The organism is Burkholderia sp. BCC0322 (assembly GCF_902833045.1).
Taxonomy (GTDB): domain Bacteria; phylum Pseudomonadota; class Gammaproteobacteria; order Burkholderiales; family Burkholderiaceae; genus Burkholderia.
Window position 1 is genome coordinate 112,692 of sequence record NZ_CADFDU010000015.1, and the last position, 55,917, is coordinate 168,608.

The window sequence follows — 55,917 nt, forward strand, 5'->3', positions numbered from 1 at the left end:
GGCGGCCGCATCGCACTGTCGGGCGTGCTCGCGCGCCAGGCGGATGAAGTTGCGGCCGTCTACGCACGCTACGTCGACATTTCGGTCTGGCGTGAGCACGAAGGTTGGGTATGCCTCGCCGGAACCCGACGCGAAAGCCATTAGAATAGCGCTGTCCTTCACTCTGGCCAGCAGGCCGCCCGGCTCGACATGCTTCTTGCGACGCGCTGCCCTCATTGCGAAACCGTCTTCCGGCTGCAGCAGGAACAGCTCTCGCTGCATCAAGGGCTCGTGCGCTGTGGGCATTGCCACGAAGTCTTCAACGCATCCGAGTCGCTCGTTCCCGAGCACGCGCAGCAGCCCGAGCCGGCCCTGACCGAACCGGCTGCCGCGCCGGATGACGGCGACGCGCATCATCCGGCCCCGCCTCGGCTGTTCACTGCCGAAGCGCCGGCCGCACTCCCTTCCGACACCGATTACAAGCCGGAAGGCTGGGACATGTGGGCGCCATGGCTCGATGCCGGCGTCGACCCGTCGCTGCAGCACAGCGTGCAGACCCTGCGCACCGAACCGCTGATCCCGCTCGCACTTCCGTCCACCGAAGCCGGCGTCGTTCACCTGTCGGGTACGCCCGCACCGTTCGCGCCCTCCCCGGCCGAGCTGGACACCTCCACGGACGTCGTGCAACCCGCCGAATCGCTGCAGACGCAGCAAGACACCGGACCATCGGCCGCACCCGTCGAACGCGACCCGCGTGAGCCGCGCTTCGTCGCCCACCTTCCGTCGGACCCAGAGAGCGCTCGCGACGCCGCCGAACCCGTCGGCACCGCACGCTTCGCCGTGCCGGACGACGAACGCGCGCCGCGCGAACCGCATTTTGCGTTCGCTCCCGCGCCAGCCGTCACCGAAGCCGAAGCCGGGGCCGGGGCCGAAGCCGAGCCTGATACCGGCACCACACGGCATGACGAGACGCGCTCCGCCGCGGCCAACGCACCGTCCGCACCGTTCCCCGCTGCGCTGACCGACGACGATCGTCCGCACTTCGCCGTCACGCGCGAGACGCGCGCTCCGCAGCGACGCGGCATGCTCGGCGGCTTTTTCGGTGGCCTCGTCGCCGCCGTGCTCGCCGTGCTGCTCGTCGCGCAACTCGCATGGTGGCAGCGCGAAACGCTGATGATCTACGCGCCCGTCACACAGGGCTGGTTCCGGCAGGCCTGCGCGCCGCTTGGCTGCACGGTTGCGCCGCCGCGCGCGATCGACGGCCTGCGGCTCGACGCGACCGACCTGCGCCAGCTCGACGGCCCGCGCGAGCTCGAGCTGAAGGTGCCGCTGACGAACCGCTACCGTGTCGCACTCGCCTATCCGTCGCTCGAGCTGACGCTGCTCGACGACACCAACCGCGTGACCGTACGCCGCGTACTTGCGCCGCGCGACTACGTGCGCCCGGGCACGCCGATCGACGCCGGGCTGCCGCCTGGCACGACGCAGACGATGGTCGTCCGCGTCGAAACGAACGGCACGCCCGCCTCGAATTTCCGCGTCCAGATTTTCTATCCGTGACGCACCGCGGCGCGCGCCTGCGCGCCCGTCTCAACCCGCGCGCCGGAGCGGCGCGCTATTTCGGAGCACGAACATGAGCAAAGTTACGCTGGGTGGCAACCCGATCGATCTCGCCGGCACGTTCCCGGTCGTCGGCGCACAAGGCGCCGATTTCAAGCTGGTCGGCAAGGATCTCGCCGACCTGTCGCTCGCCAGCTTCGCCGGCAAGCGCAAGGTGCTGAACATCGTCCCGAGCCTCGACACGCCGACCTGCGCGACGTCGACCCGCAAGTTCAACGAAGCCGCATCGTCGCTCGACAACACGGTTGTCATCGTCGTGTCCGCCGACCTGCCGTTCGCTGCTACGCGCTTCTGCACGACCGAAGGCCTCGAGAATGTCGTGACGGCTTCGACGTTCCGCACCGGCCGCGCGTTCGCGAACGCGTACGGCGTCGACGTGACAAGCGGCCCGCTGAACGGCCTGACCGCACGTGCAGTCGTCGTGCTCGACGCGCAGGACAAGGTGATCCACGCGGAACTCGTCGGCGAAATCAAGGACGAGCCGAACTACGATGCAGCGCTCGCCGCACTGAAGTAAGCTTTCTTTCGCTTTCCCCTGCCGCGCCGCGCCTTTCGCGCGGCGTTGTCGCGCAGGGTCCCTCATTTCTACAGGAACGCACACCTTGGCTACGTTGATTTGCGGCTCGATCGCCTACGATTCCATCATGACCTTCGAAGGGCGGTTTCGCGAGCACATCCTGCCCGACCAGGTGCACCTCATCAACCTGAGCTTCCTCGTGCCGACGATGCGTCGCGAATTCGGCGGCTGCGCGGGCAACATCGCGTACGCACTGCACCTGCTCGGCGGCGATGCGCGCATGATGGGGACGATGGGCGCGCTCGACGCGCAGCCGTATCTCGACCGGCTCGACCAGCTCGGCCTGCGCCGCGACCACGTTCGCGTGCTGCCCGACACGTATACCGCGCAGGCGATGATCACGACCGATCTCGACAACAATCAGATCGCGGCGTTCCACCCGGGTGCGATGATGCAGTCGCACCTGAACCACGCGGGCGACGCGCCGGACATCAAGCTCGCGATCGTCGGCCCCGACGGCTTCGAAGGGATGGTGCAGCACGTCGAGGAACTCGCCAAGGCCGGTGTGCCGTTCGTGTTCGATCCGGGCCAGGGCCTGCCGCTGTTCGATGGTGCGACGCTGCGACGCAGCATTGAACTTGCGACCTATGTGGCGGTCAACGACTACGAGGCCAAGCTGGTGAGCGACAAGACGGGATGGTCCGAAGATGAAATCGCCAGCCGGGTCGACGCGCTCGTCATTACGCGTGGCGAGCACGGCGCGACCATCCGCCACAAGCAGGGCACGGAGCAGATTCCTGTCGTACGGGCGGAGCGCATCTCCGATCCGACCGGCTGCGGCGATGCCTTCCGGGGTGGCCTGCTGTACGGCATCGAGCATGGCCTCGACTGGGCAACCACGGGCCGCCTCGCGAGCCTGATGGGCTCGATCAAGATCGCCCACCAGGGGCCCCAGACTTACGTACTGACGCGCGCCGAGATCGACGCGCGCTTCGAGACTGCATTCGGTTACAGTCTCAAATGAATTTTGTGGGAGAGCAAAGATGTTGACGAAAAAGACCCTCACGCTCGCTGCCATGCTGACGGCCTCGCTGACGCTCGCCGGTTGCTTCACCGCACCCGGTTCGGCGGATGTCTATAGCGTTGGCCAGGCGCAGCGGGAACAAACGGTTCGCATGGGGACGGTCGAAAGCGTCCGCGCCGTGCGCATCCAGTCCGACGGCGGCGGCAGCGCGATCGGCACGCTCGGCGGCGGCGCACTCGGCGCAGTGGCAGGCAGCGCGATCGGCGGCGGCAAGGGGTCGATCCTGACCGCGATCGCCGGCGGTCTCGTCGGTGCGGTCGCGGGCAACGCGGTCGGCGAAAACCTCAGCACGGCGAACGGTGTCGAAATCACCGTGCGCCTCGACAACGGCGATCTGCGCTCGATCACGCAGGCAGCAAGCGGCGAAGCGTTCCGCGCCGGCGAGCGCGTGCGACTGCTGTCGAGCGGCGGCATCACGCGCGTCACGCACTAACAGGTACCTCAGCACGCGGCGCAAGCCGCGGTCGAACGCATGTGCGAAGCCGCACATGCGTTTTTTTTCGTCCGTACTCGCCGGTGCCGGCATACGGGCTCCCGACGTCCCGCACATCCGCAGGGACGGACGAAAAAAATCCCGCCACCTGAACCAGATGGCGGGACTGATTGAGTAGCGCTACTCAACCCACGGACACCCCGTGAGTGTCCGGGTGGTACGGGTCAGCCTCGATTACGGACGGCTGCCGGTCGGGAACGGCCATGCCGCTGCCGGGTTGAGCGCGGTCTTCACGCCCGATGCCGGCGCAACCGAAGTGGTCGACGCGGTCGTTGCCGGCGCAGCCTTCTTCACGACGGCCTTCTTCGGAGCCGCAGCCTTCTTGGCCGGAGCGGCAGCCTGCTTCGCGGGCGCAGCAGCCTTCTTCGCGGGAGCAGCAGCCTTCTTCGCGGCAGCCTTCTTGGCAGGCGCAGCCTTCTTCGCAGCAGCCTTCTTCGCCGGCGCGGCCTTCTTCGCAGCAGCCTTCTTCGCCGGTGCGGCCTTCTTCGCAGCAACCTTCTTCACTGCGACCTTCTTGGCTGCAACCTTCTTCGCTGCGGCCTTCTTGGCCGGTGCGGCCTTCTTCGCAGCAACCTTCTTCACTGCGACTTTCTTGGCTGCAACCTTCTTCGTTGCGACCTTCTTCGTTGCGACCTTCTTCGCTGCAACCTTCTTCGCTGCGGCCTTCTTGGCCGGTGCTGCCTTCTTCGCGGCAACCTTCTTCACCGCGACCTTCTTCGCAGCAACCTTCTTCACTGCAGCAGCCTTCTTCGCCGGCGCAGCAGCCTTCTTCGCAACGGTCTTCTTTGCAGCAACCTTCTTAGCAGCCGGTTTCTTCTTGGCGGTAGCCATGTTGTTCTCCTTCAGGTTCAGATGAGAGTCAGTTCAAACTACACCCTTCGTCAAAACCCGCTTCCCGCGGACGCTGTTCAGGACGTGCGCTTCGAAGCGGGCTATTCATCGGCGTACGCGGATACCACGCGCTTACGCTAATGAATACGGTATGGCGCGCGTGACCACCCGGCCTCGCGCGCCAAATCAAGTCGGTAGCCGGCGCACCTCGCGCCGCTACCCCTAATCGCTTGATCAAGCGGACCGCCACACAGCCGTCCGCTTTTTCCGGAGGGAAGTTTGCCCATCCCACTGAAGGGTTCGCAAAGTGCCTGTCGTGTCGTCGTGCCGTTAAGGCACCGGGCATGCTTTGCATCAGGCGTTCTTGCTCCTAAACCTTGGGCCGGGGCCAAGAGGCCGCCGGCTGCTCCATCATGTGACGGGTTCGCTGCTGCGGGTTATTCCCAGGACAGCGCGCCGCCCGTCTGATACTCGATCACACGCGTCTCGAAGAAGTTGCGTTCCTTCTTCAGGTCGATCATCTCGCTCATCCACGGGAACGGGTTTTCCTCGTTCGGGTACAGCGGGTCGAGGCCGATCTGCTGGCAACGACGGTTGCTGATGAAGCGCAGATAGCTCTTGAACATCGACGCGTTCAAACCCAGCACGCCGCGCGGCATCGTGTCCTCGGCGTAGCGGTATTCGAGTTCGACAGCCTGCTTGAACAGCTCGCGAATCTCGGCGCGGAATTCCGCGGTCCAGAGATGCGGGTTCTCGAGCTTGATCTGGTTGATCAGGTCGATGCCGAAGTTGCAGTGCATCGACTCGTCGCGCAGGATGTACTGATATTGCTCTGCAGCACCCGTCATCTTGTTCTGGCGGCCGAGCGCGAGGATCTGCGTGAACCCGACATAGAAGAACAGGCCTTCCATGATGCAGGCGAACACGATCAGCGACTTCAGCAGCTTCTGATCCGCTTCGAGCGTGCCGGTCTTGAAGGCCGGGTCCGTCAGCGTGTGGATGAACGGGATCAGGAATTCGTCCTTCGCGCGGATCGACGCGACCTCGTGGTACGCGTTGAAGATCTCGCCTTCGTCGAGACCGAGCGATTCGACAATGTATTGGTACGCGTGCGTGTGGATCGCCTCTTCGAACGCCTGGCGCAGCAGGAACTGCCGGCACTCGGGCGCCGTGATGTGGCGGTACGTGCCGAGCACGATGTTGTTCGCCGCGAGCGAATCGGCCGTCACGAAGAAGCCGAGGTTGCGCTTCACGATGCGGCGCTCGTCCTCGGTCAGACCATTCGGGTCCTTCCACAGAGCGATGTCGCGGGACATGTTGATTTCCTGCGGCATCCAGTGGTTCGCGCAACCGGCCAGATACTTTTCCCACGCCCACTTGTACTTGAACGGCACCAGCTGATTGACGTCAGTCTGGCCGTTGATGATGCGCTTGTCGGCGACATTGACCCGCGCTTCCGAACCGCTGGCGGGAGCAGCCGATGCTTGCGGCGGCACCGCAAGATCGCCTTCGAAAATGTCGCGGACCTGATGGGCGGCAGGCGTTGCAGCCTGCAGTCCGACAGCCGTTCCTGCGGAGGTGCGCATCGCGTTTTGCTGCGCTCCGCTCGCGGGAGTTACGGCAGTCTTCTCTTCATCCCAGTTGAGCATAAATTCTCACCATCAATTTAGAACGGTTTGTACCATCTTTTCCTGAGCGATAAAAGGGTTCGCTCACGAAAAATCCTTTTTTCGATTCGCGTTGCGACCTCGATACAACACTTTGAGCAACGCATCGTCGTTCATGCAGCGCGCGACGTGTGTCGCGCGTGTATCGCGAGGTGCGCTCGACGCATCGAACGCTGATCGAAACGCGACGTCGTCGGGGATGTTTCGATCGCTTGTCACTGCCTGCAACGCAGGTGCCGCGTTACAGATTCCTTATCATTTTTTTAGTTGAGAGCGGCGCACACTTCAACCTCGATCGGTCGTCGTGTGCGCCGCGCTGACCTTCTTCTCAGGTCAGGCGCACTGCGTTACTGGCACGCTTCGCATTCGTCGAAGCCAGGATCGCCCGGACGCATCGTGCACACCGGACCATCTGCCTCGACCGGTGCGAGTGCCGGTGCCGCGTTGACCGCGCCCGACGACGCAGCGCCGCCTGCCGCACCGAAGCCGCCAGCCGCGCCTTGCGCGCCGCCGCTACCCGAACCGCCGCCCGTCGGCACTGCGTTCAGCGCGCCGTGTGCGACCGTCGACTTCTCGACGTGCGTCGCCGCCATCGTGCGGAGGTAGTAGGTCGTCTTCAGGCCGCGCAGCCATGCGAGCTTGTAGACCTCGTCGAGCTTCTTGCCCGACGCGCCGCCCATGTAGATGTTCAGCGACTGCGCCTGGTCGATCCACTTCTGGCGACGCGATGCCGCTTCGACCAGCCACGTCGGGTCGACTTCGAACGCGGTCGCGTAGATCGCGCGCAGGTCGGCCGGGATACGGTCGATGCGCGACAGCATGCCGTCGAAGTACTTCAGGTCGGCGACCATCACCTCGTCCCACAGGCCGCGCTCCTTCAGGTCGCGCACCAGGTACTCGTTCACCACCGTGAATTCGCCCGACAGGTTCGACTTCACGTACAGGTTCTGGAAGGTCGGCTCGATACAGGCCGACACCCCGATGATGTTCGAGATCGTCGCCGTCGGCGCGATCGCGACGCAGTTCGAGTTGCGCATGCCGTGCGCGGCGATCCGCGCACGCAGCGACGTCCAGTCGAGCGATTCGGAGGTGTCGACCTCGACGTAGCCGCCGCGTGCTTCCGTCAGCAGCTTCAGCGTGTCCTGCGGGAGGATGCCGCGATCCCACAGCGAGCCGCGGTAGCTCGAGTAACGGCCACGCTCTTCGGCCAGCTCGGTCGACGCGTAGTACGCGTAGTAGCAGACCGCTTCCATCGAACGATCGGCGAACTCGACCGCCGCTTCCGACGCGTACGGCGTGCGCAGCAGGTGTAGGCAGTCCTGGAAGCCCATGATGCCCATGCCGACCGGGCGGTGCTTCAGGTTCGAGTTACGCGCCTTCGGCACCGCGTAATAGTTGATGTCGATCACGTTGTCGAGCATGCGCATCGCGACGCTGATCGTGCGCTTCAGCTTGTCGTGGTCGAGCGCGTAGCTGCCGTCGGCCTGCTTCACCAGGTGGGCGACGAGGTTCACCGAGCCGAGGTTGCACACCGCGATTTCGGTGTCGCTCGTGTTCAGCGTGATTTCCGTGCACAGGTTCGACGAGTGGACGACGCCGACGTGCTGCTGCGGCGAGCGCACGTTGCACGGATCCTTGAACGTGATCCACGGGTGGCCCGTCTCGAACAGCATGCCGAGCATCTTGCGCCAGAGTTGCTGCGCCGGGATCTTCTTGAACAGCTTGATCTCGCCGCGCGCGACCTTCTCTTCGTAAGCCGTGTAAGCCTTCTCGAAATCGGCGCCGAACTTGTCGTGCAGGTCCGGGCAGGTCGACGGCGAGAACAGCGTCCAGTCGGCGCCTTCCATCACGCGCTTCATGAACAGGTCGGGAATCCAGTTCGCCGTGTTCATGTCGTGCGTACGGCGGCGATCGTCGCCCGTGTTCTTGCGCAGCTCCAGGAACTCCTCGATGTCGAGGTGCCACGATTCGAGGTACGCGCAGACCGCGCCCTTGCGCTTGCCGCCCTGGTTGACCGCGACAGCCGTGTCGTTGACGACCTTCAGGAACGGCACCACGCCTTGCGACTTGCCGTTCGTACCCTTGATATGCGAGCCGAGTGCACGCACGCGCGTCCAGTCGTTGCCCAGGCCGCCGGCGAACTTCGACAGCAGCGCGTTTTCCTTCAGCGCTTCATAGATGCCGTCGAGATCGTCCGCGACCGTCGTCAGGTAGCACGACGACAGCTGCGAACGGTGCGTGCCCGAGTTGAACAGCGTCGGCGTCGAGCTCATGAAGTCGAAGCTGGACAGCACGTTGTAGAACTCGATCGCGCGCGTTTCGCGGTCGATCTCGTTCAGCGACAGGCCCATCGCGACGCGCATGAAGAATGCCTGCGGCATTTCGATGCGGGCGCCGTCGACGTGCAGGAAGTAGCGGTCGTACAGCGTCTGCAGGCCGAGGTAGCCGAACTGCAGGTCGCGGTTCGCGTCGAGCGCTTCGCCGAGGCGCTTCAGGTCGAACTGCAGCAGTTTGTCGTCGAGCAGGCCGGCATCGACGCCGCGCTTCAGGAACTGCGGGAAGTATTCCGCGTAACGGGTCGACATCTCGGCCTGCACGACTTCCTCGCCGAGGATCTCGCGGCGGATCGTGTGCAGCAGGATGCGGGACGTGACCTGGCTGTATGCCGGATCCTTTTCGATCATCGTGCGCGCAGCCAGGATCGCCGAGTCGTAGACCTGGCTCATCGGCACGCCGTCGTACAGGTTCTTCACCGTTTCCGCGACGATCGGGTCAGGGTTAACCGCAGCGCCGAGGCCGTCGCATGCCGACACGATCAGTGCACGCAGCGCGTTCAGGTCGAGCGGGCGCGTGACGCCGTTGTCGACGACGTTGATGCCGGTGCTCGCGTCGCCGCCGGCTGCCGCTGCTTCCTCGCCCGCATGCTGGCGCTCGAGGTGACGCTTCTCGCGATACAGCACGTACGCACGCGCAACGTTGTGCTCGCCGCCGCGCATCAGCGCGAGTTCGACCTGGTCCTGGATGTCTTCGATATGGAACGTACCGCCGTTCGGGCGGCTGCGCACGAGCGCGCGCACGACGTTCTGCGTCAGTTGCTCGACCTGCTCGCGCACGCGCGCCGATGCCGCGCCCTGCCCGCCATTGACGGCCAGGAAAGCCTTGGTCACCGCAATCGCGATCTTCGAAGGTTCGAACGAGACGACGCTGCCGTTGCGGCGGATCACCTTGTAATCGGCGAACGTGGCCTGCGGCGCGAGCGCCTTCGCGCCCTGTTCGGTCCCGCCGAGCGGACGGCTCGAGGCGCTCTCGTACTGGGACGTCGCGTTGTCGGTGGTTTGCATGTGCAAAGCTCCTGGTGTTGGATGGTGCGGAGAGAACCGCGGATTAAAACGAACGCTGCGCAACGCGGTGCGCGAGCGGTAAGAGGCGAGCGATGCGCCGGGGAAGCCGGTTCGGTCGATGCGCGACAACCGATTCGGTCGTGTGCTTCGTCATGTATACCCTGCCCCGTCGAAGTTCGCTGCGCTGATCGCGCCGCCCGGACCGCCCGGCCTGACGCGCCGCCCTGAGAACCCTGTCCGCCGGCGTTGCCCGCCGGCCGGTGCCGCTCGGGTTTCCCCTGCGACACACACTATATCTAGTACAGAACCGCTCAACTGGCACCAAGTATAGTGGACATTCGGAGGACGTCCAAACGGATAATTTGCGATGGAGGTCTTGACATCGCCCACGCGCAGACACGACAAGGCATTGGTCGGAGAAAAAACTTTCTCCGGTCAAAAAACCCCGCGATCAGTGCTGACGGAAAGGAAAGTATTCGGCGGAAAAACCGGCATCGCTCGCGAAGCGTTGCCAATCGAAATGCGGGCCCGGGTCGGTCTTGCGGCCCGGCGCGACGTCCGAGTGCCCCGCGAATGCGTCGACCGGGTAGCGTGCCGCGAGCGTGCGGCAGAGCACCGCGAGCATCGCATACTGCGCGTCGTCGAACGGCACGTCGTCCGCGCCTTCGAGCTCGATGCCGATCGAGAAGTCGTTGCAGCGCGGCCGGCCGAAGAACTCGGACGAGCCCGCGTGCCATGCGCGCTCGTCGCACGACACGAACTGCACGAGTTCGCCGTTACGGCGGATCAGGAAGTGCGCGGACACGCGTACGCCGCGCAGGTGGCTCTGGTAATAGGGGTGCGCATCGCAGTCGAGACGATTCAGGAACAGCGCCTCGATCGCATCGCCGCCGAATTCGCCGGGCGGCAGGCTGATGTTGTGGACGACCACGAGCGTCGGCACCGCGCCAGCGGGCCGCATCTCGAAGTTCGGCGACGGCGCATGGCGCGCTTCGCGCACCCAGCCGTTCGCGTCGACCGACAGCAGCGGCGCGTCGCTCATCGTGCGTCGCGACCGCTTGTCCGCGCGGCGTGGCGCTGCGCGTGCTCGGCGCTGCAGAAGTATTCACCGCCCGCGGCGACCGCATCGCCCTTCGGCGCATGCACGCCGCATTCGGCGCAGCGCACCATCGGCTCGGGCAGCGAGCGAGCGTCGCCGCTCGGGCGCGCGGCACCCGCGCCGCCGGGCGTACCGTCGTAGCCGGCACCGCGGCCGGTGCGCGCCTGCGCGTGCTCCTGGGCCTGGCGCAGCTTGCGCGCAATCCACGAACCCGCGAAAAAGAGAAGAATCAGGAGAAGAATCTGTCGCATCGGAAACCTGCGTTCAAACCACGGAACGGTGTAGCAGCACCTCGAAAACGAACCGGCTGCCGACATACGCGAGCAGCAGCGCGGCGAACGACACGAGCACCCAGCGCGCGGCACCCCGGCCACGCCAGCCCGACGTCTTGCGGGCGACCAGCAGGCCGCCGAACATCAGCCACGACAGGATCGCGAATACCGTCTTGTGGTCGAGCCGCAACGCGCGCGCGTCGACCTGCTCGCTGAACAGGATGCCCGACGCGAGCGTCAGCGTGAGCAGCACGAAGCCGGCGCCGATCAGGCGGAACAGCAGCTTCTCGAGCGTGAGCAACGGCGGCAGCGTCTCGAGCCAGCTCGCGATCCAACCCGTCGAGCCGTCGCGCCCGCCGCGCCTCAGCGACTGCAGGCGCCGCTCGACCATCAGCATCAGGATCGCGTGCAGCGCCGCGATCGCGAACAGGCCATACGCGATGTTCGCGATCAGGAAATGCAGCTTGAACAGCGGTGCTGCGGCATAGGGAAGCACCCGCACGCCGCCGAACACGAGCGGCAGCAGCGACGCGCCGCACGCGAGCGGCAATACCAGCAGGCGCAGGCTGTCGAGCGGGAAGAAGAAGCTCTCGATCCAGTAGATGCCGGCGCCGAGCCAGAACATCGCGGACAGCGCGAACGCGAAGCCGAACACCATCGCGTCGTTCGGAAAGATCGTCATGTGGAGCAGCACGCCGTGCGCGACGAGCGCGGCAAACAGCAGCGCGCGGCCGGCCCCGCTCATTCCGGACGCGGCGGACGCGGGAACCGGCACGGCCGGCACGCTCGCGACGAGCGGCGTCGCGCCCTGGCGGTGCGTGCGCCAGCCTGCGACGGCGAGGCCGCCGTACAGGAATGCGGTGAGGGCATACAGTACAATATCCATGTTCGAAGTTTACACTAGGCCCCCTTCCCGCGACGGCTCCCTTTGTTCGGTTCCGCCGCGCCTTCGGGCCCCACTGTCCACCGCTCCCCATGCTCGACAATCTCACTCAACGGATGGCGCGCGTCGTCAAGACGCTGCGCGGCGAGGCCCGGCTTACCGAGGCGAACACGCAGGAGATGCTCCGCGAGGTGCGTCTCGCACTGCTGGAGGCCGACGTTTCGCTGCCGGTCGTCCGCGAATTCATCGCCAAGGTCAAGGAAAAGGCGCTCGGCGAAGAAGTGATCAGCAGCCTGTCGCCGGGTCAGGCGCTGGTCGGCGTGGTCCAGAAGGAACTGACCGCCGTGATCGGCGGCGACTACGAAGGCAAGGCTGCCGAGCTGAACCTCGCGGTCACGCCGCCCGCCGTGATCCTGATGGCCGGCCTGCAGGGCGCAGGCAAGACCACGACCGCCGGCAAGCTCGCGAAGCTGCTGCGCGAGAAGTACAAGAAGAAAGTGCTGACCGTGTCGTGCGACGTGTATCGCCCGGCCGCCATCATGCAGCTGAAAACGGTGAGCGAACAGGTCGGCGCCGACTTCTTCCCGTCCACGCCGGACCAGAAGCCCGTCGACATCGCGGTCGCGGCCGTCGACTGGGCGAAGCGCCACTACCATGACGTGCTGATCGTCGACACGGCCGGCCGCCTCGGCATCGACGAGGCGATGATGCAGGAAATCGCCGCGCTGCACGGCACGCTGAAGCCGGCCGAAACGCTGTTCGTCGTCGACGCGATGCTCGGCCAGGACGCGGTCAACACCGCGAAGGCGTTTAACGACACACTGCCGCTCACCGGCGTCGTGCTGACCAAGCTCGACGGCGATTCGCGCGGCGGCGCCGCGCTGTCGGTGCGTCACGTCACGGGCAAGCCGATCAAGTTCGTAGGCGTCGCCGAGAAGCTCGACGGCCTCGAGGTGTTCCACCCCGACCGGATGGCGAACCGGATCCTCGGGATGGGCGACATCCTCGCGCTCGTCGAGGAAGCGCAGCGCGGCGTCGACGTGCAGGCCGCACAGAAGCTCGCCGACAAGGTCAAGAAAGGCGGCGACTTCGACCTGAACGATTTCCGCGCGCAGATCTCGCAGATGAAGAACATGGGCGGCCTGTCGTCGTTGATGGACAAGCTGCCCGCGCAATTCCAGCAGGCGGCGGCCGGCGCTGACATGGGCCAGGCCGAAAAGCAGATCCGCCGGATGGAAGGCATCATCAGCTCGATGACACCCGCCGAGCGCGCGAAACCCGAGATCATCAAGGCGACGCGCAAGCGCCGCATTGCAGCCGGCGCGGGCGTGCCGGTGCAGGAAGTCAACCGGATGCTGAACCAGTACGACCAGATGCGTACGATGATGAAGAAGCTGAAGGGCGGCAACATGCAGAAGATGATGCGCGGCCTGAAGGGCATGATGCCCGGCATGCGCTGATTCCGCCCATCGGCCGGCGCGCGGGTTTTTGCCGTAGCGCGCGCCGTCCGTTCTGCTTCATTCTTATTTGTATACCGACTGCCCGCCAGAACACATGAACCGCGAAGAAGCCCTCCACATATTCAACCACTCCGAAGAGATCGTCTCGGCCGACGCCGTCAATGCGTCGATCTCCCGGATGGCCGACGCGATCCGCGCCGAGATCGGCGATGCGTTCCCGCTCGTTCTCTCGGTGATGGGCGGCGCCGCGGTGTTTACCGGGATGCTGCTGCCGCATCTCGATTTCCCGCTGGAATTCGACTATATCCACCTGACCCGCTATCGCAATACGACGCAGGGCAGCCCGGAAATGCACTGGCGCGTCGCGCCGCGCGAATCGGTGAAGGACCGGATCGTGCTCGTGCTCGACGACATCCTCGACGAAGGCGAGACGATGGCCGCGATCCGCGACCGCATCCTCGACATGGGCGCGCAGCGCTTCATGTCGGCTGTGCTGTGCGAGAAGACGCTCGCGAAGGCGAAGCCGCTGCACCCCGACTTCTGCGGCTTCTCGGTGCCCGACCGCTACGTGTTCGGCTGCGGGATGGATGCGAAAGGTTACTGGCGCAACCTGCCGACGATCCGTGCGCTGACCACGAACGTCTGAGCGCCCCGCTCCGCACTATATAAATAGAAAGCGGCGCTCCGGTTTCCCGGAGCGCCGCTTTTATTGGGGCGTCTTGGGTATGCGCCGCCCCGCGCTACAGCTGGTGCACGAACGCACGGATGCCGCCCAGCATCATCTCGACCGAAATCGCGACGAGCACGAGGCCCATCAGCCGCTCGAACGCCGCGACGGTCCGCTCGCCGATCCATTGCTGGATACGCTCGGCCAGCACCAGCGTCACCGCGCAGACGATCATCGTGACCGTCAGCGCGCCGACCCACTCGAGCATCTTGCCGGGCCCCTGCGACGTCAACAGCATCACCGTCGCGAGCGCGGACGGCCCGGCGAGCGCCGGAATCGCGAGCGGCACGATGAACGGCTCGCCACCCGCACGCGGATCGTTGCCGAGCGCGCCATCCGGGTGCGGGAAGATCATCCGCAGCGCGATCAGGAACAGCACGATCCCGCCGCCGAGCCGCAGCGACAGGTCGGTGAGGCTCATCATTCGCAGGAAGCGGTCGCCGACCAGCATGAAGAACAGCAGGATCACGAACGCGATCCCCACTTCACGCAGGATCAGCTTTACGCGCCGCTCGCGCGGCACGTCCCGCATCGCCGAAATGAACAGCGGGATGTTGCCGAGCGGATCGGTGATCAGCACCAGGAGCACGGTGGCCGACAGGAAGGTGTATTCCACCGTGTTCCCCGGTCGGTGCGCTTAGCGCGCGAGCGCGGCGCGGATCTTCTCCGCGACCGCCGCCGCAGCCGCGTCGGCCGGCAGCAGCGTCGCTTCGGCGTCGCGGCGGCCCTGATACTCGATCTTGCCTTCCTTCAGGCCACGCTCGCCGATCACGAGGCGATGCGGCACGCCGATCAGTTCCCAGTCGGCGAACATCACGCCCGGGCGCTCGCCGCGATCGTCGAGGATCACGTCGATGCCGGCCGCGACGAGTTCCGCGTACAGCTTGTCGGCGGTTTCGCGCACCATTTCGCTGCGGTCATAGCCCATCGGGCACAGCACGACTTCGAACGGCGCGATCGACTCGGGCCAGATGATGCCGCGGTCGTCGAAGTTCTGCTCGATCGCCGCGCCGAGGATGCGCGTGACGCCGACGCCGTAGCAGCCCATCAGCATCGGCTGCGGCTTGCCCGATTCGTCGAGGAACGTCGCACCCATCGCTTCCGAATACTTGGTGCCGAGCTGGAACACGTGGCCGACCTCGATGCCGCGGCAGATGTCGATCACGCCCTTGCCGTCCGGCGACGGGTCGCCCTTCTGCACGTTGCGCACGTCGGCGACGTCCGGCTCGGGCAGGTCGCGGCCCCAGTTCACGCCGGCGATGTGGTAGTCGACCTCGTTCGCGCCGACGACGAAGTCGCTCATGTTCGCGACCGTGCGATCCGCAATCACCTTCACGGGCTTCTTCGTGCCGACCGGGCCGAGATAGCCCGGCGGCGTGCCGAACCACTCGACGATTTCCTGCTCGGTCGCGAAGCGGTGGTTCTTCAGGCCCGGCAGCTTCGACACCTTGATCTCGTTCAGATCGTGATCGCCACGCAGCATCACGAGCCAGATGGTCGGCTCGGCGCCTTCGTTGTCGGTCGCGAGCACGATCGACTTGATCGTGCGCTCGAGCGGGATGGCCAGTAGTTCGGCGACGGCTTCGCACTTCGCCTTGCCAGGCGTCGCGACCTTCTCCATCGCTTCGGCCGGCGCCGCGCGCTCGGCGATCAGCGGCAGCGCTTCGGCAGCCTCGACGTTCGCAGCGAATTCGGACGTCGGGCAGTACGCGATCGCGTCTTCACCGGTGTCGGCAATCACGTGGAATTCGTGCGAGAAGTTGCCGCCGATCGAGCCGCTGTCGGCCGCGACCGCACGAAACTCGAGGCCGAGGCGCGTGAAGATGCGCACGTACGCGTCGTACATCTTGCGATACGACTCGTTCAGGCCGGCCGCGTCCTTGTCGAACGAGTACGCGTCCTTCATGATGAATTCGCGGCCGCGCATCACGCCGAAACGCGGGCGGATCTCGTCGCGGAACTTCGTCTGGATCTGATAGAAGTTCACCGGCATCTGCCGGTAGCTCTTGATCTGGTTGCGCGCGATGTCGGTGATGACTTCCTCGTGCGTCGGCCCGATCACGAAGTCGTTATCCTTGCGGTCCTTGAAGCGCAGCAGCTCGGGGCCGTACTGCTCCCAGCGGCCCGATTCCTGCCACAGCTCGGCGGGTTGCACGGCCGGCATCAGCAGCTCGATGGCGCCCGCCCGGTTCATTTCCTCGCGCACGATCGCCTCGACCTTGCGAATCGAACGCAGGCCGACCGGCAGGTAGTTATAGATGCCGCCGGCGACGCGACGGATCATGCCGGCGCGCACCATCAGCTTGTGGCTGACGATCTCTGCGTCGGCGGGTGCTTCTTTCAGGGTGCCGATAAAGAAACGGGAAGCTTTCATGCGGACGGTTCCAAAAACGGCGCCCCCAGGCGGGGCGCCCGAAAAAGTTTCAAGGTGAAAAAGCTGCGCGCGACGAACGACGATGGCGCAGATGACGTAGCAGACTAATCAGGGACGAATCAGCCGGTGCACCCCGCGCGGATTCGCTCCGTCACGGTGCGCAGCGCCCGTTATCTGTTTATAATCAAAGCAATTTTAAAGGATTCGAAGGTGGTTGTATGCTGGATCGTGAAGGCTTTCGCCCGAACGTCGGCATCATCCTCTTGAACGCGCGCAACGAGGTGTTTTGGGGCAAGCGGCTCCGCGAGCATTCCTGGCAGTTTCCTCAAGGTGGGATCAAGTACGGCGAGACCCCCATGCAGGCGATGTACCGGGAACTGCACGAGGAAACGGGCCTGCATCCGGAACACGTCAAGATAATCGGCCGCACTCGCGACTGGTTGCGTTATGAGGTGCCTGACAAGTTCATTAAACGCGAAGTACGCGGTCATTACCGCGGCCAGAAGCAGATCTGGTTCCTGCTGCGGATGGTTGGACGCGATTGCGACATTTGCTTGCGCGCGACCGACCACCCGGAGTTCGATGCGTGGCGCTGGAACGAGTACTGGGTACCGCTCGATGCGGTGATCGAGTTCAAGCGGGATGTCTATCAGTTGGCGCTGACGGAACTGTCGCGCTTCCTGCGCCGCCCGGCGTAGCGAGCCGAGAAGCCGCGCGGGCCGCGTCTGTCGCGCTATCCGCGCGTCATTGGCGCGCAGGCCCAGCAGACGCTGACGATTGTCGATACATCGGTAGTCTGTTCGGAGATCGAAGTGGAAGCGGGCACGCTCGACGAGATGCCGCCCCACGTGATCGTCGGCAAATGACGAATCAAACTGCATGACCGGGCGCGACCTTGGTGTCGCGCCCTTTTTTTACGAGGAATGCATATTGAAAGCGATTGCTCTCGCGCTCGCATCGATTGTCGCCGCGGCCACGCTGGCAGGTTGCGCAAATTCGAAGACGCCCACCAACAAGGATGACAGCGCGTTCGTGTATCTGCTGGACCGCCAGGGCACCTGGAAGGAAAACACGGTCGACTCGCTGCCGCCGCTGCCGCAAACGAGCGACCTGCTTCCGTTCACCGTATCGCAGAACACGCCGCTCAAGTTCTTCGTCGATGCGAAGTCGCTCGCCGTCGGCACCGACGGCGTCGTGCGCTACGCAGTCGTCATCACGAGCCCGGCCGGCGCGCGCAACGTGAACTACGAGGGGATCCGTTGCGACACCTATGAATGGCGCCAGTATGCCGGCCTGAATTCGGATCACGACGGCTGGGATCGCACCGTCGAGAACGACTGGCGGCGCATCGAGAACGGCGAGCTGAATGCCTACCACTCGGCGCTCTATCAGGACTACTTCTGCGCGAACAAGATGCCGCAGGGCTCAACCCAGCAGATCCTGGAAAACATCCGGTTTCACCGCACCGCGATGAGCCAGTTGCGCTGACGGCGCGCGGCGCCCGCCGCGCCCCTGTCCGCCGCATGAAAAAAGCCCGCATCGCGCGGGCTTTTTCATCTGACGGCCGGAACCGGCACGAATGGTCACACCAGCACCAGGTTGTCGCGATGGATCAACTCGGGCTCCAGCATGTAGCCGAGCACGGATTCGATCTCGCCGCTCGGCTTGCGGTGAATCAGCTTCGTCTCCGCACTGCTGTAGTTCGTGAGCCCACGCGCCACTTCGCGCCCGTCGGGGCCGACACACGCGATGACTTCGCCGCGCGCGAACGCGCCCTGCACGTCGATCACGCCGATCGGCAGCAGGCTCTTGCCGCCGGCCGTCAGCTTCTCGACCGCGCCCGCATCGATCACGACGTGACCGCGCACCTGAAGATGGTCGGCCATCCACTGCTTGCGCGCCGCCATCCGCGCGGTACGTGCGATCAGTTGCGTGCCGATCGCCTCGCCGGCGGCCAGACGCACGAGCACGTCGGCCTCCCGGCCGCTCGCGATCACGGTGTTCGCGCCGCTGTGTGCCGCGCGCTTCGCCGCGAGGATCTTCGTCAGCATCCCGCCGCGGCCGAGGCTCGAGCCGGCGCCGCCGGCCATCGCCTCGAGTTCCGGCGCGCCCGCATTGGCTTCCGCAACGAGCGTCGCGCCCGGATCCTTGCGCGGATCGGCCGTGAACAGCCCCGACTGATCGGTCAGGATGATCAGTGCATCGCCTTCGATCAGGTTTGCAACGAGCGCGCCAAGCGTGTCGTTGTCGCCGAACTTGATTTCGTCGGTGACGACCGTGTCGTTCTCGTTAATGATCGGCACGACGCCAAGCCGCAGCAGCGTCAGCATCGTCGAACGCGCATTCAGGTAACGCTCGCGGTCCGCCAGGTCGGCATGCGTCAGCAGGATCTGCGCGGTGCGGATGTCGTGCTCGGCGAAGCGGCTCTCATAGACCTGCGCGAGCCCCATCTGGCCGACTGCGGCGGCAGCCTGCAACTCGTCGATTTCCCGCGGCCGCTTGCTCCAGCCGAGCCGCTGCATCCCTTCGGCAATCGCGCCCGAGCTGACGAGCACGACTTCCTTGCCCTGGGCGCGCAGTGCCGCGATCTGGGCCACCCAACGGCCGATTGCCGCATGATCGAGCCCCTTGCCGTCGTTGGTCACGAGGCTGGAGCCCACCTTCACCACCAATCGCTTCGAATCCGCGATGATCGAACGCATCCTGCACTGTCTCCTGTATCTGATGCCTGCCCGGCCGGGCGCGATTGAACGCCGACGCCGGGCCGCACGCCCGGCGCACTCGAAACCGTTCAGGCGTCGTCGCCCGGCGCTGCATCGCCCTTGGCAGGCGGCGCGTCGCGGAAACGCACGTCTGCCGCGAGATCTTCCGCCTCCGCCGCGCGATGCGCGTCCGAATGTTCCGAGAGATAGTCGTAGATCGCGTAGCACAGCGCTTCACAACCCTGCCCCGTCAGTGCCGAGATCTCGAACACGGGGCCATCCCACTCGAAGCGCTCGAGGAAATCCGCGACGCGCGCCTTGCGCTCGTCTTCCGGCACCATGTCGAGCTTGTTGAGCACGAGCCAGCGCGGCTTCTCGTAGAGCGCCTCGTCGTACTTGCGCAGTTCGCCGACGATCGCCTTCGCCTCCGCAACCGGATCGACGCTTTCGTCGAACGGCGCGAGATCGACGAGATGCAGCAGCACGCCCGTGCGCTGCAGGTGGCGCAGGAACTGATGGCCAAGGCCCGCGCCTTCGGCAGCGCCCTCGATCAGCCCAGGGATGTCGGCGATCACGAAGCTCTTGCTCGGACCGACACGTACCACGCCGAGATTCGGCGCAAGCGTCGTGAAGGGGTAATCGGCGATCTTCGGCCTCGCGTTCGACACCGACGAAATGAACGTCGACTTGCCCGCGTTCGGCATGCCGAGCAGGCCGACATCGGCGAGCACCTTCAGCTCGAGCTTCAGCATGCGACGCTCGCCGGGCTTGCCATCCGTCTTCTGGCGCGGCGCGCGGTTCGTGCTCGACTTGAAATGCAGGTTGCCGAGCCCGCCGGCGCCGCCTTGTGCAAGCATCACCTGCTGGTCGTGCTCGGTCAGGTCGGCGATCAGCTCGCCGGTATCCATGTCGCTGATGATCGTGCCGACCGGCATGCGCAGCGTGACGTCGTCGCCGCCCTTGCCGTAGCAATCCGAGCCGCGCCCGTTTTCGCCGTTGCGCGCCAGATGCTTCTTCGCGTAACGGTAGTCGATCAGCGTGTTGATGTTGCGGTCGGCGATCGCGTACACGCTACCGCCCCGGCCGCCGTCGCCGCCGTCCGGCCCGCCGAACGGGACGAATTTCTCGCGGCGCATCGACGCACTGCCATCGCCTCCGTCGCCGGCGATGACTTCGATTCGTGCTTCGTCAATGAACTTCATTCGTCACTCCGCCCAGTATTTCCACTATTGTGCCGCGCGCCGGCGCGCTTGAACAATCTGCCGTTCGGCCGATCGTACGCCGGTTGCGCGATGGTCGCCGAACGCACACGCGCCCGGCGACCAAATAAAAAAGGCCCCGCGAAGACTGCGGGGCCTTTCGGCTACGAAGCCCTTGGGTGCCTGAATTTAGGCAGCCGCCGGGACAACGATGACCAGATGCTTCTTGTCCGCGCCCTTCGTCGCGAACTTGACGTGACCGTCAACCAGCGCGAACAGGGTGTGATCCTTGCCCATGCCGACGTTCTCGCCTGCGTGCATGCGCGTACCGCGCTGACGCACGATGATGCCGCCGGCATTGATTGCCTGGCCGCCGTACACTTTCACGCCGAGACGTTTCGACTCGGAGTCGCGGCCGTTCCGGGAAGAGCCGCCTGCCTTTTTGTGTGCCATCTGATTGCTCCTTTACCGAGGCGCTTACGCGTTGATCGCGTCGATGCGCAGCTCAGTGTAGTTCTGGCGGTGGCCGCCGTGCTTTTGGTAGTGCTTCCGGCGACGCATCTTGAAGATGGTGACCTTGGCATGACGACCGTGCGACACAACGGTGGCCTTGACGGAAGCCCCACTGACCAGCGGCGTACCGAACTTAATCGATTCGCCTTCGCCCACTGCGAGAACCTGGTCGAGCGTGATTTCAGCGTCAATGTCAGCCGGTATCTGTTCTACTTTGAGTTTTTCGCCAACGGCAACCTTGTACTGCTTGCCGCCGGTTTTTATGACCGCGTACATTGAGAACCTCACTCTGGATCCAATTTTTCCGCACACCACGCGCGGAAAACACGTGATTATACATGGGGTTAGCACCGGAGTCAAAACCGATTGACGATTGCCGCGCGCGGGCCTCGGCCAAACGGCCAAATTCAAGGCTGCGGCACGTGTGACAGACCGGGATATCTCGGATTCGACTTATAATCCGCCGCATCACCCAATTCCATCATCATGTCGTCGTCCACCGCCTCCCCCACCCTCAGCGCCGCCCATCTGCTCGCTCCGATCACCAGTGACATGGAGCAGGTGAATCGCGTTATCCGGCAAAGCCTCGCGTCCGATGTGCTGCTGATCAACCAGATCGCCGAGTACATCATCGGCGCGGGCGGCAAGCGGCTGCGCCCGGCATTGCTGTTGCTCGTCGCCGGCGCGCTCGGCGAGACGTCGCACCAGCGGCACGTGCTGGCCGCCGTCGTCGAGTTCATCCACACGGCCACGCTGCTGCATGACGACGTCGTCGACGAATCCGAGCTGCGCCGCGGCCGCCAGACCGCCAATGCGCTGTTCGGCAACGCGGCGAGCGTGCTGGTAGGTGACTACCTCTACTCGCGCTCGTTCGAGATGATGGTCGGCGTCGGCAAGATGCGCGTGATGGAGATCCTGTCCGAAGCGACGACGATCATTTCCGAAGGCGAGGTGCTGCAGCTCCTCAACATGCACGACGCGGACGTCGACGAAACGCGCTACATGCAGGTGATCCGCTACAAGACGGCCAAGCTGTTCGAGGCGTCGGCCCGTCTGGGCGCGGTACTCGCAGGCGCCGATGCGCCGACCGAGGCTGCCGCCGCCGAATACGGCCGCCGGATCGGTACCGCGTTCCAGATCATGGACGACTGGCTCGACTACGCGGGCACCGTCGAGGCAATGGGCAAGAATGCCGGCGACGATCTCCGCGAAGGCAAGCCGACGCTGCCGCTCATCTATCTGATCGAACGCGGCACGCCCGAACAGTCGGCGCTGGCACGCGAGGCGATCGAACAGGGTGGCACCGATCGCTTCGACACGATTTTCGAAGCGATCACGCGCTCTGGCGCCCTGGACCACACGCTCGAATGCGCACGTCAGGAAGCACAGGCGGCGGCGGCCGCAATCGTCGCGTTCCCCGATTCGATCTACAAGGAAAGCCTGCTCGCGTTGTGCTCGTACTCGACGTCGCGGCAGTCGTAAGTCCATGCCATGCGTCGCCGCCACGGCGTGCTGCGCATGTTCGACACGGGAAAATCACCTGTCTCGAAAAATTTCTTCTCCAAGGCCTTCCCTTTTTAAAGAAACGTCGTTATAGTTATGTTCTTGCTCGACGACGCAGCGGTTCTTGAAGAAGACCACGAAATCGGAAGAGTGCAAATCGGGGTGTAGCTTAGCCTGGTAGAGCGCTACGTTCGGGACGTAGAGGCCGGAGGTTCGAATCCTCTCACCCCGACCAGATTTGTAAAAAAACCGTGCACGCCGTGCACGGTTTTTTTTTGCCCGGCTGCCGCAGGCCCTCGTGCCGCGCACGACACATCGCAGCCGCCGGCCTCTGCTATATTCCTTCCATCCCTGTCCTTCACTGCCCTTCCAACGCGTGGACCAAATTCCCTTATGGGCGCAAATCGGCGCCGTCTTCCTGCTTCTCCTCTGTTCCAGCTTCTTTTCGATTTCCGAGACCGCGATGATGGCGCTCAACCGCCATCGGCTGAAGCATCTCGCCGGCCAGGGCGCACTCGGCGCGAAAACCACGCAAGGCCTGCTGACGCGCACTGACCTGCTGCTCAGCGTGATCCTGATCGGCAACAACCTGTTCAACACGATCATCCCGGTCCTGACGACGTCGCTCGCGCTGCATACATTCGGCCGCAACAACCTCGCGCTGTCGATCGCGACCGGCATCGTCGCGTTCCTGATCATCGTGTTCGCCGAAATCGCGCCGAAGATCGTCGGCGCGACGTTCCCCGAACGCATCGCGCTGCCCGCGAGCCTCGTGATCGCGCCGCTGATGCGCGTGTTCAAGCCGGTCGTCTGGTTCGTCAACGCACTCGCGAACGGCGTGCTGTGGGTGCTGCGCATCAACACGAAGAAGGGTCGCGACCAGCGAATGTCGGCCGACGAACTGCGTGCCATCGTGCTCGAGTCGAGCAGTTTCATGCCGACCAAGCACCGCAGCATCCTGCTCAACCTGTTCGACCTCGAGAACATCACGGTCGACGACGTGATGGTGCCGCGCCGCCAGATCGAGTCGCTCAACTTCTACGCGCCGCTCGACGACGTCCTGCACCAGCTCGAAACCTGCTATCACAACCGGCTCGTCGTCTATGAAGGCGACATCGACAAGGTGCTCGGCGTGCTGCACGTCCGCAAGACGCTGACCGCGCTGCACAACCAGGAGTTCGACCGCGAAACGCTACGCACGCTGCTCGCCGAGCCGTACTACGTGCCGTCCGGCACGCCGGTGGTCCAGCAGCTCCAGTTTTTCCAGGAAACGCGGCAGCGGACCGCGCTCGTCGTCAACGAGTACGGCGAGCTTGAAGGGCTCGTCACGCCCGAAGACATCATCGAGGAGCTGATCGGCGAATTCACGACGTCGATGCCGCGCAGCGAACGCGCGGGCGGCTGGGACGAGAACGGTGAATGCATCGTCTCGGCAAGCATGCCGCTGCGCGAACTGAATCGCTGGCTGCACCTGAAGCTGCCGACCGACGGGCCGAAGACGCTGAACGGCCTGGTGCTCGAAATCCTCGAGGAAATTCCGGAAGACGACGTGTGCCTGAAAATCGGTGACGTGATGCTTGAAGTGATGCGCAGCGACGATCAGGCCGTGCGCACCGTCAAGCTCTTCAAGCCGCGCGCCTCGCGCACCGCACGCGTCACCGCGCGCTAGCCGAACGGCTGACTGCCGGCGTCGCCCGCGACGCGCGACCATCTGCTGGTCACGGTCAACAGGCGGCCAGCGCGCCGGCTCACATGCATTTCCCTCCTCCCGGGGCGCCGCTGCACGCGCAGCCACCGCCCGCTCACTCCGATGCGTCGTCCGTCACCGCACCGCGCACGCTCGACGCGGCCCAGCTCGACGATGCGCCGGCCGTGCGGTTGCTGACGGATACCCTTCACGCGGCTCGCGTGCGCGACGCATCCGACATCCACGTCGAACCATTCGAAGCCGGCTGGCGCATCCGCCTTCGCATCGACGGCGTGCTGCACGAACATGCGCGGCCGCCCCTTCATCTGCGCGACGCGCTCGTCACACGGATCAAGGTGCTCGCGCGCATGGACATCGCCGAGCGGCGGCTCCCGCAGGACGGCAGGCTGCGCATCGTGATCGACGGCGGTACGCGCGGCGACTACCGGGTCAGCTCGCTGCCCACGTTGTTCGGTGAAAAGCTCGTGCTGCGGCGCCTGGAGACACTGCCACCCGACCTCACGCTCGCCCGCCTCGGCTTCGACGCGCAGCAGGCGGCCGCGATGGAGGCCGCGATACGCGCACCGCACGGCCTTGTGCTCGTCACGGGTCCGACCGGCAGCGGCAAGACGCTGTCGCTCTACTGCGCGCTGCAGATGCTCGATCGCGACGCGCACAACGTCTGCACGGTCGAGGATCCCGCCGAGATTCAGCTCGACGGCATCAGCCAGGTCGGTGTCGCCGAAAAGGCGGGGCTCACGTTCGCGACAGCACTGCGCGCGTTGCTGCGGCAGGATCCGGACATCATCATGGTCGGCGAGATTCGCGATGCGGAGACGGCCGACGTCGCGATCAAGGCCGCGCAGACCGGCCATCTCGTGCTGTCGACACTGCACACGAACGATGCGCCGGCCGCCGTCGCGCGACTGCTCGACATCGGCGTCGCACCGTACAACCTCGCGGCCGCGCTGCACCTGGTCACCGCGCAACGCCTCGTCCGGCGGCTGTGCACCGCCTGCCGCGTGCACTCGGACGCACCGGTGCCCGTCCTGCGCGAAGCCGGCTGCGACCCGGCTGCCCTCGCAGCCGGATGGCGGCCGTTCGTCGCGCGCGGCTGTCCGGCCTGTCACGGCATCGGCTATCGCGGCCGTGTCGGCCTGCATCAGACCATGCCGGTATCCCCCGGGCTGGCAGAGCGCATCGTCGCACGGGCGAGTGTCGGCGAACTCGCGCAATGCGTGGCGGCCGAAGGCGTGCGCAATCTGCGCGACGCGGCGCTCGCGCGCGTCCACGACGGCACGACGAGCATCGCGGAAGCCCTCGCCGCGACACCTGCAACGTGAGCATGCGCCCGCCGCCGCGTGAAACCCGCTTCGCGTGGCGCGGCCGCCGTCGCGACGGCACGTCGCGCCGCGGCACCGTCGTCGCATTCGACGCGGCGAGCGCACGTGCCGCGCTCGCACGCGACGGCATCGCCGTGCTGTCGCTCGACGTCCGCGGGCCGGCCCGGCCGCCAACGGCCAGCGCGCGGGATGTCACGCGCTTCACGCGCCAGCTCGCAAGCCTGCTGCAGGCCGGGTTGCCGCTCGCGCCGTCGCTCGAGATGCTCGCGCGCACGCGGCCACGCGACGGCCTGCCGCGCATCGCCGCGGGTCTCGCCCGCGAGATCGTCGGCGGCCGGCGCTTCGCCGATGCACTCGCACGCTATCCCTCCCAGTTCGGCACGCTGTATCGCCAGCTGATCGAGGTCGGCGAAGCGTCCGGCTCGCTCGGCATCGTGCTGACCCGGGTCGCGGAGCACCGCGAGCGCACCGATGCGCAGTGGCGCAAGGTGCGGGCCGCGCTGGCCTACCCGGCGGCCGTCATCCTGTTCGGGCTCGCGATCTCGGCCGCGTTGATGGTGTGGGTGGTACCGACGTTCCGCCAGATCTTCGACGGTTTTGGCGCCGCACTGCCGGCACCGACCCGCGCGCTGCTCGCGCTGTCCTCCGCGCTGTCGGCGTGGGGCGGGGTGCTCGCTGCCGGTGCGGCCGCAGCCGGGCTGGCAGCACATCACGCGTTGCGGCGGTCTGCGCCGCTGCGCCACGCTGTCGCGCGGCACCTGCTGCACGTGCCGCTCGCGGGTGGTGCGCTCAGCCGGTACGCAGCCGCACGCTGGTGCCGCTCGCTTGCGACGCTGCTCGGCGCCGGCGTGCCGCTCGCCGACGCCTTTGCCACGCTCGAGCGCACCACCGGCCATCCGGTGTTCGAGCACGCCACCGCGCACATCGCAGCCCGCGTGCTGCGCGGCGCACGCCTCGCGGACGCGATGCAGTCGGCCGGCTGCTTTCCGGACGACGTCGTGCAGCCGATCGCCGTCGCCGAGGAAACCGGTGCGCTCGACACGATGCTCGCCGACATCGCCGCGTTGTGCGAACGCCAGCTCGACGCACGTTTCGATGCACTCGCCGCGCTCGGCGAACCGCTGATCGTGATCGTACTCGGCGCACTCGTCGGTGGTCTCGTGATCGCGATGTACCTGCCCATCCTTCAGCTCGGCAACGTGGTGTAGCATCGCAACCGATTCCGTCGCCTTCCAGTCCGAACCTTGAGCCTCATGACGCCAGCGCCCCTGTACGCCGTTACCGATTCGCCCGAGAGCACGCTGCTCGCGCTGGCGATGCTGCCGCCCGCGCTGCAGTATGCGTTCGCGGTCGCCATCGGCCTTTGCATCGGCAGCTTCCTGAACGTGGTCGTGCACCGGCTGCCCGTGATGATGCAGCGCGCGTGGCAGGCCGAGATCGATGAGGCGACCGGCAACGCGAGCGCCCCGCCCGACGACGGCTACCCGCCGCGCTACGATCTGTGGCGCCCGCGCAGCGCCTGCCCGCATTGCGGCCACGTGCTGCGCGCATGGGAAAACATCCCGCTCGCCAGCTATCTGATGCTGCGCGGGCGCTGCCGGCGCTGCGGCCACGCGATCGGCATCCGCTATCCGCTCGTCGAGCTCGCGTGCGCGCTACTCGCCGCCGGCTCGCTCGCGGCATTCGGCCCGACCGTCGCCGCGCTTGCCGCGTTTGCACTGTGCGCCGCGCTGCTCGCGATGAGCGCAATCGATATCCGGACGGGCTACCTGCCCGACTCGATGACGCTGCCGCTCCTCTGGGCCGGGCTCGTGCTGAACCTCGGCGGAACATTCACGTCGCTGCGCTCGGCCGTGATCGGGGCCATGGCCGGCTACCTGTTCCTGTGGTCGATCTACTGGCTGTTCAAATGGCTGCGGGGCATCGAGGGCATCGGTTTCGGCGACCTGAAGCTGCTCGCCGCGCTCGGCGCATGGATGGGCTGGGCCGCATTGCCGCAGGTCGTGCTGTTCGCTGCGGTAACGGGCGCGATCGTCGGGCTCATTGCGACCTGGCGCGGCCGCATGCGCTTCGAGGAGCCGATTCCGTTCGGCCCGTTCCTCGCGGCAGGCGGCGTCGCGACGTTGTTTTTCGGCACCCCTTTCTATTCGGCGCTCGGAGGCTGACATGTTCGCCATTGGACTTACCGGCGGCATCGGCAGCGGCAAGACGACCGTCGCCGATCTGTTCGGCGCCCGCGGCGCGTCGCTGGTCGATACCGATCTGATCGCCCATCGCATCACCGCACCGGGCGGTCTCGCGATGCCCGCGATCGAGCAGGCATTCGGCCGCGGCTTCGTTGCAGCCGACGGCTCGCTCGACCGCGCGAAGATGCGCGCACTGATTTTCAGCGACGACGCCGCGCGCCGGCGGCTTGAAGCGATCACGCACCCGCTGATCCGCGCAGAGACCGATCGCGAAGCGCGCGAAGCGCAAGGCCCGTATGTGATGTTCGTCGTGCCGCTGCTGGTCGAGTCAGGCAACTGGAAGGCGCGCAGCGATCGCGTGCTCGTCGTCGATTGCACGGTCGAAACGCAGATTGCGCGCGTGATGCGGCGCAACGGCTTCACGCGCGAGCAGGTCGAAGCGATCATCGCGAAACAGGCGACGCGCGAAGCCCGTCTCGCGGCGGCCGACGACGTGATCGTCAACGACGCGACGACACCCGATGCACTCGCCGCACAGGTCGATGCACTGCACCAACGCTATCTCGGGTTCGCGGCCGCTGCGCACTGAGACTGAGCATCGCGCGCGATCGTGATGGTGTACGAAATTGGCGCGTTGCTAGGGTAGAGAGTGAGCATTAGAATGTCCTGCATTGTTTCAATTCCTACCCAAGAGGCGAGCGCGCTTGATTCTTTACGAGTATCCGTTCAACGAGCGAATTCGCACGCTGTTGCGCCTCGAAGATCTCTTCGAGCGCTTCGCGTTCTTTTTGGCTCAGGAGGACCCGCGTGAACACCACGTTGCGCTGACGACGCTGTTCGAAATCGCCGAGGTAACGGGCCGCGCGGACCTGAAATCGGATCTGATGAAGGAGCTCGAACGTCAGCGCCAGACGCTCGCCCCCTTTCGCGGCAATCCGGGCATCGAGCAGAACGCGCTCGAAGCCGTGCTCGGCGAAATCGAGCAGACGCTCGCGAATCTCGCACAGATGCAGGGCAAGACCGGGCAGCACCTCGTCGACAACGAGTGGCTCGCCAGCATCCGCAGCCGTGCGGTGATCCCCGGCGGCACGTGCAAGTTCGACCTGCCATCGTACTACGCATGGCAGCAGTGGCCCGCCGAGCAGCGGCGCCAGGACATCGCGAAGTGGATCCTGCCGATGCTGCCGCTGCGCGACGCCGTGACGATCGTGCTGCGGCTCGCGCGCGAATCGGGCCAGGCGTCGAAGGTCATGGCGATGCAGGGCAGCTACCAGCAGATGCTGTCCGGTCGCACGTACCAATTGATGCAGGTGCGCGTGCCGCCGGAGCTGCGCGTCATTCCCGAAGCGAGCGCCAACAAATACATGCTGTGGGTACGGTTCACCATGCAGGACGGCGATGTGCGGCCGCGCGCGGTGGATATCGACGTGCCGTTCCATCTGACACTGTGCAATCTGTAACGGCCGCGGGCCGGATCGCTTTCGTATGACTACCGTTGTGAAATGCCCGTCGTGCGGCGCCGAAGTGCGCTGGACCCCCGCAAATCAGTTCCGCCCGTTCTGCTCGGCCCGCTGCAAGCAGCTCGACCTCGGCGCATGGGCCGCGGAAAAGTACCGGATCGGCGGATCCTCCGACGAGGGCCCCTCGTCGGAGGAAGACGGCGCGGACAACCGTCGAGACAGCTGAGCGGCGCGCGGCACCGCCCGCCAGTGATATGGCCCGCCTTCCCCGGCAGGCCATCGTGGCGTCAGTTCGACGCGGCTTCCTTCTCGAGCAGTTCGAGCACCGGCAGCGCGGCCGGCAGCAGCGGCGCGACGTCGACCGGCAGTTGCTGCCACACGAACGCCTGCCCTTCCTTGCTGTGCGGCTCGCCCGTCCAGCCCGTCACCTTGCAGAAGTACAGCCGCACGTAAGCATGCGGATAATCGTGCTCGAGCGTGTGCCAGCGATGGCTGGCCGTGACTTCGATGCCGAGTTCCTCGTGCAGTTCGCGTGCAAGCGCGTCCTCGACGCTTTCGCCGGCCTCCAGCTTGCCGCCCGGAAACTCCCAGTAGCCTTCATACGGCTTGCCTTGCAGCCGCTGCGCGAGCAGGTAGCGGCAGCGGCCGACCGGGCCGTCCGGCTGCACCATCACGCCGACCGCGACCTCCGTCACCTTGCGGCCATCGGGCGCGCGCACCGCGCCTTGTGCGAGATCCGCGCTCATGCCTGCTCCTTGCGGCCCGACCAGTCACGCGCAAACTGCCACGCGACGCGCCCCGACCGCGAGCCGCGCTCGAGCGCCCACACGAGCGCGTCGCCGCGTGCGGATTCGATCTCCGCATCCGGGCAACCGAAATGACGCAGCCAGTGCCCGACGATGTCGAGGTAGTCATCCTGCTTGAACGGATAGAAGCTGACCCACAGGCCGAAGCGCTCCGACAACGAGATCTTTTCCTCGACGACCTCGCCGGGGTGAATCTCGCCATCCGGGAGATGCTTGTAGGTCTCGTTGTCGCTCATGTACTCGGGCAGCAGATGGCGGCGGTTCGACGTCGCGTAGATCAGCACGTTGTCCGACTGCGCGGCGATCGAGCCGTCAAGCGCGACCTTCAGCGCCTTGTAGCCCGACTCGCCTTCCTCGAACGACAGGTCGTCGCAGAACACGATGAAACGCTCGGGACGCTGCGAGATCAGGTCGACAATGTCGCCGAGATCGTGCAGGTCGTCCTTGTCGACTTCGATCAGGCGCAGGCCGTCCTTCGCATACGCGTTCAGGCACGCCTTGATCAGCGACGACTTGCCGGTACCGCGCGCGCCGGTCAGCAGCACGTTGTTGGCCGGCTTCTGCTGCACGAACTGCCGCGTGTTCTGTTCGATCAGTCCTTTCTGGCGATCGATGTTGTGCAGATCGTCGAGCGTGATCGACGAAACGGCCGGCACCGGCTGCAGATAGCCGCGCCCCTGGCGCGTGCGCCAGCGGAACGCGTGGGCGGCATTCCAGTCGACCGCTGCCGGCGCGGGCGGCAGCATCCCCTCGAGACGGCCGAGCAGCGCTTCGGCGCGCGTCAGAAACTGTTCAAGCTTGTCCATGTCGTTCGGGCACTCCCGATCAGGAGCGGTAATCCGCGTTGATGCTCACGTAGTCGTGCGACAGGTCGCACGTCCAGATGGTGGCCTGCGCGTCGCCACGGCCGAGCAGCACGCGGATCGTGATTTCGCTCTGCTTCATCACGCGCTGGCCGTCCTCTTCCTGGTAGGCCGGGTTGCGGCCGCCCGCCTGCGCGACGAGCACGTCGTCGAGATAGAGGTCGATCTTGTCGACGTCGAGATCCGCGACGCCCGCATAGCCGATCGCCGCGAGAATCCGGCCAAGGTTGGGGTCGGATGCGTAGAAGGCCGTCTTCACGAGCGGCGAATGGCCGATTGCGTAAGCAATCTGGCGGCATTCCGCGACACTCTTGCCGCCTTCGACCTGTACCGTCATGAATTTCGTCGCGCCTTCGCCATCGCGCACGATCAGTTGCGACAGCACCTGCGCGACTTCCGTCACCGCATCGCGCAGCGCCGCATAGGCCGGCGAATCGGTCGACGTGATCGCCGGCAGCGTGCTCTTGCCCGACGCGATCAGGATGAACGAGTCGTTCGTCGACGTGTCGCCGTCGATCGTGATGCAGTTGAACGAGCGGTCGGCCACCTCCTTCACGAGCGTGTCGAGCACCGGCTGCGCGACGTTCGCGTCGAATGCGAGGAAACCGAGCATCGTCGCCATGTTCGGCTTGATCATGCCCGCACCCTTGCTGATGCCCGTCAGCGTGACCGTGTGGCCGTCGATCGTCACCTGGCGCGACGTGGCCTTCGGCAGCGTGTCCGTCGTCATGATCGCCTGCGCGGCGTCAAACCAGTTCGCGGCCTTGCGGTTCGCGAGCGCAGCCGGCAGCCCGGCCTTCAGGCGATCGATCGGCAGCGGCTCGAGGATCACACCGGTCGAGAACGGCAGCACCTGCGCCGGCTCGATGCCCGCGAGACGCGCGAGTTCCGTGCAGGTTGCGCGCGCGTTCACGAGGCCTGGCTCGCCGGTGCCCGCGTTCGCATTGCCCGTATTCACCACGAGCGCGCGAATGCCCGCGCCGCCTGCACGCACCTTCGCCAGGTGCTCGCGGCAGACGGTGACCGGCGCAGCGCAAAAGCGGTTTTCGGTGAACACGCCCGCGACCGTCGCGCCTTCGTCGACGGAGATGACCAGCACGTCCTTGCGATTCGGCTTGCGGATGTTCGCTTCCGCCCAGCCGAGCGTGACGCCGGCGACGGGATGCAGTTGGGCGGGATCGATCGACGGAAAATTGACAGCCATGGGGCACACCTGCCGGATGGAAAATGCCGGCATACGCCGGCATCGATTGGAAGAACCGGCGGCCGCACGCGCGGGCCGCCGCAACTCACATCACTCACTCGAAGCTGCGAACGAAGCGGCACGCGTGACGCGCGCCGCCGTCGATCATGACAGCTTCCCGTGACATTGCTTGTACTTCTTGCCGCTGCCGCACGGGCACGGGTCGTTGCGGCCGACCTTCGGCATCTCGCCGCCGGGGCCGCTGTGCGTCATCGCGCTGCCGACCATGTCGGCCGTCGCGGTGGCAGCCGCGGCAGCCGCGACGTTCGCCACCGGCGCACCGGCTTCCGCGTAATCGGCGTGCTGGTACTCGACGTTCTCGAGATGACCGCCACGCTCCTCGATCTGCTCGGCGGCTTGCTCGAGCTGCTCCGGCGACTGGATCTGCACGTTCATCACGATGCGCGTGACTTCCTGCTTGATCGCCTCGAGCATCGCGGCAAACAGCTCGAACGCTTCGCGCTTGTATTCCTGCTTCGGGTTCTTCTGCGCATAGCCGCGCAGGTGGATGCCCTGGCGCAGGTGGTCGAGCGCCGCGAGGTGCTCGCGCCACAGGCGGTCGACCGTCTGCAGCATCACCGAGCGCTCGAACGCGCTGAACGATTCGCGGCCGACCATCGCGACCTTCGCCTCGTACTGCTCGTCGGCGGCCGTCATCACCGCGTCGAGGATCTCCTCGGCCGTGATCGACGACGACTCGTTCACCATTTCCTGGATCGCGAGGTCGAGCTGCCAGTCGTTGCGCAGCGCTTCCTCGAGCTCGGGCACGTCCCACTGCTCTTCGATGCTGCCTTCCGGCACGAACTGGCGGACGACTTCGGTAATCACGCCTTGACGCATCGCGGTGATCGTCTCGGTGATGTCGTGCGCTTCGAGCAGCTCGTTACGCTGCTGGTAGATCACCTTGCGCTGGTCGTTCGACACGTCGTCGTATTCGAGCAGCTGCTTGCGGATGTCGAAGTTGCGCGCTTCGACCTTGCGCTGCGCGGACTCGATCGAGCGCGTGACGATGCCGGCCTCGATCGCCTCGCCTTCCGGCATCTTCAGGCGATCCATGATCGAGCGCACGCGGTCGCCCGCGAAGATGCGCAGCAGCGGATCGTCGAGCGACAGGTAGAAGCGCGACGAGCCCGGATCGCCCTGGCGGCCCGCACGGCCGCGCAGCTGGTTGTCGATCCGGCGCGATTCGTGGCGCTCGGTGCCGATGATGTGCAGGCCGCCCGCGGCCTTCACCTGCTCGTGCAGCGTTTCCCACTCGTCGTGCAGCTTCTGGATCCGGCGCGCCTTTTCGTCGGCCGGGATCGCTTCGTCGGCCTCGATGAAGCCGGCCTGCTTCTCGACGTTGCCGCCGAGCACGATGTCGGTGCCGCGGCCGGCCATGTTGGTCGCGATCGTGATCGCGCGCGGACGGCCGGCTTCCGCGACGATCGCCGCTTCACGCTCGTGCTGCTTCGCGTTCAGCACCTCGTGCGGCAACCCGGCCTGCTTCAGCAGGTGCGACAGCAGTTCGGAGTTCTCGATCGACGTCGTGCCGACCAGCACCGGCTGGCCGCGCTCGTAGCAGTCGCGGATGTCGCGGATCACCGCGTCGTAGCGCTCCTTGGCCGTCTTGTAGATCTGGTCCTGCTTGTCGATCCGCTTCGGCGGACGGTTGGTCGGGATCACGACCGTCTCGAGACCGTAGATCTCGTTGAATTCGTACGCTTCGGTGTCGGCGGTGCCGGTCATGCCGGCCAGCTTCGCGTACATCCGGAAGTAGTTCTGGAACGTGATCGAGGCGAGCGTCTGGTTCTCGCTCTGGATCTTCACGTGTTCCTTCGCCTCGACGGCCTGGTGCAGGCCGTCGGACCAGCGGCGGCCGGCCATCAGGCGGCCCGTGAATTCGTCGACGATGACCACTTCGCCGTTTTGTACGACGTAGTGCTGATCCTTGTGGAACAGCGTGTGGGCGCGCAGCGCCGCGTACACGTGGTGCATCAGCGTGATGTTCTGCGGTGCGTACAGGCTCTCGCCCTCGCCGATCAGGCCCCATTCGGCGAGCAAGCGCTCCGCCTTTTCGTGGCCGGATTCAGTCAGGAACACCTGACGCGCCTTCTCGTCGAGCGTGTAGTCGCCCGGCTTCTCGACGCCCGTGCCGTCGGCCTTCTCTTCACCGATCTGGCGCTCGAGCAGCGGCGGCAGTGCGTTCATCCGCACATACAGCTCGGTTTGATCCTCGGCCTGACCCGAAATGATCAGCGGCGTACGTGCCTCGTCGATCAGGATCGAGTCCACTTCGTCGACGACCGCGAAGTTCAGCGCCCGCTGCACGCGCGCGTCGGTCTCGTAGACCATGTTGTCGCGCAGGTAGTCGAAGCCGAACTCGTTGTTCGTGCCGTACGTGATGTCCGCCGCGTAGGCCTGCTGCTTCTGGTCGTGCTCCATGCCGGACAGGTTGATGCCGACCGACAGACCGAGGAAGTTGTAGAGGCGCGCCATCCATTCGGCGTCGCGCTGCGCGAGGTAATCGTTGACGGTCACCACGTGCACGCCGCGGCCGGCCAGCGCATTCAGGTACACGGGCAGCGTCGCGACGAGCGTCTTGCCCTCGCCAGTGCGCATTTCCGCGATCTTGCCGTAGTGGAGCACCATGCCGCCGATCATCTGCACGTCGAAGTGCCGCATCTTCAGCACGCGACGGCTGGCCTCGCGACAGACCGCGAATGCCTCGGGCAGCAGCTTGTCGAGCGACTCGCCGGCCGCGACCCGCTGGCGGAATTCGTCCGTCTTGCCGCGCAACTGGTCGTCCGTCAGCTTCTCGATCTGCGTTTCGAGCGCATTGATCGTCGCGACGGTCTTTTGGTATTGCTTGACGAGCCGCTGGTTGCGGCTGCCAAAAATTTTCTGGAGAAAACCGGTTGTCATCGGATCGGATCCTGCGTCGCAGCACCGGCGCCCGGCGCGTATTGCGCGCCCCGACGCCCGAGCCTCGGCGGCTTAGCGAATTAGTGGACTCAAACGTCGAATTTTAGCACGCGGGGACGCGTGCGCCCGTGTCTCGGCCGGACGGACACTGTGCGCCAGCGGCCGGGGCCACGGGGCGAAAGCCGCCCGTGCCCGGGCCCGCGCGGGTACAATCGGCGTCAACGTCCGCGCGCGTGCGCGCCCGAAGAATGCCTCGATGAACCGATTTTCCAAGCGTTTCGGCCCGTCCGCCGCATATCGCCCGCAACCCGTATCCGAAGTGCTCGGCCGCACCGACGCATTCGCGGCGCTGCGCGCCGGCGTCGAGCAAATCGCGTCGCTGCAGCGCGATCTTGCCGCGCTCCTGCCCGACTACCTGGCGAACCACGTCGAGCCCGGCTTCGTGAAGGACGGGACCCTGACCCTCTTTGCTGCGCACAACGCACTGGCTGCGCGGCTGCGGCAGGTCGAGCCGCGGCTGCTCGGCGATCTGCAAAAGCGCGGCTGGCCGGTCTCGACGCTGCGCGTGCGCGTGCGCCCGAAGGATGCGCCGGAGCCGCCGCACGTGAAGCAGGCGCGGATGACGTCGGTCGGCGCGTCGGCGTTGCGCGACCTGGCCGACCATCTCGAACCGTCACCGCTTCAGGCCGCGCTCGCGCGGATGGCGGCCCGGCACGGTGCGAAGCCGCGCTAGCGGCATGTGCCAGCCGCCGCGCAAGGTGCCCGACCAATAAAAAAGCAGCCCGAAGGCTGCTTTTTTATTGTTTGCGCGGAACGCAGGTCAGGCGAAGGCCGTCTGCATGTCGAACGCGAAACCCTTCGGCGCGGCTTGCGGATCATCGAACGTGACGATCTCGTACGCATCTTCGTTCGCGAGCAGTTCGCGCAGCAGCGCGTTGTTCAGCCCGTGGCCCGACTTGTACGCCGTGTACGACGCCAGCAGCGGATGGCCGATCACGTACAGGTCGCCGATCGCGTCGAGCATCTTGTGCTTCACGAACTCGTCGTCGTAGCGCAGCCCGTCGTTGTTCAGAATGCGGTACTCGTCGAGCACGATTGCGTTTTCCATGCTGCCGCCCCGGGCGAGACCCATCTCGCGCAGCATCTCGGCCTCGTGTGCGAAGCCGAACGTACGTGCACGCGCGATCTCACGCACATACGACGTATTCGCGAAATCGACCTCGAGTTCCTGGCCGGTCTTGTCGACGGCCGGGTGACGGAAATCGATCGAGAATTTCAGCTTGAAGCCGAAGTACGGGTCGAGGCGCGCGAACTTGTCGCCGTCGCGGATTTCGACCGTCTTCTTCACCTTGACGAAGCGCTTCGGCGCGTTCTGCTCCTCGATCCCGGCGGACTGGATCAGGAACACGAAGGTCGCCGCGCTGCCGTCCATGATCGGGATTTCCTCGGCTGTCACGTCGACATAGAGGTTGTCGATGCCGAGGCCGGCACACGCCGACATCAGGTGCTCGACGGTCGACACGCGCACGCCATCCTTCTGCAGCACCGACGCGAGCCGCGTATCGCCGATCGACGTCGCCGCCGCGGGAATGTCGACGGGCGTGGGAAGGTCGACACGCGAGAAGACGATGCCCGTGCCCGGCGCGGCAGGACGGAGCGTCAACTCGATCTTGCGGCCCGAGTGGACACCGATACCCACGGTCTTCACGATGGACTTGATGGTGCGCTGCTTCAACATGATGTTCTTCGTCGTGATTGAAGATATCAATCAGGAGTTATATTCGATAGGGCAGATTATAGCGTAATTCCCTATTCAGCGTCGTTTGAAACTGCGTATCAATCTGTTTCGCCTGTTTACCCGCGCCGATACGGGACGGGCCGATGCCCGGAACGGAGGCGTATCCGGTCATCAGCCCGTGTTACAACTGCCCTGAGGCCGGTGAGCAGCGTTGCCGGAAGGCAACGGCGCACCGCACGGTCAGGGCGTCAACGTCGCGAGAACACTCGCCGCATCGCTCACTTCGAATTTGCCCGGCGCCTCGACGGCCAGCGTCTTGACCACACCGCCGTCAATCACCATCGCGTAGCGCAGGGAACGAATTCCCATGCCACGCGCGGACAAATCCTGCGTCAGCCCCAGCGCATGAGTGAAAGCCGCGCTACCGTCCGCCATCATGCGCACCTTGCCCGCGGTGTGCAGATCACGTCCCCATGCGCCCATCACGAATGCGTCGTTGACGGACACGCACCAGATCTCGTCGATTCCCGCCGCGCGCAATTGCTCGGCGTGTTCGATGTAGCCCGGCACATGCTGCGCCGAGCAGGTCGGCGTGAAAGCGCCCGGCAATCCGAAGATCACCACCCGCTTTCCCGCAACCTGGTCGCGCACGCTGCAGGCGTTCGGCCCCAGCGTGCACCCTTCGCGCGCGTCGTCGATGTACTCGAACAGTTGCGCGTCGGGCAGCGCGTCGCCCACTTGAATCATGGCTGGTCCCTCATAGCGATACGGTTTTTCAGCGTGTTGCGGACAGCATGGCCCATCCCGCCCCGCTTGTGCGGAGAGGGCACGTTTCCCGGCCCGGCGTCGCAGCCGACGCGGCCTGTCATGGTCCGTAGCATCCGTCACGCCGGCGATACCGCGGCAGATTCGCCGCGGCTTCGCCTGTGTTTGCGTCAGTCAGCCTGCTTGCGCAGGAAAGCCGGGATGTCGTACGTGTCGACACCCTTCTCCTGCAGCGCCTGCACGTGCGATGCCGCGGTTTCGCGCGAATTGCGCCACACCGCCGGCGTATCGAGCGCGCCGTAGTCTGCCGTGCTGACGTGATGCGTCGGTGCATAGCCGTGCGAAACCGCGCTGACCGGCTGGTTGTCCGTACCCGTACGCAGCAGCGTCATCGGTGCCGACTGCTGCTTCTTCGCCGCACGGCCCAGACCCGTTGCCACGACCGTCACGCGCAGTGCATCGCCCATCGCATCGTCGTACACCGCACCGAAGATCACCGTCGCATCTTCCGCCGCGTAGCTCTTGATCGTGTTCATCACTTCGCGCGTTTCCGACAGGCGCAGCGAACGGCTCGACGTGATGTTGACCAGCACGCCGCGCGCGCCCGACAGATCGACGCCTTCGAGCAGCGGGCTCGCCACGGCCTGTTCCGCCGCGAGGCGTGCGCGATCGACGCCGGCAACCGTCGCCGTGCCCATCATCGCCTTGCCCTGCTCGCCCATCACCGTCTTCACGTCTTCGAAGTCGACGTTCACGAGGCCATCGACATTGATGATTTCAGCGATGCCTGCGACCGCGTTGTTCAACACGTCGTCCGCGCACTGGAAGCACTTGTCCATCTCGGCGTCGTCGCCCATCACGTCGAACAGCTTGTCGTTCAGGACGACGATCAGCGAGTCGACGTGATCCTCCAGTTGCTGCGAACCGGCTTCAGCGACGCGCATGCGCTTGCCGCCTTCGAATTCGAACGGCTTGCTGACGACACCCACCGTCAGGATGCCCATCTCCTTCGCGATCTGCGCGACCACCGGTGCCGCGCCCGTGCCCGTACCACCGCCCATGCCGGCCGTGATGAACACCATGTGCGCGCCGCGCAGTGCGTCGGCGATGCGCTCGCGCGCTTCTTCCGCTGCCGCACGGCCCATTTCCGGCTTCGCGCCAGCGCCCAGACCCGTGTTGCCGAGCTGGATCACCGACGATGCGCGCGAACGCGACAGCGCCTGCGCATCCGTGTTCATCACGATGAAGTCGACGCCCTGCACGCCGCGGTTGATCATGTGCTGGACGGCATTGCCGCCAGCGCCGCCAACGCCGACCACCTTGATGATGGTGCCGTTGGTCTCGGTTTCCAGCATTTCGAATTCCATGTTGCCTCCGTCAAGAGAATGACTGCTACTCGGCCGTTATTCGGCAGGAGATCGGGCAACCCCCTGTCGCGCGCCAGCCGCCGGCACCAGCGCGAATTTCGATTCGGTTCGTCCTCAAGAAAACGCCGGGCCACCCCAGGTTTTCTTGGCCCCCTCGGGGGCAGGCTCGGCGTGCCGAGCCGTGGAAATACTCAAAAATTGCTCAGGAACCATTCCTTCATCCGCGAGAACACCTGCCCCGCGTTGCCGGACTGCACGGCGACCTTGCGGCCGCGCATGCGCTGAGCGCTGCCTTCGACGAGCAGCCCCATCGCCGTCGAGTAGCGCGGATTGCGCACGACGTCGGAAAGGCCGCCTGCATACTCCGGCGCCCCGATGCGCACCGGCTTCAGGAAAATGTCTTCGCCGAGCTCGACCATGCCGGGCATCATCGAGGCCCCGCCGGTAATGACCACGCCGGAGCTCAGCAGTTCTTCGTAACCGGATTCGCGCACGACCTGCTGCACGAGCGAGAACAGCTCCTCGACGCGCGGCTCGATCACGGCTGCGAGCGCCTGGCGCGACAGCGTGCGCGGGCCGCGCTCGCCGAGGCCCGGCACTTCCACCATTTCGTCCGGATCGGCGAGCGCCTGCTTCGCGATCCCGTAGCCGACCTTGATGTCTTCCGCGTCCGGCGTCGGCGTGCGCAGCGCCATCGCGATGTCGCTCGTGATCTGGTCGCCGGCGATCGGAATCACCGCGGTGTGACGGATCGCGCCTTCGGCGAAGATCGCGATGTCCGTCGTGCCGCCGCCGATGTCGACCAGCACCACGCCGAGATCCTTCTCGTCTTCCGTCAGCACAGCCAGCGACGACGCGAGCGGCTGCAGGATCAGGTCGTTCACTTCGAGCCCGCAGCGGCGCACGCACTTGACGATGTTCTGCGCGGCGCTCACCGCGCCCGTCACGATGTGCACCTTCACTTCCAGCCGGATGCCGCTCATGCCGATCGGCTCGCGCACGTCTTCCTGGCCGTCGATGATGAATTCCTGCGTGAGGATGTGCAGCACCTGCTGGTCGGTCGGGATGTTGATCGCCTTCGCGGTCTCGATCACGCGCGCGACGTCGGTCTGCGTGACTTCCTTGTCCTTGATCGCAACCATCCCGCTCGAGTTGAAGCTGCGGATGTGGCTGCCCGCGATCCCCGTGAACACGTTGGTGATCTTGCAGTCGGCCATCAGCTCGGCTTCCTCGAGCGCGCGCTGGATCGACTGCACGGTGGCCTCGATGTTGACCACCACACCTTTCTTCAGACCCTTCGACTCGCTCTGGCCGAGACCGATCACCTCGTAGTGGCCCTCGCCTTTCAGCTCGGCGACGATGGCCACCACCTTCGACGTGCCGATGTCGAGGGAAACCAGCAGATCCTTGTAGTCTTTGCTCATAAAGTGCTCTTGCGTGTGATCTCTCGTTACTTCTTGCGCTTGTCGGTATCGGTCAGGAACCGCATGCCTGCCGCGCGAATCGCGAATCCGTTCGGATAGCGCAGGTCCGCGTACTCGATGTCGTTGCCCCAACGCTCCGTGACGGCCGGCCATGCGGCGACCAGGCGCTGGCTCCGGTCATGCAGCGACTCGCTGTTGCGTTCCTTGCCCAGCTCGACCTGCATGCCGTTCGACAGCTTCACCGTCCACGCGTACCGCGCCGACAGCGTCACTTCTTCCGGCGCCGCCTTCAGCGGCGCAAACCATTTCCCGAAGTCGCGATACCGCATGACGACTTCCTTCGCACTGCCCTCCGGGCCATCGAACGCCGGCAGTTCCTTGTCCAGTTCGCCCTGGTTCGCGGTGAACAGCTCGCCGTCGACGCTCACGAGCTGGTCGCTGCCCCAGGTCCCGAGCGGTTTGTACTCCTCGAGCGTGACAGCCAGCGCATTCGGCCACACCCGGCGCACGCTCGCATGGCGCACCCAGGGCATCTGCTCGAACGCGGTGCGCGCGGCGTCGAGATCGACCGTGAAGAAATTGCCCTTCAGCCGGCCGACCACGCCCGCGCGCACCGTCGGCGAATTGATGTGCTCGGTGTCGCCGTCGATCCGGATTTCCCGCAGCGCGAACGTCGGGCGCTGGATCAGCCAGTAGCAACCGGCCGCCGCCAACACGAGCAGCAACAGCGCGTACAGCGCGCTGGCGGCAAGGTTGAGTTGGCGAACGTTGTTCCACATACGTCGTTCCGTTCCTGCGTCAGTCGTTGAGCGTGAGCGACAGCACCTTCACGACCAGCTCCGAATAGCTGATGCCGACCGCGCGCGCGGCCTTCGGCGGCAGCGAGTGGTCGGTCATGCCCGGTGCGGTGTTCACTTCCAGGAAGTACGCGTTGCCGTCGGCGTCGAGCATGAAGTCCGCGCGGCCCCAGTCGGTGCAGCCGAGCACGTCGAACGCCCGGCGCGCGACGCGCTTGAGCTCCGCTTCCTTATCGGCGGGCAGCCCGCACGGAATCAGGTATTGCGTATCGTCGGCGATGTACTTCGCGTGATAGTCGTAGAACTCGCCGGCCGGCACGATCTTGATTACCGGCAGGTCGAGATCGCCGGCGATGCATGCGGTGTACTCGCCGCCGCCTTCGATGCTCTTCTCGACGATCACGATCGGGTCATGCGTCGCGGCTTCCGCGAGCGCGGCCGGCAGCGCGTCGGCCGTCTTCACTTTCAGCACCGCGACGCTCGAGCCTTCGCTCGCCGGCTTCACGAACAGCGGCAGGCCGAGCTTCGCGACGATGTCCGTCGCGCGCGCCGCGAGGTCGTCGCCGCGCAGCACCGTCTCGAACGGCGGCGTCGGCACGCCCGTCTGCTGCCACACGAGCTTCGTGCGGAACTTGTCGAGGCCGAGCGCCGATCCGAGCACGCCGCTGCCCGTGTAGCGAATGCCGTAGAAATCGAGCGCGCCCTGGATCTGGCCGTTCTCGCCGTAGCCGCCGTGCAGTGCGTTGAACGCGCGCACGAACCCTTCGTCCTTCAGCGCCGCCAGCGGGCGCTCGGCCGGGTCGAACGGGTACGCGTCGATGCCCGCGTCGCGCAGGCCCTGCAGCACGAGCTTGCCCGACGTGAGCGACACCTCGCGCTCCGAGGACTCGCCGCCGAACAACACCGCCACCTTGCCGAAACGTTTCGGATCAATCCCGCTCATGTCATGCCTTCTGTTGAGTGTGCTGCGCAACCTTCGCCGGCACGCCGCCGATCGAACCCGCGCCCATCGTGATCACCACGTCGCCGTTCTGCGCGACCTTCGCCAATGCGTCCGGCACGTCGTCGACCGTCGCGACGAACACCGGGTCGACCTTCCCCACCTCGCGCAACGCACGCGACAGCGCGTCGCCGTTGGCGGTCGAGATCGCCGCCTCGCCCGCCGCGTAGACTTCCGTCAGCACCAGCGCGTCGACCGTCGACAGCACGTTGACGAAATCGTCGAAGCAGTCGCGCGTGCGCGTGTAGCGATGCGGCTGGAACGCCAGCACGAGGCGGCGGCCCGGAAACGCACCGCGCGCGGCGGCGATCGTCGCGGCCATCTCGACCGGGTGATGGCCGTAGTCGTCGATCAGCGTGTACTGGCCGCCGTCCGCGGTCGGCACCTCGCCGTAGCGCTGGAAGCGCCGGCCGACGCCGTTGAATTCCGCCAGCGCCTGCTGGATCGCGTCGTCCGCCACGCCGAGGTCGGTCGCGATCGCGATCGCCGCGAGCGCGTTCTGCACGTTGTGCAGGCCCGGCAGGTTCAGCACGATCGCGAGCGGCGCGCGCCCTTCACGGATCACCGTGAAATGCATGCGGCCGTCGCGCGCATCGATGTCTTCCGCACGTACCTGTGCGTCCGGCGACAATCCGTAGCGCACGACCGGCTTCGAGATGAACGGGATGATCTGCCGCACGTTCGGATCGTCGACGCACACGACCGCGCTGCCGTAGAACGGCAGGCGCTGCGTGAATTCGATGAACGCCTGCTTGAGCCGCGCGAAATCGTGGCCGTAGGTGTCCATGTGGTCGGCGTCGATGTTCGTGATGACTTCGATCACCGGATACAGGTTCAGGAACGACGCGTCCGACTCGTCGGCCTCGGCGACGATGAAGTCGCCCGTGCCGAGCCGCGCGTTCGCGCCGGCGCTGATCAGGCGCCCGCCGATCACGAAAGTCGGATCGAGCCCGCCCGCCGCGAGCACGCTCGCGACGAGGCTCGTCGTCGTGGTCTTGCCGTGCGTGCCGGCGATCGCGATGCCCTGCTTCAGGCGCATCAGCTCCGCCAGCATCACCGCGCGCTGCACGATCGGCACGCGGTTCGCGCGCGCGGCCAGCACTTCCGGGTTGTCCGAGCGCACGGCCGTCGACACGACGACCGCGTTCGCGCCCTCGATGTTCGCCGCGTCGTGGCCGATCGCGATCCGTGCGCCGAGCGCCTGGAGACGATCCGTCACCGCGTTGCGCGACAGGTCCGAGCCGCTGACCTCGTAGCCGAGGTTGACGAGCACTTCGGCGATGCCGCTCATGCCCGCGCCGCCGATCCCGACGAAATGAATGTGTTTGACGATGTGTTTCATTGCAGTTCTTCCAGGTTCGCGCCGGCCGCCTTCGCGCACACGCGCGCGACTTCGTCGGTGGCCTCGGGCTTCGCCAGCGAGCGCGAACGTTCCGCCATCTCCGCGAGCGACGCCCGCGACTGGCCGCGCAGCCAGTCGGCAAGCAGTTCCGCCGACAGGTCGCGTTGTTGCACCAGCACGGCCGCGCCCGCATCGGCGAGGAACGCGGCGTTGCTCGTCTGGTGATCGTCGACCGCGTACGGGAACGGCACGAACAGCGCCGCCACGCCTACCGCCGCGATCTCCGACACCGTCATCGCACCCGACCGGCAGATCACGAGATCCGCCGCCGCATACGCGGCCGCCATGTCGTCGATGAACGGCACGAGCCGCACGTCTTCGCCGGCCGCGAAACCGGCCGCTTCGTAATTCGCCTTCAGCGCGTCGATGTGCTTCGCGCCGGCCTGGTGCACGACGCGCGGGCGTTCGCCCGGCGTCAGCATCGCCAGCGCGCGCGGCACGACTTCATTCAGCGCGGCCGCACCGAGGCTGCCGCCGACGACCAGCACATTCAGCGGGCCGCTGCGCGATGCATAGCGTGCTTTGGGCGCTTCCGTGCCGGCAAGTTCCGCGCGAATCGGATTACCCGTCCATTCCGCGTGCGGCAGCGCGCCGGGGAACGCGACGAGCACGCGTTTCGCGAATTTCGCGAGTACCTTGTTCGTCAGGCCCGCGATCGAATTCTGTTCATGCAGCACGAGCGGACGCCCCGACAGCGCAGTCATCACGCCCGCCGGGAACGTGATGTAGCCGCCCATCCCGAGCACGACGTCGGGCCGCACGCGCCGCAGCGCAGCGAGGCTCTGCCCGCATGCGCGCAGCAGGTTGAACGGCAGCGTCAGCTTGGTCTTCAGGCCCTTTCCGCGCAGCCCGCCGAACCGCACGTATTCCATCGGAATACCGTGCTTCGGCACGAGCGTCGCTTCCATCCCGGCCGGATTGCCGAGCCACACGACGCGCCAGCCCGCCGCTTCCATCCGGTGCGCGACTGCGAGCCCGGGGAACACGTGGCCCCCGGTGCCGCCTGCCATCACCATCAGTGTGCGTTGCGACGCGGTCATACCTTCCCTCCGCGCATCAGCACCCGGTTTTCGTAGTCGACCCGCAGCAGCACCGCGAGCGCGACGCAGTTCAGCAGAATGCCCGAGCCACCGTAGCTCACGAGCGGCAGCGTCAGGCCCTTGGTCGGCAGCAGCCCGAGGTTCACGCCCATGTTGATGAAGGTCTGCGCACCGAACCAGATGCCGATACCCTTCGCCATCAGGCCCGCGAACGTGCGGTCGAGCGCGAGCGCCTGGCGGCCGATCTCGAACGCGCGGCGCACGATCCAGTAGAACAGCAGGATCACGACCAGCACGCCGACGAAACCGAGCTCCTCGCCGATCACCGCGAGGATGAAGTCGGTATGCGCTTCCGGCAGGTAGTTCAGCTTCTCGACGCTACCGCCCAGGCCGACGCCGAACCACTCGCCACGGCCGAACGCGATCAGCGAGTGCGTGAGCTGGTACGCCTTGCCCTGCGCGTAGCGCTCGTCCCACGGATCGAGATACGCGAAGATCCGCTCGCGACGCCACGGCGACAGCCACACCAGCATCGTGAAGGTGCCGATCGCGGTCGCAACAAGGCCGCCGAACAGCTTGCCGTTCACGCCGCCGAGGAACAGCACGCCCATCGCGATCGCCGCGACCACCATGAACGCGCCCATGTCCGGCTCGAGCAGCAGCAGCGCACCGACCAGGCCGACCGCGAACGCCATCGGCAGAAAGCCCTTGGCGAAGCTCTGCATGTATTCCTGCTTGCGCACCGTGTAGTTCGCCGCGTAGATCGTCACCGCGAGCTTCATGATTTCCGACGGCTGCATGTTCGTGATGCCAAGCGGAATCCAGCGGCGCGCACCATTCACGCCCTTGCCGACGTGCGGGATCAGCACGATCACGAGGCCGACGAGCGCGATCAGGAAGAGCTGCGGCGCGTATTTGTCCCACGTCGACACCGGCACGCGGAACGCGATCACCGCCGCGATGAACGCGACGACGAGCGAGATGCAGTGGCGCATCAGGAACGCGTAATCGTGATACGACGCGTATTTCGGCGAATCGGGCATCGCGATCGACGCCGAATACACCATCACGACGCCGAGCCCGAGCAGCGCGATCGCGACCCACAGCAGCGAGTAGTCGAAGTCGAGCATCCGCGAGCGACTCGGGCGCACGCCATTGACGACGCTCGCGAGGCCGCCGGTCGCGGCGCGCGTGGCCGACGCGACGCGGCCGCCCGCGGCATTACCGCCGGTGTCGCGACGATCGTTGAAACGGGAGACGATGCGATCTGACCAGCTCATGGCGTCGCTCCTTTGTCGATGGCGATTTCGTCGACCGCCGCGCGGAACACATCCGCGCGATGGGCGTAGTTCCTGAACATGTCGAGGCTCGCGCAGGCGGGCGACAGCAGCACCGCATCGCCCGGCTCAGCGAGGTCGGCCGCCGCGTGCACCGCGCCTTCGAGCGTCGCGTGATCGGCGAGCGGCACGCCCGTTTCGGCGAGCGTGTCGCGGATGGCCGGCGCATCGCGACCGATCAGCATCACCGCGCGGCACCAGCGCGCGACCGGCGCAACCAGCGGTGCGAAATCCTGACCCTTGCCATCGCCGCCCGCGATCAGCACGATCTTCTGCGCAAGCCCGTCGAGCGCGGCAACCGTCGCGCCGACGTTCGTGCCCTTGCTGTCGTCGACGTAGTCCACGTCGTCGATCGTCGCGATCACTTCGACGCGATGCGCCTCGCCGCGGTACTCGCGCAGCGCGTGCAGCAGCGGTGCGGCCGGCAGGTCGATCGCGCGAGCGAGCGCGAACGCGGCCAGCGCGTTCGCCGCGTTGTGCAGCCCGCGAATGCGCAGCGCGTCGGCCGGCATCAGGCGCTTTTGCACGATGTCGGGCGTATGCGCGGCATCGCGCTTGCGCCGGCGGGTCGTCGTCGCAGCTTCATCCGGCGCATCGCGATCGACGGCTTCGACCAGCCACGCGATGCCGTTGTCGCGCGACAGCCCGTAGTCGCCGTCCTGCACCGGTTCGTTCAGGCCGAACGTGACCGTGCGCGGCGCATCGGCCACGCCGGCTGCCGGCGCGAACTTCATCACGGCCGCATCGTCGCGGTTCAGCACGCGCGTGGTCGTCGCGCCGAAGATCCGGCCCTTTGCCTGCGCGTATGCATCGAAGCTGCCGTGCCAGTCGAGGTGGTCCTGCGTGATGTTGAGGATCGCGGCCGCATCGGGCGCGAACGTGCGCGCGGTCTCGAGCTGGAAGCTCGACAGTTCGAGCACCCACACGTCGGGCAACGCGGTTTCATCGATCGCGCCGGCGAGCCGGTCGAGCATCGCGGGGCTGATGTTGCCCGCGACGGCGACCTTCTTGCCCGAGCGCTGGCACAGCAGGCCGGTAAGGCTCGTCGTCGTGGTCTTGCCGTTGGTGCCCGTGATCGCGAGCACCTTCGGCTGGTAACCGCTCGTGCCGAGCGCACGCAGCGCCTGCGCGAAGAACTCCAGCTCGCCCCACACCGCGACGCCGCGCTCGTTCGCGGCCGCGACCAGCGCCGCGAGTGCCGGTTCGAGCGGCGACAGCCCGGGGCTCAGCCCGACGAGTTCGACGCCGCCGTCGAGCAGCGCAGGCGTGAACGCGCCGCCGACGAATTCCGCATCGATGCCTTCGGCCTGCAGCGCGGCAAGGTTCGGCGGCGCCTCGCGGGTATCGGCAATGCGCAGCCGGCACCCGTGCCTCGCGCACCATCGCGCGATCGCGAGACCCGATTCCCCGAGCCCCAGTACGAGCACCATCGGCCGTTGCCGATCTCCAAACATCTCGCCAGACATCCTTGTTACCTTTCCTTTACCGCAGCTTGAGGGTGGTCAGACCGAACAGGCACAGCATCAGCGTGATGATCCAGAAACGCACGACCACCTGCGTTTCCTTCCAGCCGGACAATTCGAAATGGTGATGCAGCGGCGCCATCTTCAGCAGACGCCGCCCTTCGCCGTAGCGCTTCTTCGTGTACTTGAACCACGAAACCTGCAGCATCACCGACAGCGTTTCCGCGACGAAGATGCCGCCCATGATGAACAGCACGATTTCCTGGCGCACGATCACCGCGACCGTGCCGAGCGCGCCGCCGAGCGCCAGCGCGCCGACGTCGCCCATGAACACCTGCGCGGGGTGCGTGTTGTACCAGAGGAACGCAAGCCCTGCCCCGCCCATCGCGGAACAGAAGATCAGCAGTTCGCCCGCGCCGGGAATGTGCGGGAACAGCAGGTATTTTGAATAGACCGCGCTGCCCATCACGTACGCGAACACACCCAGCGACGCACCGACCAGCACGACCGGCATGATCACGAGGCCGTCGAGGCCGTCGGTCAGGTTCACCGCGTTGCTCGCGCCAACGATCACGAAGTACGTCAGCACGATGAAGCCCCACACGCCGAGCGGGTAGCTGATCGACTTCAGGAACGGCAGCATCAGGTCGGCGCGTGCCGGCAGTCCCATCGACAGCCCGCTGCGCACCCACGCCATGAACAGGTCGAACACGCGCACGTTGTTCGCCTCGGACACGCTGAAGGCGAGGTAGACGGCCGCGAACAGCCCGATCACCGACTGCCAGAAATACTTCTCGCGCGACGACATCCCGCGCGGGTCCTTGTGGACGACCTTGCGGTAATCGTCGACCCAGCCGATCACGCCGAAACCGAACGTGACGAGCATCACGATCCAGATGAAACGGTTCGTCAGGTCGCCCCACAGCAACGTTGCGACCGCGATGCCGATCAGGATCAGCACGCCGCCCATCGTCGGCGTGCCGGACTTGACCAGGTGCGTCTGCGGACCGTCCTTGCGCACGGCCTGACCGACCTTCATTTGCGTCAGCTTGCGGATCACCCACGGTCCGCACACGAGCCCGATCCCCAGCGCGGTGATGGTGGCCATCACCGCCCGGAACGTGAGGTACGTGAACAAGCGCAAAAAGCTTGCGTCTCCTTGCAGCCATTGCGCCAGCGCCAGCAGCATGCTTCCTTCCTTCTACTCAGTGTGCAGCGGGCGCCGTGCCCGCCGCGGGTTGGTTCGTCAGCGCGTCGACCACGCGCTCCATCTTCATGTACCGCGAGCCCTTCACGAGCAGCGTCGCCTGCGCACCGTAGCCCGCACCGAGCAGCGCTGCGACCAGCGTGCCGACGTCGCCGAAATGGCGAGCCGTGTCGCCGTATGCCGTGCAGGCATCGCGCGACGCGTCGCCGAGCGCGAACAGCGCGTCGATCCCGCGCTCGCGCGCGTAGGCACCGACCTCGCGATGAAAAGCCGGCCCTTCGTCGCCGACCTCGCCCATGTCGCCGATCACCAGCACGCGCGGTGCCGGTTGCGCGGCGAGCACGTCGATCGCGGCGCGCATCGAATCGGGATTCGCGTTGTATGTATCGTCGACGACCGTTGCACCCGCGAGGCTGCCTGCAATCGCCTGTTTCACCTGCAGCCGGCCCTTGATCGGCTCGAACGATTCGAGGCCCTGCCTGATCGCCGACAGCGCAACGCCGGCACCCAGCGCCGCGGCCGTCGCGGCCAGCGCGTTGCGCGCGTTGTGCTCGCCGAGCGCGCGCAGCCGCACCGTGACGGTGCCTGCGGGCGTGTCGATCACGAGTTCGCCGCCATGCAGACGGCCCGTGACCTGCGCGTCGTTCTGCCGCTCGGCATCGTGCAGCGCGAAATCGAGGATCCGGTTGCCGGTCGCCGCGATGCGCCAGATACCCGCGTATGCATCGTCGGCCGGGAACACCGCAACGCCGTCCGGCGGCAGCGCGTGAATCACGGCTGCGTGTTCGAGCGCGACGGCTTCGACCGTCGCCATGAATTCCTGGTGCTCGCGTTGCGCGTTGTTGACGAGCGCGACCGTCGGCGCGGCAAGGCGCGCGAGGACTTCGGTTTCGCCCGGGTGGTTCATCCCGATCTCGATCACCGCGAGACGATGCGCGGCCGACAGGCGCAGCAACGTCAGCGGCAGGCCGACATCGTTGTTCAGGTTGCCGGCCGTCGCGAGCCGCGCGTCGGCGCCGACCGCCGCCGCGAAAATCGACGCGATCATTTCCTTGACGGTCGTCTTGCCGTTGCTGCCCGTCACCGCGACGAGCGGCAGCGCGAATCGTTTGCGCCAGCCGTGTGCGAGCGCGCCAAGTGCGGCACGCGTTTCGCCGCCTTCGATCGCCGGCATCGCGACGCCCGCCGGCACGTGCGCGACCAGCGCCGCGGCGGCACCGCGCGCCGCGACGTCGCCGAGGAAGTCGTGCGCATCGAAGCGCTCGCCTTTCAATGCGACGAACAGGTCGCCGGGGCCGGCCGTGCGGCTGTCCGTCGACACGCGGTCGAACGTGATGGCCGCGTCGCCGTGGACGGTTGCGCCGGGGATCAGGCGGGCGGCTTCGCCGAGACTGAGCATCGTCATTCGGCGCCTCCCTTACCGTGCGTCGCGCGCGCTGCCAGCGCGAGCCGCGCGTGATCCTGGTCCGAGAACGTGCGCTTCTTGCCCATGATTTCCTGCGTGGCCTCGTGGCCCTTGCCGGCCAGCACGACGACATCCTCGCGTGCGGCGCCGCGCACGGCCTGCAGGATCGCGCTCGCGCGATCCTCGATACGGCGTGCGTGATCGGGCGCGGTCATGCCCGCGACGATCTGGTCGATGATGCGCTGCGGATCCTCGCTGCGCGGGTTGTCGCTCGTGACGACGGTTTCATCGGCGAGCCGCTCCGCGATCGCGCCCATCAGCGGACGCTTCGTCGCATCGCGGTCGCCGCCGCAGCCGAACATGCAGACGAGCCGGCCACCGCGTGCCGTGGCGATCGGGCGCAGCGCGTCGAGCGTCTTTTCGAGCGCGTCGGGCGTGTGTGCGTAGTCGATCACGACGAGCGGTTCGTCGTTCTGCAGCCGGCCGCCGAGCCGCTGCATCCGGCCGTTGACGGACTCGAGCCGTGCGATCTCGGCGAGCGCCGCGTCGAACGGCACGTCGGCCGCGAGCAGCGAGCCGAGCACCGCGAGCAGGTTGCTGACGTTGAACGTGCCGAGCGTGCCGACTTCGACGTCCGCGTCGCCCCACGACGAATGCAGGCGGAATGCCGTGCCGGTCGCGGTGGCGCGCACGTCGAGCGCGACCAGTTCGCGATCGGCGTCGGGCACCTGCGCGTCGCCGATCCCATACGCGATCGTGCGTACGCGGCCTGCCAGTTTCTCGAGCAGACGCTGGCCGGCTACGTCGTCGCGGTTGACGACCGCCGCGCGCAGGCCGCGCCACGCGAACAGCTTCGCCTTCGCGGCCTCGTACGCATCGAACGTGCCGTGATAGTCGAGGTGATCCTGCGTGAGGTTCGTAAACACTGCGATGTCGAAGGCCGTACCGTTCACGCGCCCCTGATGCAGCGCGTGCGACGACACCTCCATCGCCACGGCCTTCGCGCCCGCGTCGCGCAATTGCGCAAGGCTGCGCTGCAATTGCGGCGCATCGGGGGTCGTGAAGCCGGTCGGCACGAGCTGGCCGGGCATCCCGGTGCCGAGCGTGCCGATCACTGCACACGGCTGATGCAGCGCCGTCAGCGCGGCAGCGATCCATTGCGTGCACGAAGTCTTGCCGTTCGTACCGGTCACACCCACCGTGAGCAGGCTGTCGCTCGGATCACCATACCAGCCGCTGGCGATCTCGCCGGCGAGCTGGTCGAGCGCAGGCACCGCAAGCGCGACAGGAACGGCCGGCGCAGCGGCCAGCCCTTCCGGCTGATACAGCACGGCGGCCGCACCGCGCGCGACGGCGTCGGCAATGAAGGCACGATTGTCTGCCCCGTCGACTGCATACGCGACAAACACGTCGCCAGCCTTGAGGCTGCGCGTGTCGGCATGCAGTTGCGCTGCGGGGGCCACATGCTGACGCAGCCACGCAAGCGCGGCTGCGATCTGCTGATGCGCCGGATGGGAACTGCGAGCGGCGCTCATCGAACAACTCCTGGTGAATTACGCGTCGTGCTGGACACGATCATATGCTTTGCACCGCCACCCGCGGCCAGCTTTTGCGGCCCCGTCGCGGAAGGTGCCGCCGGCGAATCGTCAGACACGACGAGCTGCTTGATCGGCATGTTCGGCGGCACGTTCAGCGCACGCATCGTGTCGCCGGCGATCGCCGAGAATACGGGGCCTGACACCTGGCCGCCGAAGTGGCTGCCGGCGGTCGGCTCGTCGACCGACACCGCGACAACGATGCGCGGGTTCGGCATCGGCGCCATCCCGACGAACGACGCACGGTACTTGCGCGTGTAGCCGTGACCTTCATGCTTGTACGCGGTACCGCTCTTGCCGCCGACGCGATAGCCCGGCACGGCCGCATCGGGCGACGTGCCGCCCGGCGCCACCACCGTTTCGAGCATCGCGCGCACTTCGCGCGCGGTGGTCGGGTTGAACACCTGCGTACCCACGACCGGCTGGTTGGGGTCGGTCTTGAAAATGGTCACCGGCATGAGCTCGCCGTCGTGCGCGATCGCCGTATAGGCGCGCGCGAGCTGGAACAGCGACACCGACAGGCCGTAGCCGTACGACATCGTCGCCTGCTCGATGCGGCGCCAGCTCTTCCACGGACGCAGGCGACCCGCCACCGCGCCCGGGAACCCGACCTTCGGCGCCTGGCCGAGGCCGATGCTCGTATACATATTCCACATTTCCTCGGGCCGCATCGTCATCGCGATCTTCGTCGCGCCGATGTTGCTCGACTTCTGGATCACGCCGCCGACCGTCAGCGTGCCGAAGCCCGCGTCGTCGGTGATCGGTGCGCCGTCGAGCACGAAATGCCCGTTGCCCGTCTCGACGAGCGTGTTCGGCGTCACGCGGTGCAGGTCGAGTGCGAGCGACACCGTGAACGGCTTCATGATCGAGCCCGGCTCGAACACGTCGGTCATGATCCGGTTGCGCAGCTGCTCGCCCGTCATGCGCGAGCGGTCGTTCGGGTTGTACGTCGGGTAGTTGACGAGTGCGAGCACCTCGCCGGTGCGCACGTCGACGACCATCGCCGCGCCGGCCTTCGCCTTGAACTTCTCGACGGCGGCCTTCAGGTTCGCGTACGCGATGTACTGGATCTTGCTGTCGATCGACAGGTCGACGTCCGTGCCGTTGTGCGGCGGAATCTGCTCGGCGACGTCCTCGACGATGTGCCCCATCCGGTCCTTGATCACGCGACGCACGCCCGACGTGCCGGACAGCATCTTCTGGTCGCCCAGCTCGACGCCCTCCTGCCCTTCGTCCTCGACGTTCGTGAAGCCGATCAGGTGAGCAGTGATCTCGCCCTCCGGATAGAAGCGCTTGTATTCGTTGCGCTGATAGATGCCGGGAATGTCGAGCGCGGCGACCTTGTCCGCGACGTCGATCGGCACCTGGCGCTTGACGTAGACGAAGCCCTTGTCCTCCGACAGCTTGACGCGCAGTTCCTTCGGCGTCATGCCGAGGAGCTTGCCGAGCTGGTTGACCTTGTCGGCGTCGAGATCGTCCGGCACCGCGTCGGGAATCGCCCAGATCGCGCGCACCGGCAGGCTCGTCGCGAGCACGAGCCCGTTACGGTCGAGAATCTTGCCGCGCGTCGCCGGCAGCTCGAGCGTGCGCTGGTAGCGGCTTTCGCCCTGCTTCTGGTAGAACGCGTTGCCGGGCCCCTGGATCCAGAACGCACGCGCGGCCAGCGCGACGAATGCCATGAACAGCAGGAACACGACGAGCTTCGAGCGCCACATCGGCAGATGCACGCCCAGCACGGGGCTCGACGAAAACTTCACGTTCTGGCGCTTCTGGGACGGTTTCATCGCGCGCCCCCCTTGCCCTTGCCAGCCGTGTCCGCCGAAGCCGGGATCGGTGCATCGATCGCCTTCGCGGCGCCCGGCTGCAGTGTCAGATATTGCGTGCGGCCGGTCGTGATCGGCTGCATCTTCAGCGTATCGTTCGCAAGCTGCTCGATGCGCGACGTCTTCGACAGCGCGCTCTGCTGATATTGGAGCTGCGCGTAGTCCTGCTGGAGCTGACGCTCCTGCGACTGCGCACGCTGCAGCTGGATGAAGATCTGGCGCTGCTGGTTCGTCGAATTGACGACCGACAACGCGCAACCCATCACGATGATCAGCAGGAAGATATTGAAGCGGCTCATGGCGTGACGCGCTCCGCGATGCGCATCACGGCCGAGCGGGCGCGCGGATTCGCTGCGACTTCCGCTTCACTCGGGAACTGGCGGCTGATGATCTTGAGCGGCGGGCTCGGGAGGTCGACGGCACGGATCGGCAGGCGACGATCGACCGCGGGCGCACTGGCGTGCGCCTGCATGAATCGCTTGACGATCCGGTCCTCGAGTGAATGAAAGCTGATGACCACCAGCCGCCCCCCTTGCTCCAGCAACGACAGTGCCGCGTCTAGTACGACTTGCAGGTCCGCAAGCTCTTGATTGACGTGAATCCGTATAGCCTGAAAGGTGCGGGTTGCCGGATCCTTGCCCTTCTCACGGGTTTTGACGACGTGACCCACGATTTGGGCAAGCTCGCCCGTGGTGTCGAGAGGCCCAAGACGGTCGGACTCTGCCCGGCGAGCAACAAGCGCCTTTGCAATCTGAAAAGCAAACCGTTCTTCCCCATAATCCCGTATCACCTCCGTCAATTCCTGCACCGAAGCCCGTGCGAGCCATTCCGCCGCCGACTCGCCGCGCGTCGGATCCATCCGCATGTCCAGCGGACCATCGGCGCGGAAGCTGAAGCCGCGCGCCGGATCGTCCACCTGCGGCGAGGACACGCCCAGGTCAAGCAACACACCTGACACCTTCTCGACGCCGCGCGCCGCAAGCGCGTCGCGCATCGATGCAAAGCTGTCGTGCACGATCGAGAAGCGCGCATCCTCGATGCCCTGCGCCGTCTCGATCGCCCTCGGATCCTTGTCGAACGCGATCAGCCGCCCGGCCGGCGCCAGCCGCGCGAGCACCGCACGGCTATGGCCGCCGCGCCCGAACGTGCCGTCGACATAGATGCCGTCCGGTCGCGTCACGAGCGACTCGACCGCTTCGTCCAACAACACGGTCCGATGCTGCAGTTCGTTTCCCATCGCGGGCGTCTCCGTCACCGCAATCAGAACGTGAAATTCTTCAGCGCATCGGGCATGCCCTGCGCCATCGCTGCCTGCTCCTTCGCGTTGTAGGTTTGCGAATCCCACAGCTCGAAGTGACTACCCATTCCCAACAACATGACTTCCTTTTCCAGTCCGGCTGCCGTGCGCAGCTCGGGCGATACGAGAATCCGGCCCGCGCTGTCGAGATCGACATCCATCGCATTGCCGAGAAAAATGCGCCGCCACCAGTGCGCGTCCATCGGCAGCGCGGCGATCTTGGCGCGGAATACTTCCCATTCGGGGCGCGGAAACAGCAACAGGCAGCCGTCCGGGTGCTTGGTCACAGTCACCCGTCCTTCTGCCTGTCCTTGCAGCGCTTCGCGATAGCGAGCCGGCACCGACATCCGCCCTTTCGCATCGAGCGTCAGCGCCGACGCCCCTTGGAACACTTTCCGCTCTCCCGTTCAGGGCACCGAAGCACCCGCTCCATGCTGAGAATTTAGCCGGAATAGCCCGCCAAATCACACAAAAATACACTTTCTCACACTGCTTCCCACTTTAGAGGAAGGGTGTGGCACGGTCAAGGGAGCGGCCCGCTTTTTTGACGAATTTTGTTAGTTAGAACAAGGACTTACGCGCACATGCTCATGCGCCCCTCATTCCAAAAACCGTTATAAATGAATGAGCTAGTGCAACTTGTGAAGGTGATACGTGAGAAAGACGGGCCAGACGGGTGTGCGGACGGGGCTTTCGGGGGCGGGAAAACGCGGAATAAACGGGCGGTATCAGCGGCGGGGAACCGGGGCGACGTCACGCATCGCCCCGATGCGGATCTTACAGATAGTACGCAGTGCTCGTCATGACTTTCGACGCGGCGCGCATCAGCATTCGCGCGGGCAACGGCAGTTCGATCCCGCCAGCGTCGGCCGCGGCCTTGCCGTGTTTCACTTCGTCGATACGCATCTGGTCGACGATCGCACGCGACGCGGTATCGGCCGCCGGCAACTCGGACATGTGGCCTTCGAGATGGCTCTCGACCTGCCGCTCGGTCTCGGCCATGAAGCCGAGGCTGACTTTGTCGCCGAGCGCGCCGGCCGCCACGCCGATCACGAGCGAACCCGCATACCAGAGCGGGTTCAGCAGGCTCGGGCGCGAGTCGAGTTCCTTCAGGCGGTGTGCGGTCCACGCGAGGTGGTCCTCCTCCTCGCGCGCAGCCTCTTCGAACATTGCCTTCGCCGACGCCGTGCGCGCAGTGAGCTTCTGCGCCTGGTAGAGCGCCTGCGCGCAGACCTCGCCGACGTGGTTCACGCGCATCAGCCCGGCGGCATGCGTACGCTCCGCTGGCGTCAGCTCGACGGTCGGCGCCTCTGCCGGCGCAGGCACCGGCCGGCTCATCCGGCTAATGCCGGTCAGCGATCGCAGGCCGCGATCGAATTCGCTGATCAGTTCATCAAACACCATCCTGTTCTCCTGGCTGCAGGTGCTGCCGCGAGCGGCAAGGGCACGAGTCCGCTGCGTAACCGACTTGATTATTCAGCGGAAATTGCGGTTAACCCGT

52 protein-coding genes, 1 tRNA gene and 1 pseudogene (1 of these 54 cut by a window edge) are annotated in these 55,917 nt (G+C 65.9%); 19 read left to right on the forward strand and 35 right to left on the reverse strand.

The annotated features are described in order from the left end of the window. From prmA to HWX39_RS30580, 5 genes are all read left to right on the forward strand, one after another. A protein-coding gene (gene prmA, locus HWX39_RS30560) for a 50S ribosomal protein L11 methyltransferase (RefSeq protein ID WP_175971391.1) crosses the window boundary here: on the forward strand, positions 1–144 show its end. The gene continues 759 nt to the left of window position 1, outside the view; the window shows 144 of its 903 coding nt (coding positions 760–903); its start codon lies off the left edge, out of view; the stop codon is at positions 142–144. Between the two features lie 45 nt (positions 145–189). After that, positions 190–1,539, forward strand: a complete 1,350-nt coding sequence (locus tag HWX39_RS30565; RefSeq protein WP_175971392.1) for a DUF3426 domain-containing protein — start codon at positions 190–192, stop codon at positions 1,537–1,539. 73 nt (positions 1,540–1,612) lie between these two features. Next, entirely contained in the window at positions 1,613–2,116 is a 504-nt protein-coding gene (tpx, locus tag HWX39_RS30570; protein WP_175955600.1) for a thiol peroxidase, read from the forward strand. Between the two features lie 85 nt (positions 2,117–2,201). Continuing rightward, positions 2,202–3,140, forward strand: coding sequence for a carbohydrate kinase family protein (locus HWX39_RS30575; protein WP_175971393.1), 939 nt, complete (start codon positions 2,202–2,204; stop codon positions 3,138–3,140). A gap of 19 nt (positions 3,141–3,159) precedes the next feature. Further along, a complete protein-coding gene (locus HWX39_RS30580) occupies positions 3,160–3,633 on the forward strand; it encodes a glycine zipper 2TM domain-containing protein (protein ID WP_175971394.1) in 474 nt (157 codons plus the stop codon). 234 nt (positions 3,634–3,867) lie between these two features. Here the strand turns inward: HWX39_RS30580 and HWX39_RS30585 are convergent, their stop codons facing one another. The 7 genes from HWX39_RS30585 to ccsA all read right to left on the reverse strand — a co-directional run bounded on the left by HWX39_RS30585 (position 3,868) and on the right by ccsA (position 11,789). Beyond that, a complete protein-coding gene (locus HWX39_RS30585) occupies positions 3,868–4,524 on the reverse strand; it encodes a histone H1-like DNA-binding protein (protein ID WP_175971395.1) in 657 nt (218 codons plus the stop codon). 28 nt (positions 4,525–4,552) lie between these two features. After that, positions 4,553–4,879 (reverse strand): hypothetical protein, encoded by a 327-nt coding sequence (locus HWX39_RS30590; RefSeq protein ID WP_175971396.1) that lies wholly within the window; start codon positions 4,877–4,879, stop codon positions 4,553–4,555. An 82-nt stretch (positions 4,880–4,961) separates the two neighbouring features. After that, complete coding sequence (locus tag HWX39_RS30595) at positions 4,962–6,173, reverse strand: ribonucleotide-diphosphate reductase subunit beta (RefSeq protein WP_175971397.1); 1,212 nt, start codon at positions 6,171–6,173, stop codon at positions 4,962–4,964. Positions 6,174–6,538: 365 nt separating this feature from the next. Beyond that, positions 6,539–9,532 carry a ribonucleoside-diphosphate reductase subunit alpha gene (locus HWX39_RS30600; protein ID WP_175971398.1) on the reverse strand — a complete coding sequence of 998 codons (2,994 nt, stop codon included), beginning with the start codon at positions 9,530–9,532 and terminating at the stop codon, positions 6,539–6,541. Between the two features lie 451 nt (positions 9,533–9,983). Further along, positions 9,984–10,574 carry a 1,6-anhydro-N-acetylmuramyl-L-alanine amidase AmpD gene (ampD, locus tag HWX39_RS30605; protein ID WP_175971399.1) on the reverse strand — a complete coding sequence of 197 codons (591 nt, stop codon included), beginning with the start codon at positions 10,572–10,574 and terminating at the stop codon, positions 9,984–9,986. Continuing rightward, complete coding sequence (locus HWX39_RS30610; protein WP_175971400.1) at positions 10,571–10,882, reverse strand: PP0621 family protein; 312 nt, start codon at positions 10,880–10,882, stop codon at positions 10,571–10,573. The genes ampD and HWX39_RS30610 overlap by 4 nt, the downstream gene beginning before the upstream one ends. 13 nt (positions 10,883–10,895) lie before the next feature. After that, on the reverse strand, positions 10,896–11,789 hold the full coding sequence (gene ccsA / locus HWX39_RS30615; RefSeq protein ID WP_175971401.1) for a cytochrome c biogenesis protein CcsA: 894 nt from the start codon (positions 11,787–11,789) through the stop codon (positions 10,896–10,898). An 89-nt stretch (positions 11,790–11,878) separates the two neighbouring features. On the opposite strand from ccsA, the gene ffh reads away from it, so the two are divergent. Together ffh and HWX39_RS30625 are read left to right on the forward strand one after the other, a co-directional pair. Then, entirely contained in the window at positions 11,879–13,246 is a 1,368-nt protein-coding gene (gene ffh / locus HWX39_RS30620; RefSeq protein ID WP_175901603.1) for a signal recognition particle protein, read from the forward strand. A gap of 94 nt (positions 13,247–13,340) precedes the next feature. Then, entirely contained in the window at positions 13,341–13,892 is a 552-nt protein-coding gene (locus HWX39_RS30625) for a hypoxanthine-guanine phosphoribosyltransferase (RefSeq protein ID WP_175955572.1), read from the forward strand. 94 nt (positions 13,893–13,986) lie between these two features. Here the strand turns inward: HWX39_RS30625 and HWX39_RS30630 are convergent, their stop codons facing one another. Next, on the reverse strand, positions 13,987–14,589 hold the full coding sequence (locus HWX39_RS30630; RefSeq protein WP_009688453.1) for a MarC family protein: 603 nt from the start codon (positions 14,587–14,589) through the stop codon (positions 13,987–13,989). A 21-nt stretch (positions 14,590–14,610) separates the two neighbouring features. After that, on the reverse strand, positions 14,611–16,347 hold the full coding sequence (locus tag HWX39_RS30635; RefSeq protein WP_175971402.1) for a proline--tRNA ligase: 1,737 nt from the start codon (positions 16,345–16,347) through the stop codon (positions 14,611–14,613). Between the two features lie 218 nt (positions 16,348–16,565). Between HWX39_RS30635 and HWX39_RS30640 the strand changes: the two are divergent. Then, positions 16,566–17,213 (forward strand): annotated as a pseudogene (locus HWX39_RS30640) (RNA pyrophosphohydrolase). Between the two features lie 13 nt (positions 17,214–17,226). Beyond that, a complete protein-coding gene (locus HWX39_RS30645; protein WP_175971403.1) occupies positions 17,227–17,835 on the forward strand; it encodes a CNP1-like family protein in 609 nt (202 codons plus the stop codon). 95 nt (positions 17,836–17,930) lie between these two features. On the opposite strand, the gene proB is transcribed toward HWX39_RS30645, so the two are convergent. The 4 genes from proB to rplU form a co-directional block, all read right to left on the reverse strand. Next, positions 17,931–19,049, reverse strand: coding sequence for a glutamate 5-kinase (proB, locus tag HWX39_RS30650; RefSeq protein ID WP_175971404.1), 1,119 nt, complete (start codon positions 19,047–19,049; stop codon positions 17,931–17,933). Positions 19,050–19,138: 89 nt separating this feature from the next. After that, entirely contained in the window at positions 19,139–20,251 is a 1,113-nt protein-coding gene (gene obgE / locus HWX39_RS30655) for a GTPase ObgE (protein ID WP_175955565.1), read from the reverse strand. A gap of 186 nt (positions 20,252–20,437) precedes the next feature. Continuing rightward, entirely contained in the window at positions 20,438–20,701 is a 264-nt protein-coding gene (gene rpmA / locus HWX39_RS30660; protein WP_006476999.1) for a 50S ribosomal protein L27, read from the reverse strand. 24 nt (positions 20,702–20,725) lie between these two features. Next, a complete protein-coding gene (rplU, locus tag HWX39_RS30665; RefSeq protein ID WP_006025184.1) occupies positions 20,726–21,037 on the reverse strand; it encodes a 50S ribosomal protein L21 in 312 nt (103 codons plus the stop codon). A gap of 210 nt (positions 21,038–21,247) precedes the next feature. Between rplU and HWX39_RS30670 the strand changes: the two genes are divergently transcribed. The 9 genes from HWX39_RS30670 (at position 21,248) to HWX39_RS30710 (ending at position 29,166) form a co-directional block, all read left to right on the forward strand. Further along, the gene (locus HWX39_RS30670) at positions 21,248–22,243 is read left to right on the forward strand and encodes a polyprenyl synthetase family protein (protein ID WP_175955563.1); all 996 of its coding nucleotides are present in this window, start codon (positions 21,248–21,250) and stop codon (positions 22,241–22,243) included. Between the two features lie 179 nt (positions 22,244–22,422). Then, a tRNA-Pro gene (locus HWX39_RS30675) sits at positions 22,423–22,499 on the forward strand. Positions 22,500–22,640: 141 nt separating this feature from the next. Then, positions 22,641–23,933, forward strand: coding sequence for an HlyC/CorC family transporter (locus tag HWX39_RS30680; protein ID WP_175971405.1), 1,293 nt, complete (start codon positions 22,641–22,643; stop codon positions 23,931–23,933). A gap of 83 nt (positions 23,934–24,016) precedes the next feature. Then, positions 24,017–25,294, forward strand: coding sequence for an ATPase, T2SS/T4P/T4SS family (locus HWX39_RS30685; protein ID WP_175971406.1), 1,278 nt, complete (start codon positions 24,017–24,019; stop codon positions 25,292–25,294). Positions 25,295–25,296: 2 nt separating this feature from the next. Beyond that, positions 25,297–26,502: a type II secretion system F family protein gene (locus HWX39_RS30690; RefSeq protein ID WP_175971430.1), complete on the forward strand. Its 1,206-nt coding sequence runs from the start codon at positions 25,297–25,299 to the stop codon at positions 26,500–26,502. A gap of 45 nt (positions 26,503–26,547) precedes the next feature. After that, on the forward strand, positions 26,548–27,459 hold the full coding sequence (locus HWX39_RS30695) for an A24 family peptidase (protein ID WP_175971407.1): 912 nt from the start codon (positions 26,548–26,550) through the stop codon (positions 27,457–27,459). A 1-nt stretch (position 27,460) separates the two neighbouring features. After that, the gene (gene coaE / locus HWX39_RS30700) at positions 27,461–28,069 is read left to right on the forward strand and encodes a dephospho-CoA kinase (RefSeq protein WP_175971408.1); all 609 of its coding nucleotides are present in this window, start codon (positions 27,461–27,463) and stop codon (positions 28,067–28,069) included. Between the two features lie 115 nt (positions 28,070–28,184). Further along, positions 28,185–28,940 (forward strand): cell division protein ZapD, encoded by a 756-nt coding sequence (zapD, locus tag HWX39_RS30705; RefSeq protein WP_039353119.1) that lies wholly within the window; start codon positions 28,185–28,187, stop codon positions 28,938–28,940. A gap of 25 nt (positions 28,941–28,965) precedes the next feature. Continuing rightward, on the forward strand, positions 28,966–29,166 hold the full coding sequence (locus HWX39_RS30710) for a DNA gyrase inhibitor YacG (protein WP_175971409.1): 201 nt from the start codon (positions 28,966–28,968) through the stop codon (positions 29,164–29,166). A gap of 61 nt (positions 29,167–29,227) precedes the next feature. Here HWX39_RS30710 and HWX39_RS30715 read toward each other — a convergent pair whose 3' ends face one another. The 4 genes from HWX39_RS30715 to secA all read right to left on the reverse strand — a co-directional run bounded on the left by HWX39_RS30715 (position 29,228) and on the right by secA (position 34,756). Beyond that, positions 29,228–29,686 (reverse strand): NUDIX domain-containing protein, encoded by a 459-nt coding sequence (locus HWX39_RS30715; protein ID WP_175971410.1) that lies wholly within the window; start codon positions 29,684–29,686, stop codon positions 29,228–29,230. Continuing rightward, positions 29,683–30,552, reverse strand: coding sequence for an ATP-binding protein (locus HWX39_RS30720; protein WP_175955549.1), 870 nt, complete (start codon positions 30,550–30,552; stop codon positions 29,683–29,685). Before HWX39_RS30720 ends, HWX39_RS30715 begins: the two co-directional genes overlap by 4 nt. Positions 30,553–30,571: 19 nt before the next feature. After that, a complete protein-coding gene (gene argJ, locus HWX39_RS30725; RefSeq protein WP_175971411.1) occupies positions 30,572–31,813 on the reverse strand; it encodes a bifunctional glutamate N-acetyltransferase/amino-acid acetyltransferase ArgJ in 1,242 nt (413 codons plus the stop codon). Positions 31,814–31,957: 144 nt separating this feature from the next. Further along, on the reverse strand, positions 31,958–34,756 hold the full coding sequence (gene secA / locus HWX39_RS30730; protein WP_175971412.1) for a preprotein translocase subunit SecA: 2,799 nt from the start codon (positions 34,754–34,756) through the stop codon (positions 31,958–31,960). 256 nt (positions 34,757–35,012) lie between these two features. Between secA and HWX39_RS30735 the strand changes: the two genes are divergently transcribed. Beyond that, positions 35,013–35,489: a DUF721 domain-containing protein gene (locus HWX39_RS30735; RefSeq protein ID WP_175955535.1), complete on the forward strand. Its 477-nt coding sequence runs from the start codon at positions 35,013–35,015 to the stop codon at positions 35,487–35,489. An 87-nt stretch (positions 35,490–35,576) separates the two neighbouring features. Here HWX39_RS30735 and lpxC read toward each other — a convergent pair whose 3' ends face one another. The 18 genes from lpxC to coq7 all read right to left on the reverse strand — a co-directional run bounded on the left by lpxC (position 35,577) and on the right by coq7 (position 55,820). Continuing rightward, complete coding sequence (gene lpxC, locus HWX39_RS30740) at positions 35,577–36,494, reverse strand: UDP-3-O-acyl-N-acetylglucosamine deacetylase (RefSeq protein ID WP_011350845.1); 918 nt, start codon at positions 36,492–36,494, stop codon at positions 35,577–35,579. A gap of 240 nt (positions 36,495–36,734) precedes the next feature. Next, a complete protein-coding gene (locus HWX39_RS30745) occupies positions 36,735–37,241 on the reverse strand; it encodes a peroxiredoxin (RefSeq protein WP_175971413.1) in 507 nt (168 codons plus the stop codon). A gap of 188 nt (positions 37,242–37,429) precedes the next feature. Beyond that, a complete protein-coding gene (ftsZ, locus tag HWX39_RS30750; RefSeq protein ID WP_011350843.1) occupies positions 37,430–38,626 on the reverse strand; it encodes a cell division protein FtsZ in 1,197 nt (398 codons plus the stop codon). Between the two features lie 191 nt (positions 38,627–38,817). Then, a complete protein-coding gene (ftsA, locus tag HWX39_RS30755; protein ID WP_006487138.1) occupies positions 38,818–40,050 on the reverse strand; it encodes a cell division protein FtsA in 1,233 nt (410 codons plus the stop codon). 26 nt (positions 40,051–40,076) lie between these two features. Continuing rightward, positions 40,077–40,829: a cell division protein FtsQ/DivIB gene (locus tag HWX39_RS30760; protein ID WP_175971414.1), complete on the reverse strand. Its 753-nt coding sequence runs from the start codon at positions 40,827–40,829 to the stop codon at positions 40,077–40,079. A 19-nt stretch (positions 40,830–40,848) separates the two neighbouring features. Further along, positions 40,849–41,790, reverse strand: a complete 942-nt coding sequence (locus tag HWX39_RS30765; RefSeq protein WP_175971415.1) for a D-alanine--D-alanine ligase — start codon at positions 41,788–41,790, stop codon at positions 40,849–40,851. A gap of 1 nt (position 41,791) precedes the next feature. Next, positions 41,792–43,189 carry a UDP-N-acetylmuramate--L-alanine ligase gene (gene murC / locus HWX39_RS30770; RefSeq protein WP_175971416.1) on the reverse strand — a complete coding sequence of 466 codons (1,398 nt, stop codon included), beginning with the start codon at positions 43,187–43,189 and terminating at the stop codon, positions 41,792–41,794. Beyond that, positions 43,186–44,289, reverse strand: a complete 1,104-nt coding sequence (murG, locus tag HWX39_RS30775; RefSeq protein ID WP_175955529.1) for an undecaprenyldiphospho-muramoylpentapeptide beta-N-acetylglucosaminyltransferase — start codon at positions 44,287–44,289, stop codon at positions 43,186–43,188. The genes murC and murG overlap by 4 nt, the downstream gene beginning before the upstream one ends. Then, a complete protein-coding gene (gene ftsW / locus HWX39_RS30780; protein ID WP_175955527.1) occupies positions 44,286–45,569 on the reverse strand; it encodes a putative lipid II flippase FtsW in 1,284 nt (427 codons plus the stop codon). Before ftsW ends, murG begins: the two co-directional genes overlap by 4 nt. Then, complete coding sequence (gene murD, locus HWX39_RS30785) at positions 45,566–47,080, reverse strand: UDP-N-acetylmuramoyl-L-alanine--D-glutamate ligase (protein WP_175971417.1); 1,515 nt, start codon at positions 47,078–47,080, stop codon at positions 45,566–45,568. Before murD ends, ftsW begins: the two co-directional genes overlap by 4 nt. Positions 47,081–47,108: 28 nt before the next feature. Then, positions 47,109–48,278, reverse strand: coding sequence for a phospho-N-acetylmuramoyl-pentapeptide-transferase (mraY, locus tag HWX39_RS30790; RefSeq protein ID WP_006477019.1), 1,170 nt, complete (start codon positions 48,276–48,278; stop codon positions 47,109–47,111). Between the two features lie 16 nt (positions 48,279–48,294). Then, positions 48,295–49,701, reverse strand: a complete 1,407-nt coding sequence (gene murF / locus HWX39_RS30795) for a UDP-N-acetylmuramoyl-tripeptide--D-alanyl-D-alanine ligase (protein ID WP_175971418.1) — start codon at positions 49,699–49,701, stop codon at positions 48,295–48,297. After that, positions 49,698–51,236: a UDP-N-acetylmuramoyl-L-alanyl-D-glutamate--2,6-diaminopimelate ligase gene (locus tag HWX39_RS30800; protein WP_175971419.1), complete on the reverse strand. Its 1,539-nt coding sequence runs from the start codon at positions 51,234–51,236 to the stop codon at positions 49,698–49,700. The genes murF and HWX39_RS30800 overlap by 4 nt, the downstream gene beginning before the upstream one ends. Then, complete coding sequence (locus HWX39_RS30805; RefSeq protein ID WP_175971420.1) at positions 51,233–53,080, reverse strand: penicillin-binding protein 2; 1,848 nt, start codon at positions 53,078–53,080, stop codon at positions 51,233–51,235. Before HWX39_RS30805 ends, HWX39_RS30800 begins: the two co-directional genes overlap by 4 nt. Next, positions 53,077–53,418 (reverse strand): cell division protein FtsL, encoded by a 342-nt coding sequence (gene ftsL, locus HWX39_RS30810; RefSeq protein WP_175971421.1) that lies wholly within the window; start codon positions 53,416–53,418, stop codon positions 53,077–53,079. The genes HWX39_RS30805 and ftsL overlap by 4 nt, the downstream gene beginning before the upstream one ends. After that, positions 53,415–54,356 carry a 16S rRNA (cytosine(1402)-N(4))-methyltransferase RsmH gene (gene rsmH / locus HWX39_RS30815; protein ID WP_175971422.1) on the reverse strand — a complete coding sequence of 314 codons (942 nt, stop codon included), beginning with the start codon at positions 54,354–54,356 and terminating at the stop codon, positions 53,415–53,417. Before rsmH ends, ftsL begins: the two co-directional genes overlap by 4 nt. A 23-nt stretch (positions 54,357–54,379) precedes the next feature. Next, positions 54,380–54,808, reverse strand: coding sequence for a division/cell wall cluster transcriptional repressor MraZ (gene mraZ, locus HWX39_RS30820; protein WP_175971423.1), 429 nt, complete (start codon positions 54,806–54,808; stop codon positions 54,380–54,382). A 385-nt stretch (positions 54,809–55,193) separates the two neighbouring features. Further along, complete coding sequence (gene coq7 / locus HWX39_RS30825) at positions 55,194–55,820, reverse strand: 2-polyprenyl-3-methyl-6-methoxy-1,4-benzoquinone monooxygenase (protein ID WP_175971424.1); 627 nt, start codon at positions 55,818–55,820, stop codon at positions 55,194–55,196. Positions 55,821–55,917 lie beyond the last annotated feature (97 nt).

What these genes read in the sequence shown, in the direction of transcription:
- HWX39_RS30565 (WP_175971392.1), top strand. Translation starts at nt 190, where the DNA reads ATGCTTCTTGCGACGCGCTGCCCTCATTGCGAAACCGTCTTCCGGCTG.
- tpx (WP_175955600.1), top strand. Translation starts at nt 1,613, where the DNA reads ATGAGCAAAGTTACGCTGGGTGGCAACCCGATCGATCTCGCCGGCACG.
- HWX39_RS30580 (WP_175971394.1), top strand. Translation starts at nt 3,160, where the DNA reads ATGTTGACGAAAAAGACCCTCACGCTCGCTGCCATGCTGACGGCCTCG.
- HWX39_RS30585 (WP_175971395.1), bottom strand. Translation starts at nt 4,524, where the DNA reads ATGGCTACCGCCAAGAAGAAACCGGCTGCTAAGAAGGTTGCTGCAAAG.
- HWX39_RS30590 (WP_175971396.1), bottom strand. Translation starts at nt 4,879, where the DNA reads ATGCAAAGCATGCCCGGTGCCTTAACGGCACGACGACACGACAGGCAC.
- HWX39_RS30595 (WP_175971397.1), bottom strand. Translation starts at nt 6,173, where the DNA reads ATGCTCAACTGGGATGAAGAGAAGACTGCCGTAACTCCCGCGAGCGGA.
- HWX39_RS30600 (WP_175971398.1), bottom strand. Translation starts at nt 9,532, where the DNA reads ATGCAAACCACCGACAACGCGACGTCCCAGTACGAGAGCGCCTCGAGC.
- ampD (WP_175971399.1), bottom strand. Translation starts at nt 10,574, where the DNA reads ATGAGCGACGCGCCGCTGCTGTCGGTCGACGCGAACGGCTGGGTGCGC.
- HWX39_RS30610 (WP_175971400.1), bottom strand. Translation starts at nt 10,882, where the DNA reads ATGCGACAGATTCTTCTCCTGATTCTTCTCTTTTTCGCGGGTTCGTGG.
- ccsA (WP_175971401.1), bottom strand. Translation starts at nt 11,789, where the DNA reads ATGGATATTGTACTGTATGCCCTCACCGCATTCCTGTACGGCGGCCTC.
- ffh (WP_175901603.1), top strand. Translation starts at nt 11,879, where the DNA reads ATGCTCGACAATCTCACTCAACGGATGGCGCGCGTCGTCAAGACGCTG.
- HWX39_RS30625 (WP_175955572.1), top strand. Translation starts at nt 13,341, where the DNA reads ATGAACCGCGAAGAAGCCCTCCACATATTCAACCACTCCGAAGAGATC.
- HWX39_RS30635 (WP_175971402.1), bottom strand. Translation starts at nt 16,347, where the DNA reads ATGAAAGCTTCCCGTTTCTTTATCGGCACCCTGAAAGAAGCACCCGCC.
- HWX39_RS30645 (WP_175971403.1), top strand. Translation starts at nt 17,227, where the DNA reads ATGACCGGGCGCGACCTTGGTGTCGCGCCCTTTTTTTACGAGGAATGC.
- proB (WP_175971404.1), bottom strand. Translation starts at nt 19,049, where the DNA reads ATGCGTTCGATCATCGCGGATTCGAAGCGATTGGTGGTGAAGGTGGGC.
- obgE (WP_175955565.1), bottom strand. Translation starts at nt 20,251, where the DNA reads ATGAAGTTCATTGACGAAGCACGAATCGAAGTCATCGCCGGCGACGGA.
- rpmA (WP_006476999.1), bottom strand. Translation starts at nt 20,701, where the DNA reads ATGGCACACAAAAAGGCAGGCGGCTCTTCCCGGAACGGCCGCGACTCC.
- rplU (WP_006025184.1), bottom strand. Translation starts at nt 21,037, where the DNA reads ATGTACGCGGTCATAAAAACCGGCGGCAAGCAGTACAAGGTTGCCGTT.
- HWX39_RS30670 (WP_175955563.1), top strand. Translation starts at nt 21,248, where the DNA reads ATGTCGTCGTCCACCGCCTCCCCCACCCTCAGCGCCGCCCATCTGCTC.
- HWX39_RS30685 (WP_175971406.1), top strand. Translation starts at nt 24,017, where the DNA reads ATGCATTTCCCTCCTCCCGGGGCGCCGCTGCACGCGCAGCCACCGCCC.
- HWX39_RS30690 (WP_175971430.1), top strand. Translation starts at nt 25,297, where the DNA reads ATGCGCCCGCCGCCGCGTGAAACCCGCTTCGCGTGGCGCGGCCGCCGT.
- HWX39_RS30695 (WP_175971407.1), top strand. Translation starts at nt 26,548, where the DNA reads ATGACGCCAGCGCCCCTGTACGCCGTTACCGATTCGCCCGAGAGCACG.
- coaE (WP_175971408.1), top strand. Translation starts at nt 27,461, where the DNA reads ATGTTCGCCATTGGACTTACCGGCGGCATCGGCAGCGGCAAGACGACC.
- HWX39_RS30710 (WP_175971409.1), top strand. Translation starts at nt 28,966, where the DNA reads ATGACTACCGTTGTGAAATGCCCGTCGTGCGGCGCCGAAGTGCGCTGG.
- HWX39_RS30715 (WP_175971410.1), bottom strand. Translation starts at nt 29,686, where the DNA reads ATGAGCGCGGATCTCGCACAAGGCGCGGTGCGCGCGCCCGATGGCCGC.
- HWX39_RS30720 (WP_175955549.1), bottom strand. Translation starts at nt 30,552, where the DNA reads ATGGACAAGCTTGAACAGTTTCTGACGCGCGCCGAAGCGCTGCTCGGC.
- argJ (WP_175971411.1), bottom strand. Translation starts at nt 31,813, where the DNA reads ATGGCTGTCAATTTTCCGTCGATCGATCCCGCCCAACTGCATCCCGTC.
- secA (WP_175971412.1), bottom strand. Translation starts at nt 34,756, where the DNA reads ATGACAACCGGTTTTCTCCAGAAAATTTTTGGCAGCCGCAACCAGCGG.
- HWX39_RS30735 (WP_175955535.1), top strand. Translation starts at nt 35,013, where the DNA reads ATGAACCGATTTTCCAAGCGTTTCGGCCCGTCCGCCGCATATCGCCCG.
- lpxC (WP_011350845.1), bottom strand. Translation starts at nt 36,494, where the DNA reads ATGTTGAAGCAGCGCACCATCAAGTCCATCGTGAAGACCGTGGGTATC.
- HWX39_RS30745 (WP_175971413.1), bottom strand. Translation starts at nt 37,241, where the DNA reads ATGATTCAAGTGGGCGACGCGCTGCCCGACGCGCAACTGTTCGAGTAC.
- ftsZ (WP_011350843.1), bottom strand. Translation starts at nt 38,626, where the DNA reads ATGGAATTCGAAATGCTGGAAACCGAGACCAACGGCACCATCATCAAG.
- ftsA (WP_006487138.1), bottom strand. Translation starts at nt 40,050, where the DNA reads ATGAGCAAAGACTACAAGGATCTGCTGGTTTCCCTCGACATCGGCACG.
- HWX39_RS30760 (WP_175971414.1), bottom strand. Translation starts at nt 40,829, where the DNA reads ATGTGGAACAACGTTCGCCAACTCAACCTTGCCGCCAGCGCGCTGTAC.
- HWX39_RS30765 (WP_175971415.1), bottom strand. Translation starts at nt 41,790, where the DNA reads ATGAGCGGGATTGATCCGAAACGTTTCGGCAAGGTGGCGGTGTTGTTC.
- murC (WP_175971416.1), bottom strand. Translation starts at nt 43,189, where the DNA reads ATGAAACACATCGTCAAACACATTCATTTCGTCGGGATCGGCGGCGCG.
- murG (WP_175955529.1), bottom strand. Translation starts at nt 44,289, where the DNA reads ATGACCGCGTCGCAACGCACACTGATGGTGATGGCAGGCGGCACCGGG.
- ftsW (WP_175955527.1), bottom strand. Translation starts at nt 45,569, where the DNA reads ATGAGCTGGTCAGATCGCATCGTCTCCCGTTTCAACGATCGTCGCGAC.
- murD (WP_175971417.1), bottom strand. Translation starts at nt 47,080, where the DNA reads ATGTTTGGAGATCGGCAACGGCCGATGGTGCTCGTACTGGGGCTCGGG.
- mraY (WP_006477019.1), bottom strand. Translation starts at nt 48,278, where the DNA reads ATGCTGCTGGCGCTGGCGCAATGGCTGCAAGGAGACGCAAGCTTTTTG.
- murF (WP_175971418.1), bottom strand. Translation starts at nt 49,701, where the DNA reads ATGACGATGCTCAGTCTCGGCGAAGCCGCCCGCCTGATCCCCGGCGCA.
- HWX39_RS30800 (WP_175971419.1), bottom strand. Translation starts at nt 51,236, where the DNA reads ATGAGCGCCGCTCGCAGTTCCCATCCGGCGCATCAGCAGATCGCAGCC.
- HWX39_RS30805 (WP_175971420.1), bottom strand. Translation starts at nt 53,080, where the DNA reads ATGAAACCGTCCCAGAAGCGCCAGAACGTGAAGTTTTCGTCGAGCCCC.
- ftsL (WP_175971421.1), bottom strand. Translation starts at nt 53,418, where the DNA reads ATGAGCCGCTTCAATATCTTCCTGCTGATCATCGTGATGGGTTGCGCG.
- rsmH (WP_175971422.1), bottom strand. Translation starts at nt 54,356, where the DNA reads ATGGGAAACGAACTGCAGCATCGGACCGTGTTGTTGGACGAAGCGGTC.
- coq7 (WP_175971424.1), bottom strand. Translation starts at nt 55,820, where the DNA reads ATGGTGTTTGATGAACTGATCAGCGAATTCGATCGCGGCCTGCGATCG.